Raw genomic sequence first — 46,498 nt, 5'->3', positions numbered from 1 at the left:
TACCAGGGCAACCCCGAGGTGATCATGCCCTACCGCAAACCCCGCAAGGACCAACCGCCGCTGCCGCAATGGAAACAAGACCTCAACACCGTCCACAAGAGCATCCGCGCACGAGTCGAGCACGCCTTGGCACACATGAAGTCCTGGAACATCCTGCGCAACTGCCGCCGCAAACGCGACGGCGTCTGGCACGCCACCCGAGGCATCGCCCAGATGCGCAACCTGGCCATGACCGGCTGAACGACCACCGGCCGCAGGCGACACCGCTGTCACCCCCTTGCCCCGCCAAAACTCTTGATCATTACGGGACAACCTTTAGGTCGGTAGCGGCTCCCTTCTGGCATCAGGTGAACATCGATCGGCAAGCCCAATCATCGCGGTGCTCAAACGACGAGATCGCGCGAAAGCTCTTCGTGACCCGGCGCGATCGAATTCCACCTCACAACCATCTGGTGAACTCTGCGTCCGTCAGCGCACGTCGCCGGCCTCCGTCCCGTCTGAAGACGACTGCTTACCCGGAGATCGCCTCTTTTGTCAGATGACTGTGTGCAGGGTCTGGTCGAGGACGCGGTTTCGGCGGAACTGCCAGTCGCGCTCACGGTCGGTCGGAACGATGTCGTGAATCGCACTGCCGCGTTCCGGTCCTCGGGACGGTTCGTTGACTGGACCGTGATCCACTTCCAGTGTGGATCACGTGGGGAAGTGTCTGCGACTCATCGAGAGCTAAGGAAGCAAGCGATGTCGTTCGACTTGAAATTTTCCGCCACTGCGGTCGAAGAGTGGCTCAAGGAACGTCTTTCGGAGCTCACAGGCACTCCTGCTCGCTTTGTCGACGTGGACGAACGGTTCAATCGATACCAGCTCGATTCGGTGCGCTTGGTCCGCCTTTTGGCGGAACTCGAGGCCGAACTAGGCAGGCAACTTCGACCCACGATGATGTGGGAAAACCCCACCATCAGATCACTTGCCCAGGCGGTGAGCGGCGCGGTGCAGCCTGAGGAGCCGCGCCCGGCTCCGGCTCCGACCACGCGCGGCATCAGCACCGACGACCCCATCGCCGTTGTCGGCATGTCCTGCCGGTTCCCAGGGGCCGGTGACCTCGACGCCTACTGGTCGCTGCTGTCGAACGGGGTGGACGCCATCACCAGCGCGCCGCCGCGGCGTTGGCACGCCGACACAGCTCAGGTCGAGACCTCTGCGGTGGACGGCCGTGCCGACGGCTGGCGTGGTGGTTTTCTGGACCAGGTCGATGGTTTCGATCCGCAGTTCTTCGGCATCTCGCCGCGTGAGGCGGCCGAGATGGACCCGCAGCAGCGGCTGGCGATGGAACTGTCGTGGGAGGCCCTCGACGACGCGGGTATCGCGCCCCACAGCCTCCGGGACACCCGGACCGCCGTTTTCTTCGGAGCCATGTGGCACGACTACGCCCAGTTGGCCGCGGGTGACATCGCTGGGATCACTCAGCACACCGCGACGGGTCAGGACCTCAGCATCATCCCCGCCAGGGTCTCCTACTTCCTCGGGCTGCGGGGACCCGCCATCACCCTGAACACCGCTTGTTCGTCCGCGTTGGTCGCCATCCACCAGGCACGGCAGAGCCTCCTGCTCGGCGAGTCGTCTCTCGCACTGGTCGGCGGGGTCAACCTGATCCTCGCGCTGGACAGCATGGTGGCGATGGAGCGGTTCGGCGCGATGGCGCCGGATGGGCGGTGCAAGGCGTTCGACAGCAGGGCGAACGGGTACGTGCGGGGTGAGGGCGGTGGCGTGGTGGTGCTCAAACCGTTGTCCCGCGCACTGGCCGACGGCAATCCCGTCTACTGCGTCATCCGGGGCAGTGCGATCAACAACGACGGCTTCAGCAACGGCATGACCGCACCCAGTCCGGCCGCGCAGGTGGATGTCTTGCGCGACGCCTACGCCAACGCCGGGATCGACCCCGCGCACGTCGACTACGTCGAGGCGCACGGCACCGGGACGATGCTCGGCGACCCGATCGAGGCGGGAGCGCTGGGTACGGTGCTCGGGGCAGGGCGCCCGGCCGACCGTCCACTGGTGCTCGGCTCGGCGAAGACCAACATCGGTCACCTCGAAGCGGCCGCGGGAATGGCGGGCTTCATCAAAACCGTCCTGTCACTGTGCAACCGTTCCATCCCGGCGAGCTTGCACTTCGAGACCCCGAACCCGCACATCGACTTCGACAGCCTGCGGTTGCGGGTCGCTTCGGAACGCACGCCGTGGCCACGGCGGAACCGTCCCGGGCTCGCCGGGGTGAGCGCCTTCGGTTTCGGCGGTACCAACTGCCACGTCGTCCTTCAAGAAACAGGCACGGGCGGGTCGCACCTGGTGCCGCTCTCGGCCAGTGACGAGGACGGGCTTCGCGCTGCGGCGACAGAGCTGCTCGCGGCGTGCGGGCGATCCGGTGCGACGATGCCGGCGCTGCGCTCCGATGCCGTGGCCCGGGGAGTCGGGGAGAGGCGGCGGCTGGCGATCACCGCGGAGGACCACGCCGATCTGGCGAGGCGGCTCACTGCGCACCTCGACGGCCATCCCCTGCCCGGCACGGTCGCCGGCCTGGTGGAAGCGGATCGCGGCAAGCCGGTGTTCCTGTTCGCCGGTCAGGGATCGCAGTGGCTCGGCATGGGTAGGGACCTGCTGTCCGAGCCGGCCTTCCTGGCCTCGTTGCAGCGCTGCGACCGCGCGATGCGCTCCTATCTCGACGTGTCGGTTCTGGACGTGTTGCTCGCAGACGATCCTGCCTGGCTGGAGGATCTGAGGCTGGTTCAGCCGGCGATCTTCGCCGTGCAGGTCGCCCTCGCCGCTCTGTGGCGCTCCTGGGGAGTGCATCCCGGTGCCGTCGTGGGGCAGAGCCTGGGTGAAATCGCGGCAGCCCACGTGGCGGGGTGCCTGAGCCTGGAGGACGCGGTGCGGATCGTCTGCATCCGCAGCACGATCGTGCACGGCGCCGCGTCCGGCTCGGGCACGATGGCCGTGATCGAGCTGCCGGCCGAGCAGGTCCGCCGGTTGATCGCGACCCGCGCGGACGAGATATCGATCGCCGTCAGCAGCGGTCCCGCCGCAACGGTGATCTCCGGAGCGGCTGACGCGATGCAGGACCTCTCGTCCGAACTCGGGCGGTCGGGGATCACCCTGCGGCCGATCCAGGTGGACTACGCGTCGCACTCACCACAGATGGATCCTCTGCTGCCCGAGCTGCGATCGGCGCTGAGCGGCGTGCGTCCACATCTCGGTGTCATCCCCTTCTACTCCACGGTCGCCGGCCGGCTGCTGGCCGGCAACGAACTGGACGCCGACTACTGGTGTGACAACCTGCGCGAGCCGGTCCTCTTCGCGGAGGTGGTGCGGCTGCTCGTCGCCGAGGGGCACCGCGAATTCATCGACGTGAACCCGCATCCGCTCCTTGTGCACAACGTGACGCAGTGCCTGGCGGAGGCCGGTCGTGAAGGTCACGTGCTGCCGTCCGCCCGGCGCGCTGAGCCGAGCCGCCCGGTGCTGCTCGACTCCCTGGGCCACCTCTACTGCCAGGGGCAGGACGTGAATTGGTCACGTGTGCACTCTCGGGCCGGTCGAGAGCCCGGGGAACACCGGCACGCACTGGATGGACAGGGGCAGGAGCCAGTGGTCCTGCCCCTGTCCGCGCACACTCCGGTCGCACTCACCAAGGGAGCCGCCGAACTCGCCGAGGTCGTGCGGACCGCGGCGGACCTCGGGGACATCGGCTACACGGCGGCCCGTCGCTCTTCGCACGCGCGACGACTGGCCGTCGTGGGTGCTTCGCGGACCGAACTGGCCGATGCACTCGAAAGAGCCGCAGAACGGCCATTGGCGCCGACGTGGAAAAAACCGTCCGTCGTGTTCGTCTTCCCCGGGCACGGCGCCGCGTGGTCGGGGATGGGCCTGGAGCTCGCCGCGACGGAGCCGGTGTTCAGGGACGCACTCGAAGACTGCGATGCGGCCATCCGACGGATCAGCGGGTTCTCCGTCCTCGAGTTCTTGCGGCGGGAGAGCGGAAAAGCGGACATCGCGCTGATCGAGGAGGTACAGCCCGCCCTGTTCGCGATGGAGGTCGCGCTGACAGCCCTGTGGAGGTCCTGGGGCGTCGAACCGGACGCGGTCGTGGGTCAGAGCATGGGTGAGATCGCGGCGGCACATGCTGCCGGCGCACTGTCCCTCGATGACGCCGCACTGGTGATCTGCCGCCGGAGCGCGCTCCTCGCGTCGATCCGCGGGCAGGGCGCGATGGCGCTGGTCGAGCTCGGCCTCCAGGAGGCGCGGGAGCTCGTCAGCCGATGGGACGGCCGGATCGAGATCGCAGCGAGCAACAGTCCGTCCTCGACGCTGCTGGCAGGCAATCCCGAGGCGGTCGAAGAGGTGCTGAGCGAGCTCGAGCGCACGAAGGTGTTCGCACGGCGCATGGTCGTCGACGTGGCCGGGCACAGCAGCCAGGTGGAGCCGCTGCTCGGCGAACTCCGCGCCGGACTGCGCGGAGTCTGGCCCTCCGCGACCTCGGTGCCGTTCTGCTCCAGCGTTACCGGCACGATGCGCGCGGGCGAGGAGCTGGGGACGTCGTACTGGTTGCGGAACCTGCGTGAACCGGTGATGTTCGGGCCGGCCGTCGCTCTGCTCGCCGAGCAAGGACACCAGGTGTTCCTGGAGATCAGCCCGCACGCCGTGCTCGGCCCGGCGATCGACGCGACATTGCACTCGGTCGGTGTGACGGCCACCACGATCGCCAGGGCGCACAAGAAGCGGGGTGAGCGGACGGGCCTGCTGGAGGCCGTTGCGGCGCTGTACACGTCGGGGTGCGAGATCGACTGGGATCGTGTGCAGCCCGTCGGTGGCCGTACGGTCCCGCTGCCCACCTACCCCTGGCAGCGTGAGCGGTACTGGCTCGACCGTGCCCCCGCCGTTCGACGGGAGATCACGAGCGCAGTCGATGACCGCTCGTACCCCGAGCCGGAAGAAGTCGTCCACCAGGAGGCTGCGGGTAGCGCCGACGACGGTGCGGCCTTCGAGGACCGGCTGGCCAACCGGGTGGCGTGGGTGCTGCGCCTGCGGCAGGACGAGATCCAGCGGGACGTCCAGCTCAGCAAGCTGGGCATGACTTCCTTGATGGCGATGGAACTTCGCAACCTGGTGCTGCGTGATCTGACCGTGGCGCTCCCGGTCTCACGAGTGTTGCGGGCGGACGGAATCTCCGCGCTCGCGGCTGAGGCACAGGCGTTGGTGGACACCGGCCAGACGGCGCCCGGCGCCGCGACGGTCGTGGGAGCGATGGACTTGATGGAGCTGTGAACGCGATGACCTCACTGGTGGAACTCCTGAGGCGGGGCGTGCAGCTGACGCCGGCCGGAGACCGGCTACGACTGCGGGCGGTTCCGGGAATCCTCGACCCCGCCGAGCGGGATGCGGTGAAAGAGCACAAGTCCGAGCTCCTGGACCTGCTCGGCGGGCGCTCGGCCTGTCGACTGACCGGTGTGCAGGATCGCATCTGGTTCCTCAACAGGCTCGACCCGACGGGAGTGGCGTACACGTTCACCGTCACCTACCGGATCGAGGGTCCGGTCGACGCGTCGGCGCTCGCCACCGCACTGGAGACCGTCTGGCACCGCCACCCCGGTCTGCGGGCGACCTTCGAGGAGATCGGGGGAGTGCCGGTCCAGTTCATCGAGCCGGAGTCGAAACCCGTGCTGAGGAGTGCCGATCTCCTCGGCGCCACTCGCGAGGGGGTCGACCGGGAACTGCGGGCCGCCCTGATCGCGCCGTTCGACCTCGCTCGTGGCCCGTTGATGCGTTCGATGCTCGTGCGAACCGGGGCACGGGAACACGTGTGGGGGCTGACCCTGCACCACCTGATCGCCGACGGGTGGACCACCGGGCTCGTCGTGCGGGAGATCGCTGAGATCCTCAGTGGCGAGAGCGATCCGGCCGCGGTCGTGGGCTTGGACTACACCGACTACGCCGAGTGGGAACGCACACACGCCGACAGTCCCGCCTCCGCCAGGAACCTGGACCACTGGGTGGGTGCGTTGTCGGGGAACACCCCGCTGGAACTGCCGCTGGACCACCCGCGCCCGCCCCAGCGCGGCCACGTCGGCGCGCGGGTCGACTTCGTCCTGCGACCAGAGCTGACCGCCGGGCTGACGGAGTTCGGCAAAGAGGAAGCGGCAACCCGGTTCGTCACGCTGCTCGCCGTCTACCTCGTGCTGCTGTGGCACTACACCGAGCGCGAGGACATCTCGATCGGCACGCCGTACGCCAACCGGCTGGACTCGGAATTCGAGCGGACCGCCGGATGCTTCGTCAGCACCCTGGTGTTGCGTGTCGGCCTGTCACCCGAGCTGAGTTTCCGCGAGCTGGTGCGCAGAACCGCCGCCGTGTGCGCTGATGCCTGGGACCACCAGAACTACTCATACGAGAAGCTGGTGAGCGAGGTGGCTGGAAGCCGGGACCTCAGCCGCAGCCCGCTGTTCCAGGCGTTCTTCGCCTTCCAGGACGCGTTCCACCCGCTGAGGCTGCCCGATGCCACGGCCGAGCTGCGCCCGTTCGACACCGGCAGCGTCCAGTTCGACCTCGAACTGCACTTCCACCCCGACGTCGACGAACGGGGACTACTGGGGAGCTTCTACTACGACACGGCACTGTTCGAGCAATCGACGATCGAGGCCATGGCTCGTCGTTGGCAGCATCTTGCCGCGTCGCTGATCAGCTCCCCAGACCTTCCGATCGGCGATGTCTCCCTGATGTCCGAGCTGGAGCGCCGAAACCTCCGGAGGCGCAACAGCACCGCGTCGGACCACACACGGGACACGACGGTCGACCGGCTCGTGGCGGGATGGGCCGAGTCCGACCCCGAGCGCATCGCCGTCATCTGCAACGGCTGCGAGTTCAGCTACGCGGAGCTCGACCACGCGGTATCGGCATTGGCCCGTCGAATCGATGCCGCGGGAGGCCGTGACCGGCGAGTCGGGATCTTCTTGGAACGCGGCCCCGAAATGGTGGTGGCGGTGCTGGCGGCGGTGCGCGCGGGCGCGGTCTTCGTTCCGCTGGCCACCGACCTGCCCGACGAGCGGATGGCCTGGATCGTCGAGGACACCGGGATGTCCTTGGCGATCACGCGATCGGACGTCGCCGCCTGCCTGCCCGAACATGTCCAACCGCTGCTGGTCGACGGGTCACCGGGCGCGACGCCTGACAGGCCACTTGAGCCGCCCGCCTCCAGCAGTCCCGCCTACGTGCTGCACACGTCCGGGTCGACAGGCCGGCCCAAGGGTGTCGAGGTGAGGCACGACAACCTGCTGAACCTGCTGCACGCGTTGGCGGTGAAACCGGGAATCCGGCAGGACGACGTGTTCCTCGCGGTGACCAGCTTGTCGTTCGACATCTCGCTGCTGGAGCTCCTGCTCCCGCTGGTCGCCGGTGCGACGGTCGTCGTCGCCACTCTGGAAGAGGCGACGGATCCGGCTCGCCTGGCCGACCTGCTGGACACCAGTGGTGCCACGATCATGCAGGCGACCCCTTCCACGTGGCGGATGCTGTTCGACTCCGGCTGGGAGGGGCTCTCCCGGCTCACCGCGCTGTGCGGCGGGGAGGCCATGAGCCGCGACCTCGCCGACCAGCTTCTGGGCGGGTGCAAGGAGGTGTGGAACCTTTACGGGCCAACCGAGACGACGATCTGGTCCGCCCGCTGGAAGGTCGACGCGACTGATCCGGTCCGCATCGGCGAGCCGATCGAGAACACTCGGTTCTACGTCGTCAACGGACGCGGCCTGCTCGTGCCACCCGGAGTGCCGGGCGAGCTGTGCATCGCGGGTGAGGGCGTCGCGAACAGCTACCTGAACCGGCCGGAGGAGACCGAGCAGCGATTCGCGGACCTGGCAGAGGTGACCGATGCGCCTGAGCGCGTCTACCGCACCGGTGACCTGGTCCGCGAGCTGGCAGACGGCACCTTGACCTTCTTGGGCAGGACCGACCAGCAACTCAAGGTGCGCGGTCACCGCGTCGAGGCAGCCGAGGTCGAACACGCGCTGCGCCGGCACCCCGCAGTCGTCGACGCCGCAGTCATCCTTGCAGCGGACGGCGTGCTCGTAGCCCACGTAGCCGCGCATGACGGCGACACCGTGTCCGCGGGTCAGCTACGTGACCTGCTCGCTCCCGTTCTTCCCGCTTACATGGTGCCGCAGCGCTTCGTCATGCACACGATGCTCCCGATGACTCCTAACGGCAAGATCGACCGCAAGGCGCTTTCTTTGCTCGTCCCCGAGTCGACTCCGGCCGACACCCCGTACGAACCGCCGGTCGGCGAGACCGAGACGTTCGTCGCGAAGATCTACGGCGACCTCCTCGGCCGGACCGGGGTCGGCAGGCACGACAGCTTCTTCGACCTGGGCGGGCACTCCTTGCTGGCCACCAGGGCGCTGTTCCAGGTCGAGGAGCGCTTCGGTGTGCGGGTGGAGCTGCAGAACCTCTTCGCCAACCCCACGGTGACGGCACTCGCCGCGCGGATCGACGACGACCTGACTCGCAGCGTGCAGGACGACCTCGCCATCAGCGCGGCACTTGACCAGCTCGAGTCGATGTCCGACGAGGAAGTCGCCCGCCTGCTCGACGGCCTCAACTGACGAACCAGCGAACCAGGAGACAGTGATGAACACGACCGACCGGCTCCACCAGCTGTCCGACACCAAGCGGCTGGCGCTGATGCGGCTGCTGGAGAACAAGAACATCGGGAACGACCGGCTGCTCAACCTGGAGGGGTCGAACGTCAAGGTGCTGCGGGAGGGCGGCCCGATCCTGTTCATCTACCCGGCCACGGACGGCAGCGTGAGTTACATGAACAACTACCTGCCCCACATCCCCGAGGCCTGGGGCGTGTACGCGTTGCAGACTCCCGGCATGGAAGGTGAGCAGGCGCCTTACCGCACGGTCGCGGAGCTGGCCGCGCACGGCATTCGCCAGATGCGCCGCGTCCAGCCGGAGGGCCCTTACTACGTCGCGGGGAACTGCATGGGCGGATTGCCGGCGTACGAGACGGCCCGCCAGCTCCACGAGCAGGGAGAACGGACTGGCCTCGTCCTGCACCTGATGCCGAACTTCAACCGCCCCTGGAAGGAGTTGCCGGTCGACGACGCCTCGTTGCAGCAGCGGGCGATCATGGACTACGTCTACATCATCGAACGCCTGCTGGCGGTGCGGATCGACCTGCCGTGGGACGAGTTGAACGACCTCGACGAAGACGCACAGGTCGAGTTCGTCGTGCGTTACGTCGACGAGCACGACCTGTTGTCCGGGATGGACCTCGATGTCTTTCGCAACCGGATGGCCATTTACAAGGCGAACCTTTCGGCGATGCTCACCTACGACCCCCCGAGCGGTTTTGACGGCAGCATCACGATCCTCGCCGTCGGCGAGGCCAGCCGGCAGGAGACCGCGATCCACGCGATGTCGCCTTACGCCGCACCTCTGCGGGCGATCCACCGCGACCAGATCAACACCATCTTCGTGGACGCCGACGGCGGCGCGCTGTTCGACGGGGCCGAGCCGGACATCGGCAAGATCGGCCGCGAGCTGCGCGAAATCGTCTCCGCGGCGGGCGAAGGCATCCGGGCGTGACCACCGGGGAGCAGGACCGATATCCACACCTGTTCTCTCTGCTGAAGGTGGGCAACGCACGGTTGAAGAACCGGATCGTGTTCCCGGCGGTCATGAACAACTACGCGCGTCAGGGGCTGGTGACTGATCGCACGGTCACCTTCTACGCCGAGCGCGCGGCCGGTGGTTCGGCGATGGTGGTCTCCGAGGGGCTGTTCGTCCACCCGAGCTCAGTGCCCCCGCAGACGGGTCTCGCGGCGTACGAACCCGCCAACCTCACGGGGTTCGGGCGCATCGCAGCCGCGGTCGAAGAGCACGACTGCCGGATGGTCGGTCAGCTCCTGCACTCGGGCAGACAGCAGGTGCGAGGTCCTGTGGCGAACAGTTCGATCGGGGTGTCGCCCCTGCCGGACCCTTACAGCTGGACGGTTCCGCACGTGATGTCCACGTCGGAGGTCCGGATGATCGCTGAGGCGTTCGTGGCTTCTGCCGCTGTCCTGCAGCGTGCGGGATTCTCCGGCGTCGAGGTGCACGCGGCGCACGGTCACCTGATCACGCAGTTCCTGTCGCCGTGGTCGAACACCAGACAGGACGAGTACGGCGGCGACCTGGACGGGCGGACCAGGTTCCTGCGCGAGATCCTGGCCGGCATCCGGTCGGTGTGCGGGACGGACTTCCTGCTGGGCTTGAAAATGCCGGGTGACGAGTTGGTCGAGGGAGGCATCACCGCGGAGGAGTCGGCCCGCATCGCGAATCGGGTCAGCCAGGAGACACCGCCGGACTACCTCGCGTTCGGCCAGGGCAACTCCTCGCTCAGCTTCGGCGACCACGTGCCCGACATGCACTACCCGCCTGGCCCGTATCTCGGGATCCAGCGGGATCTCAGGGCAGCGGTGAGCCTCCCGGTCCTGGCGTTCGGCCGCGTCACCTCTGCCGCCGAAGCCGAGGCCGTGGTCCGGGACGGGATCGGCGACCTGGTTGGCCTGGGACGCCTGCTGGTGGCCGATCCCGGGTTCCCGGCCAAGGTGCGCGCGGGCCGCGAGCGGGAGGTGCGGCCGTGCATCTACTGCAACGTCTGCTGGGCGGAGGTCACCAGTGGGCGCACGATCGCTTGTGTGGTCAACCCTGACCTCGGCACCGATGGTGAAGCCGCCCGCCGGGTCCGCAAGTCGACGAGGAAACGCGAGGTCACCGTGGTCGGCGCCGGTGTGGCAGGTCTTCGGGCCGCCGCGGCGGCGTCCGAACAGGGGCACCGGGTGACCTTGCTGGCCGGACCACACCTCGGCGGTAAGGCGAGGATGGAGTCGCTGTTGCCGGGACGGGCTGACATCGCCGCCATCCTGAACCACCAGCGGTGGTTGGTGGAGCGCAACGGCGTGCGCGTCGAGCAAAGTGCGCACGTGACGGAGGAGATGGTCCTCGCGACTGGTCCCGACGTCGTCGTCCTCGCCACCGGAGCGCACATGATGCGACCGCCCACCCTTGGCGCCCACAGCGAGGAGGGCGTCAGCGTGCGGGACTACCTGGTCCGCGATGACGTCGGAACTGACGACGGCACAGCGGTGCTGTTCGATTTCGACCACTCGGCCGGGACTTACGCGGTCGCCGACCTCTTGGCGCGGCGTTACCGCGACGTGGTGCTCATGACGCCCCGGACGTCCCTGGGCGACGCGGTGCCGTACGTGAGCCGCCTGGGCGTCTACCGGCGACTGCACGAGGCGGGCGTGCGCATCGAGTTGTCGGCCGAACCGTTGTTGTACAAGGACCATGTGCTGCGCTGTGCGAACGTCTTCACCGGGCAGCTCACCGAGATCGATGATGTGGCCCTGTTCACCTGGTCGACTCCCCGCCAGCCGCTCGACGAGCTGTCGCGTCCGTTGTCGGCGAGCGGAGTACCCGTCCACGTCATCGGGGACGCGTATGCGCCGGGGACCATGCTCACGTCGATCCGGGAGGCCGAGATGCTCGGCAGGCGACTGTGAGGGCACCTCAACGGTTGTTCCTCTGAGCTTCCGGTTCACTTAGTCAAATTCGTGGAGATGAAATGCTGAACAGCAGCACGGGCCGTTGCCCTGTGCAGGGGCGATTCGATCCGCTGGCTCCCGACTACATCGCGGACCCGTACCCGGCGCTCGCCACCCTGCGCGAGGAAAGCCCGGTCTTCTACGAGCCGCAACTCGACATGTGGCCGGTCACCAGGCACGAGGACGTCAAGCGAATCCTCACGGATCACGAGAGCTTCTCCGGTGCGATCACCCAGGTCCCCTTCTACCCGCTCGCGGAGGAAGCGAAGGAGATCCTCGACGCCGGGTTCCACGCCACCCCGACCGTCTCGAACTGCGACCCGCCCAAGCACACCAGGGTCCGCGCCTTCAACGTCAAGGCGTTCTCCGCCCGGAGGGTCGCAGGACTCGAACCGGTCATCCGCGCCTACACCACCGAACTGCTCGACAGCATCGCCTCGCGATCACGGTTCGACCTGGTGCACGAGTTGACGGCACCACTGCCCGCCAAGATCGTATTCAGCTTGATCGGCTTCCCCGAGCCGGACTGGGAAGCGCTCAAAGCGCTGGCTCTCAACCGCATGGCCTTCACCTGGGGACGGTCCACAACGGACGAGCAGGTCCGGATCGCGGGAAGAATGGTCGAATACTGGCAGTACTGCACGGACTTCGTTGCTGCGCGCAAGGAAGATCTGCAGGACGACTTCACCAGTGACCTGCTCCGTTCGCACCTCGCGGATCCCACCGCGTTGTCGGTCGAGGAGATCGTCAACGTCATCCACGCGGTGAGCTTCGCCGGCCACGAGACCACGACCAACGCGTCGTCGAGCACGGTGCAGCGGCTCCTCACGCACCGAGAACAGTGGGAGGCGATCTGCGCCGACCCCTCGCTGATCCCGAACGCGATCGAGGAGGGTCTGCGCTTCGACCCGAGTCTGCACACCTGGCGCAAGATCACCACCAGGCAGGTCAACATCGGCGGGGTCGACGTCCCGGCGGGCGCCAAGCTCCTCCTCCTCATCGGTTCCGCGAATCACGACCCGGTGCGGTTTCCCGACCCGGACCAGTTCGACGTCCACCGGTCCAACTCCCAGCAGCACCTCACTTTCGGCAGGGGAATCCACGCCTGCTTCGGTGCTCCGCTGGCTCGGCTGGAAATGCGGGTCATGCTGGAGGAGCTGACGGCACGCCTGCCACATCTGCGGCTCGCGGACGACGAAGTCTTGCGATATCACGAGAACGCGTGCTTCCGCGGCCCCGTGCGGCTGTGGGTGGACAACCCGGCCCCGGTCTGAGTCAGCACGGCGCACGCGATCAACCTGACCGTTCTGGCCAGAAGGCTGGCCGGAGCCGAGCGAGCGGGAGCTACGACGGTCACGACCACGGTCGTGCAGGAGGCGGTCCCGCACGGGGGCGTCGCCCGCGCATTGCAGAAGCAGGGCTTTGGGCAGTCACATCGAATGTCCGGGAGACGAACGCAGCTGCGGTCCTGGCGGGTGCACCAGCGCGCTGTCGCGGTGAACGAGGTTTGCGACGAGGCGGAGCGAATCGACCTCGGCGATGTCGAGACACACTGGACCTTCCGCCGTGACCGCGAACCGGGCGTTGTCCCGCGACCAGGTCTATGTGCTCGGCTGCTGGAACCAGCCCGATCGAGGAGAATTGCAGTGAGGTACTCGGAGCGTCAGGTCGCGTTGTCGGCCGATCCTCTTCGTGTGGCCGCCACGCTCGCGGCGACGTCGACCGAGGACCACGTTGTGCGTGCCGGGAAATACGTCCATGCAGGTCAGCAGGCGTCGGTTGGTAGCAGTCATCATCCGGCACGATCGCGGCCGTGCTGGTCCGGTTCACCTGTCGGGCCGTCTCCCACGCCTGTGCCGCGCTGTGGCTCTCGCGCATGACTGATCGTGAGAAGGACGTCGAGATTCTCGCTCTGCGCCATCAACTCGCAGTCCTGCGCCGGCAACTCGGAGATCAGCGTGCACGGTTGCAGCCTGAGGACAGGGCGTTGCTCGCAGCCTTGCTCATGCCCCTCGCCCGTGCGACGTTGCGTCGGTTCCGGCTGCTGGTCAGCCCGGATACGGTGTTGAGGTGGCACCGCGACTTGATGAAGCGCCGCCATGTCGAGCGGATGGCGCGGGAGAACGCCAGCTGGGGTTACCGCCGTATCCACGGTGAACTGCTCAAGCTCGGCCACCGCGCCGCTGCGTCAACTGTCCGCCGCGTATTGAAACGACTGCGGTACGCCGTCGCCGACCCGGGACACCGACACGTCGTGGCTGCGGTTCCTGCGTGCGCAAGCGGCGAGCATGCTGGCGTGCGCTTTCTTCCACGTAGATTGCACTGTCACCTTGAAACGCGTGTAGGTGTTCTTCGTGATGGAGGTCGGCACTCGCTACGTCCACATCCTCGGCACCACCGCCAACCCTGACGGGCGCTGGACCACACAGCACGCTCGTAACCTCCTTATGAGGCTGGATGACCGGGGCAGCGACTTCGATTCCTGGTTCGTGACAGAGTCGGCCAGTTCACGATGTCGTTCGCTGTCGTTCTCGCTGACGCCGGGATCGACGTCGTGAAGATCCCGCCGCGGTGTCTGCGGGCGAACTGCTACGCGGAGCGGTTTGTCGGCACCGTCAGACGCGAGCTCGCAGACCGGCTGCTCATCATCAATGAGCGTCACCTCCGGTCAGTGCTGAGCCGCTACCTGTCCCACTACAACCACCGACGATCACATCAAGCGCGGCACCACACCCCGCCGCAACCTGACCACCCCATTGCAGAGCCCGGCTGCAGATCCGTACGTTGCAGGCACGTATGCGGCGGCTTGATCAACGAGTACGAACCTGCGGCGGCCTGATACGAAGGTCAGACCCACCGGACCGCGTTTTGGCACCCCACAGGTTGACCTGGGCGATCTGACTGCTGGTGAGCGTCCACATCTTCCAGGTGATCGCCGCGGGTGTCCGGGTCTCGGTGACCGAACTGCGGACTTCCGCAGTTCGGTCGACTGAGCTGTTCAGCTTCGTTTGCGTCCTGGTCGGAGGGTGATCGCACCTCCGAGCAACCGGCAACCCGCGGGTGCGACCGACATGTGGATCCGCAGCGGCGTTGCGGTTATCCGCAGTCACACCATGGCGCTCTGTTCCTAGGCTCACCTGAGGGATGAGCCGAGTGGAACAGGACTGACGAGATGATCGAGGAGTTGGCAAGCAGGCCTCGTCATGGCCTCCTGTCGCGCCGACCGCCTCCTGTTCGGAGACGACCGGCGTCTGCTGGTCCGGTGCGCGGCTTTGCCCTGGGCCTCTCGGGTCGAAGTGGGCACGGTCGTGCGCGGGCATGGCTCACCGTTTCGTCACGTGGAACGGTGGCGGTTGAACTCACCACTCCCGGCGTCGTGCTAGTCGCTTGTGGACAGTGCGGATGCGTCAAATGTTTGCGGCCATGGTGTGGACGTCACTTGTCGGTGTCGTGTGCCGATCGGCGACAGGTTGTCGTCAGTGTTCCGGCAGGAGGAATGCTCGGTTGTGCGACGGCTTCACCGCTGCACTGGCGGCGATGATTGTTGCGCGGACAGGTCAAGGCTAGTTTCAAGGCAGGGGAGTACTGCCGCCAGAAGCGCTGGAAACGTTACGAGAAGCGGATTCTGCGGATCTGCCCGCGCTCCGGCCAGAAGACCGCAACCAGTTCCTGCGCTCGTGCTGTCACGACTGCAATTCCAGGTCGAGAAGATCCAGGCCGTCAATGGGGCGGAGTTCCAGACCCAGTTCCACGGGCACGTCCTGGACCAGGGAATCGGGTACATCCACATCCGCCCTGCCACGCGGGCTCAACGGGAAGGTCGAGGAGAGGGAGGACTACTACAACTACCACCGATCTCACGCCGGTCTCGGTGGACAAACTCCCCAGGAGAGGCTGCTGCAGAAGACCCAGGTTCAGCCTGTCACCAGCCAGCGTCAGTTGCACAGCCAGCCCACTACACCGCGACAACAGGGACAACGCATGGCGATCGACATTTCCGGCACGCTCGTGGACGCAATCACCTGCGCACCGGGCGACCGCGGTCGGATGATCTTCCCGGAGTCCACGGCCGTCCTGACCCGTGCCGAACTCGGCCCCCGCGCCAACGGCGTCGCCGCCGCACTGCTCGCCGCCGGCGCCGAACCCGGTGAGGTGGTCGGCGTGCTGCTGCCCGCTACTCCCTCCTTCCCGCCGGCTCTGCTCGGCGTGCTCACGATCGGCGCCGCCGCCAGCGTGCTACCGCTGCCCGCCGTCGCCCACGACGTCGACAGCGTCGCCGACGACATCGCCGCGTTCATCCGCACCGTCGGCATCCGGCACCTCGTGACCGGTGATCTCTTCGCCGCCGCGCTCGACCCGCTACTGCGCCGTTGCCCTGGACTGCGCATCGTCAACGCCGACCGGTGCGCGCCGACCACCCGCGTCCCGACCACGCACACCCCCGGCCCGGATGATCGCGCCGTCGTGCAGTTCACCTCCGGTACCACCGCCCGGCCGCAGGGCGTCGTGCTGTCCCACCGCGCCGTCCTCAACGGCGTCCTCGCCCCGGTCGCGCGCTGCGAACTCACCCCCGCCGACGTCGGCTACCAGTGGCTGCCGCTGTTCCACGACTTCGGCATGATCGGTCTGCTGATCTCGCTGTGCGCCGGGTTCGACACCCATCTCGTCTCACCGGCGACGTTCATCCGGCGCCCGGTGGACGCGCTGCGCTACCTCGGTGAGAACGGCGTCACGATCTGCACAGGACCGAACTTCGCCTACGACCGGCTGGCCGAGGCTGCCCGCACCGCCAACCCCGATGGACTCGACCTCGGACGCTGGCGCCTGGCGCTCAACGGCGGTGAGCCGGTCTCCCCGGCCACAGTCCACGCCGTCACCGAGGTCCTGGGCCGCCACGGACTGCCGGCCAGCGCGATGACCCCGGCTTACGGCATGGCCGAGTACTGCGCCGGCATCACCATCGATCTGCCGGGTCTGGCACCTCGTACCGTCACGCTCGACCGGGCTGCGGCCACTGACGGCCGGGTCGTCCCCGTCACCGAGGAATCCGGCTGGACGATCGTGTCGCAGGGCCCCCCGCTGCCCGGCACCGAAGTCAGGGTCGTCGACGCCGTAGGCACCGTCCTGCCCGAGGCCGGCGTCGGCGAACTCCAGGTGCGCGGCCCCAGCCTCATGGACACCTACCTCACCGATGATCCCGCGGCCGTCTCCAGCGCCCTGGACGACGGCTGGCTGCGCACCGGCGACCGGGGCTTCCTGCTGCGCGGGGAGGTGCACGTCGCGGGCAGGCACAAGAACATGATCATCGTGCGAGGCCGCAACGTCCACGCCGAGGAGGTCGAACACGTCGCCCGGCACGTGCCGGGCGTCTACCAGCGCCACTGCGTCGCGGTGGCCGATCAGGAGAGAGAGCGAGTGATCGTGGTCGTGGAAACCGTCGAAACCGACCGGGCGGCGGTGGCCGAGGGCGTGCGGCGGGCCGTCAGCGAACGCCTCGGCATCACCGATGCCGACGTGCGCACCGTCGACCGCCGCTGGCTGCCCCGCACCACCAGCGGCAAGTGGAAGCGCGACGAGCTCCGCCGTCGGCTGTTCGGAGACGAGACCGCGGCATGACCGCACAGGCGCACGACACCGAGCCCGCACCACCAAATCGGAGGGGAGACCGCGGCATGACCGAACTGGTACACGACAACGAGCCCTCAGCACTGACTGTGGTGATCCAGCAGCTCGCCAGGGTGCTGGAAATCCCCGCCGACCAGCTGGCGCCGGATGACCGGCTCGCCTACCTGCCGAATGTCGACTCGCTGCGACTGATGGACGCGATCACCGCCGTGGAGAGCATGAGCCGCGTCAAGCTCAGCGAGGACGACCTGGTGACTGCACGGACGGTCGCGCAGCTCGCGGCACTGGTCGAGTCCGCCAGGACCACGGATGCGAAGAGGGACCGGTCATGAGCCTGCCTGCCCTGGTCTTTCTGCCTGACGACGACACCAACACCGCCTACTACGCGCGACTGCGTGAATCCGCGTCCGTGCAGCAGGTGCAGCTACCCAACGGGTTCCCGATCTGGCTCGTGACCAGGTATGACGATGTGCGGGCCTGCCTGCGTGACGAGCGGCTCGCTGTCGACCCCCGGCTGCTGAGCTCCCCTGAGCACAAGTTCGGCGGACGGCGCGTTCCCGAGGACATCCTCACCTCCACGGGGCGGCACATGCTCAACACCGATGGAGACGAGCATCGCAGACTGCGGTCGTTGGTCAACGCCGAACTTTCCAGCGGTGCCGTGGGGCGCTGGCGCGCGACCGTCGACCGCATCGTGCACGAGCAGCTCGACCACCTCGACCGCCAGGGTGCCGCCGCAGGTGGCGGCCCGGTCAACCTGATGACCGCCTTCGCCAACCAGGTCCCTGTTGCAGTGATCAGCACCGTGCTCGGCCTGCGCCCGGCGGACACTCCAATGGCTGCCGCGCTGCTGCGTGAGCTGCTGTCCAGCAAGCCCACCGACAGTCCCGAGATGATCGGCTGGTATCACGAGCTGGTCGATCTCGTCCTTGCAACGATCGAACATCGCAGGCGCGACCCCGGCGAGGACTTAATTTCCATGCTGCTTGCCCGGTCGGAGTCCGTCGGCGTTCGCGACCTGCTCAGTACGGTCGTGGCGCTGTTCGTGGGAGGACCACCCACCACTGCGACCGCCATCGCCCACGGCGCCGCCACGCTCAGCACCCGGCCGGACCTGCGTGCTGACGTCCTGGGCAGCGAGGCATCCACCGCGCGGATCGTGGAGGAGCTGCTGCGTCACCACCCGCCGTTCCAGTTCGTCAGCTGGCGGTTCGCCACCGCCGACATTCACATCGGCGACGTCGTCATCCCGAAGGACGCGACCGTGCTGCTGTCGCTCGCCGCCGCCAACCGAGACCCTCGTGCCTACGACGATCCCGACGAGGTCCGTCCTCACCGCGATGGTGCGCCCACCCACCTGGCGTTCGGCAGCGGCGTGCACCGCTGCATCGGCGCGCCGCTGGCTCGCATGGAGATCACCGTCGCGGTCCGCTCGTTGTTCCTCCGCTTCCCGCGACTGCGGCTCGCCGTCGACCCGCGCGAGCTGTGCTGGAGTGACATGGTGTTCGACCGCAGGCTGGAGTCGATGCCCGTCAACCTAGACGGCGCGCCCGCATGAGGGTCTCCGGACGAGTGCGGATCTCTGCGGCCACGACATGGCTGCCTGCAGGACGGGACCGCGCCGCTGATGCGGTCACGGCGGGTGCGCTCAGCGACATCGACGCCCGGTCGGCTCCCTGCCACGAGGTCGCGGTCGCCGACGGGCAGCAGGCGTGGCAACTCGGCCTGACCGCCTGTCGAGACGTGCTCTCCACCACCGGGATCACGCCGGAGGAGGTCGATTTCCTCGCTTACGCGGGCATGTCCGCGGCTGACGAGGAACCCGCGTCCCCGGCACACCGGCTTGCCGCCGCGCTGGGAACCACTCACGCCGTCGCTGTCGGTGTGAGTCAGATGTCGAGCGGCGGCGACGCGGCGCTGCACGCCGCCATCACCACCCTGCTCACCGAACCCGACACCCACCATGCTCTCGCGTGCACCGGCACCAACACCCGCGACCTGCCTTACGACCGCTGGCGCACCGCGCCCGAGGTCGTGCTGGGCGACGGGGGCACCGCCGCGCTCCTGCATCGCGACCGGGGACCGCTGGCCGTGCTGGCCATCGCCCGGGCCGGCAACCCCCGACTGGAGAGCGCCTTCCCCCGTTTCCACCCCTTCCGGCCGCTCCCACCCGCACTCGACAACAGCGTCTCCTTGCTCGAGTTCCGGACGACCGCCGAGGAAATCCGTGCCACCGTCGCCACGGCGGTGCAGCAGGCGCTGTCCGACGCGGATCTGCATGACGCCGATCGCATTCAGGTCGTCTGCGCCCCGCGACTGCGCCTGCAAACGATCGGGTACACCGTGCTTCCCGTGCTCCCCGAAGCCGCGCGTGACCGCCTTGTGTTGTTCGGAGACACCACGGGTCACCTCGGTGCAGGTGACACAATCGCCAACCTCGACGACCTCCTTCGCCTCGACAGGCTGACCATCGGTGGTTGCGCGCTGCTAATTGGCCTCGGCGCGGGGTTCACCGCGACCGCGCTCGTTGTCGAGCGTTGCTGATTCTCAGCCCGGAAAGAGACGGAAATGGACGCACATCCAGATGAAGCTACCCTGTGGTTCCAGTCGGCGGTTCATCATCGATATGACGGCGATGTCGACGTCGGGCCTGTCGTATGTGCGGACATCTCTGTCTTGATACTCGGAAGCTGTTGCACGCCAACGGTTCTGTTGGACACCCAGCTAAGGCCGGTAAACGGGGGAAGAGAGTAAAGCAGTTCTCGCTCTTGAGAATCGATGAGTCCCCGTCCAATCGTTTCGGTGCTTCGGATCGTCAGCCGTGGTGTCATCCGGACGTGCTCGATCTCCCGAGTTTCAGCGTGGGGTCGGCGATCGTCTCGACGTTTGGGACAGGGGGTTGTTCGAGCTCTGATCGCGCGCCTAGGGTCGCAGTAACCGAGATGAACATATCGACAACCTTCGAGTCGCTGAGTGTGTCGACATCTTTGGCTACCGGCTTTCAAATTGTTAGCGATGTTTTCGGGTTCGGTGTTCATGAGATTCAACCGGAGGAAGAGATGCTCCCGTTGCGCGATGCGGCAGTTTCGGAGGAAGTGTTGCCGTGCTGCGCCGAGTGTGCCTCCGGCACTCCGGACTTCGGCTCCGCCGAAGTCTTCTCGAACGGGCATCCTCGGTGACACCACCGCGAAGCCTTCACGGGCACCGACCGGGACGAGGCCCGGGAAGCTCTGGCCAGAGCAGCGAGCTTCTTCAGCGATGTGATGTCGGGAAGGTGCGGAACCCGCCGGAAGGGCCTGATTGCTCACTTGCACCAGGCCGAACGCGCTGGCCGGATCTCGCGCAAGGACGTGCTGTCCAATCTCATCGGTGTAGTCGTCGGTGGCACGGTGGCACCTCGTCCGGCTCTCACCGGACTGGCTGTGCTGCTGGCTCAGGAACCCGACTGGTACGCCCGAGTGTCGGCGGAGCCAAAACTGGTGCCCGGCGAAACGCCGGTACTCCGGCAAAGGCCGGTGCCCCACGGCGTCGGCTCCGGCTCGGCCTTCGCGGTCGTGCACCGGCAACTCGGCGATCAGCGCCACGATGGCGGCCTGAAGACAGGGCGTTGCTCGCAGCCCTGCTCGTGCCCGTGGCCCGCGCGACGTTGCGCCGGCTCCGGCTGCTGGTCAGCCCGGATACAGTGCCGAGGTGGCATCGCGATCTGATGAAGTGCCGCCATGTCCGTAGGAGTATGAACCGAGAGCCTGGACGTCCGCGCACTGTCGATTCGATCCGCCGTCTCGTCCTGCGCCTGGGAACCGAGAACCCCTCACGGGGATATCGACGCATCCACGGCGAACTCACGCTTCTCGGGATCGCGATCGCTGCCTCGACGGTGTGGGAGATCCTCAAGACTGCCGGCGTCGATCCAGCTCCACGCCGGACAACCGTTACCTGGGCTGACTTCTTGCGTTCGCAGGCAGAGGCGATCCTGGCGATGGACTTCGTCGAAACTGTCACGCTCACAGGGCAGCGCCAATACATTCTCGCCGCCATCCACCATGCCGACAGGCGTGTGCCTATCCTCGGCGCCACCGCACACCCCACCCACGCCTGGGTTACCCAGGCTATCCGCAACCTCATGGACCTCGAAGACAGCGGACACCTTGCGCAGATCAGATTCCTTGTCCGTGATCGATACGCCAAATACCCCGGGTTGATCGACAGATCCTCGACACCGCGGGAACCGCTACGGTGCTGACCGGTGTCCGGATGCCCCGCATGAACTCCATCATCGGGCGCTGGGTGAAGACAGTCCGCGGCGAACCGCTGGACCGCACGTTGATCTGGAATCAGACACACCTACACCACGTGCTGCGCGAGTACGAGCGGCACTACAACGGACACCGAACCCACCGATCACTCGCCGCCGCAGCACCCTTAAGGGCCCGGCCGCAGCCTCTCGAGCCCGATCAGATCAAACGCCTCACCGTCGATCGATGTGACCGTCTTGGTGGAGTCATCCACGAGTATCACCGCGCCGTTTGACCAGCACGGATGCAGTTTTCGGCACGCACACCGCTGGGCCTGTGCAGGAAGGTGTGGGCGAGGAGTTGGTCGATCAAGTCCGCGAGCAACGCCTGCAGATTCACTATGACGACCACCGTCTTGAAATTCGATCCGCACCACTAATGCTGGAAACCATGGAACCTGCTCGTCGTCCAGTTCAACCGGCGCTCGCGTTGGATTGGTGTGCTGACGTAAAAGTGTCCGAAATATGAATTACCCCACGGGATTCTGGGGAATCCCGTGGGGGTAAGAGAATGTCCGAGGGACTTGGCCTCCCACGTGTAGCAAGGGTGCGCCGTTTGTGTGTTCATGCACCATTGAATAGCTCGAATCCAGTATAGAGGGCCAGTGGACACTAATAAATCTTTCGCCGCTGGGTTGTATCGACTGGAGCAAGAAATTTCGTGGCGACCCGTTGGACCGCGCTCTGATCTGGAATCAGGCCCATCTGCGGCAGGCGCTGTGTGAGTACGAGCGGCACTACAGCGAGCGCCGAGCCCACCGATCGCTCGCTGGCGCTGCACCCCTGCGGATCGGCCTCAGCCTGTCGTACCCACTCTGATCGGACGCTTCATCATAGACCGACATGATCTTCTCGGCTTAGTCATCCACGACGATCGTCATGCACCTTGACCCGCTCGGACATAGTTTTTGGCACGCACGAGGCGGAGAACGTGGTGCGGGCCCGGATATTCATGGCGATGTGTACTTACATCAGTCTTCAGTAGTTGTAGTACCTCATCAGCTGCCCGCTGACGTGCCTGGGTTCACCAGCCGCGAGCCTGAGCTCGAAGCGCTGGATGCCTTCCTTTCTCTGAACACGGCCGCCCGGTGTGCCGCGCCCGCCGCCGTCGACTCCTGCGGCAGCCGCCAGCTCGCGGTCCTCCGCGTGGGTTGCCCTGCAGCTCACCCATCGGTGCACCCAGACGAAGACCGAAGAACATCAGCGCGCTGCCTTCTCGTCGCCCCGCGGCAGCGGTACGGGAACGTTCGAGGAGAGCAGGTTTTCGGCGCGCAGGTCGGACCAGACGCCGGCGGGCACCTCGGCGGCGGCCATCGCGGCGTTCTCGGTGGCCTCCGCGGCCGACCGGGCACCGACCGCGATGGCCCGCACCGCCGGGTGGCCGAACGGGAAGTGCAGCGCCGCCTGCGGGAGCGGGACTCCGTGCCGCCGGCAGATCTCGGCGATCCTGCGGGCGCGTTCGACCAGCGCGGCCGGTGCCCTCGTGTAGTCGTGCGTCGCGTCAGCCGGGACCTCGCGGCGGGCCAGCAGTCCGGAGTTGAAGACACCGGCTGCCACAACGGAAATGCCCCGTTCCGAACACCTCGCGAGGAAATCCGCCGTCGTGGCGTGTTCCAGCAACGTGTACCGGCCGGCCAGCATGACGTGGTCCAGGGGGAACTCCGGCACGAACCGCTCGGCCACCTGCCACCGGTTCACACCCACGCCGATCCAGCGGATCACGCCCTGGGCCTTCAGCTCCGCCAAGGCCGGCAACGCCTCGCGGAGGGCCTGCTCGCAGTGGTCGTCCGGGTCGTGGACGTAGACGAGGTCGATCCGGTCCAGGCCGAGCCGGGCCAGCGAGGCCTCCAGCGACCGGCGCACCCCGTCCGCGCTGAAGTCCCACACCCGGCGCTGGGTCGCAGGCACCGCGAAGCCGTTAGCCAGGTCGTCGCCGCCGCTGTCGCAGGGCTGCAGCAGCCTGCCGACCTTGGTCGAGATGACGAACTCCGAACGGGGCCGATCCGCCAGCGCTGCCCCGAGCCTCCGTTCCGACAGGCCGAGGCCGTAGTGCGGAGCGGTGTCGAAGTACCGGACACCGGCTCGCCACGCGGCGTCGGTGGTGGCACGGGCGTCCACTTCGGACACGGCACGGTACAGGTTTCCCAGTGCGGACCCGCCGAGGCCGAGTCCGTTGATCACGGCAGCTCCCACACGAACTTCGCGTCCGAGCGGCCCGAGTCGTAGTCGAGTGGAGCGTCGAGGAACTCGTCCATCTTCTTCTGCCACGGGATGTCGGCCGGGTGTCCGTGCATCTGTTCCATCATGGCCGCGTAGTCGTCCACCTCGACGACGTGGAACAGGTCGAGACCGCTGCGCCAGATCCGCCACGAACGCACGCCCGCCGCACGCAGCGCCGCGTCGAGGTCGTCGGGAATCCGGGCGTGCGCGGCCTCGTAGGCGGCTTCCTTGCCCGGCTTGAGCCTGGTGTGCAGGGCGACTGTCTCCATCGTGCCGGTACCTTCCGATCGAGTTGCTGGGCGGCGGGGCCGCGGTTCAGGGGTTGAGGTTCGTCGCGGCGGCGCGTTCGGCGCACTTTCGTTCGACCAGCGGCTTGAGGAAGCTGAGCCCGGCCCGCGCGTCGTGGTCGGGGGCGATGCCGCGGCGGTGGAACCCCGTCTCGGCCGTGAGATAACCGTCGAAGCCCGTGTCGAGCAGGGCGTCGGCCAGGCCTTCCCAGTCTTCGTCCCCTTGGCCTGCCGGCAACCGCGTCTGCGTGGCCGTCGTGTCGGCGATGTGGACCTGGTGCAGGTCCGCACCCATCAGGTGGACGTGGTCGGTGAGCGACTCCCGCCGGTAGCGGACGTGGTTGCAGTCGAACATCACCTTCACGTTCGACCGCCCGATGTCCTCCATCAGCTCCATGGCGTCCTCGCCGCTCTCACACAGGTTCGAGTTCTCCGCGAGCGGCTCGATCACCACGGTGAGGCCGTACTGCGCCGCGTCGTCGGCCACCTGGGCCAGGCATTCGCGCGACCACGCCCATGCTTGCCGCCGCCGGGTGCCGAACACGGTCCATCCAGGTAGGTAGACCATCGATCCGGCGCCCCACTCGGCGCACAATTCGCTGATCGCGCGGTAGTGCTCCACAGTCGCTTCGCGTTCTTCGACAACGGGAGAACTCGGGTTGTAGCCGGGTCCCCCGGAAGGCGCCGGGCCGATGCCCGAGACCTCGATGCCGTGGTCGTCGAGCAGGCTGCGCACCTCGCGCCGTCTGGCCTGGCTCAGGTACGGCGGATAGGCATGGGGTGCGGCGGCGCCGAGCTCGATGCCGTCGTAGCCGATCCGGGCCAGCCGCTTGATGGTCTCGTCCAGGGTGTACGCGGGGACCCAGCTGCCGAAGCTGGAGTAGGACCAGGTGTGGTAGCCGAACTTGATCGCCATGGGCTTTCGCCTCTCGAAGGGGTCAGCGTTCGAAGAGCTCTCGAAGATGACTTCCGAGGAAGACACCGTCGGGGTCCCAGGCTCTGCGCAGTTCCTGGAACCGGTCCCACTCCGGGTAGCGCGCGGCCAGCTCCTGGCCTGTCCTGAAGTGGACCTTGGCCCAGTGCGGGCGGCCTTCGAACTCCCACAGCACCGAGTCCACGGCGCGAAGCGGTGCGATCCACCCCTCGGGATCCCGCGCTGACACGGCGTGTGTCACGCCGATGTGACAGGTGGTGAACTGCCTGCTCGGACTGAGCCAGGCGGTGTCCGCGGCGGTGAAGCGGACGTCCACCGGGGCGCTGACGCGCAACCCGCCTCGGCGTACCTCCCGGACCAGGGCACGGATCGCGTCGGCCGCTCGTTCGAACGGGACGCTGTACTCGGTGCCCTGCACGGGTGGTGGGAGGTGGTGCAGGAGAGCGTCGTCGCAGCGCATGACCTGCGCACCGCCCCGGCCGGCCGCCAGGGCGGCCGCGTAGTGCGCGGCGCCCGCCACCCGCGGCGGCCAGGAGTTGTTGCACAGCGCGGAGAGCAGCGCACCGGGCGGTCCCGGCGACGGGGTGGGTGGCTCGTTCGTCGGCGCGGCCTCCCAGACGATCGCCTGGGAGGTGTGCGGGTACCACCAGAAGCCACCGAAGTGGACTTCCCGGAACTCGTCGAGACCGGCCAGGACATCGGTCAGCGGCCTGCGGAGAACGACTTTGCGCAGCCTGTGGCCGGGCACGACGGCGAAGGTGAGGTCCAAGACCACGCCGAGACAGCCCAGGTGCACGCGGACGCCGTCGAGCTCCGGGTCGTCCTGCGTGATCGCGCGCACCTGACCGTCCGCGGTCAGGATCCGCGCCGACACGACGTGACTGGAGAGCGTGCCATGCCTGGGGCTGCTTCCATGAGTGGCTGTGGCCACGACACCGCCGACGGTCTGTTCGTCGATCGCGCTCTGGTTCGGCAACGCGAAGCCCGCCGCGGCGAGTTCCCGGTTCAGTTCGCGCATCGTCGTGCCTGCCTTCACCGTGACCGTCATGGCCAACGGATCGATGGCGACGACGCCCCGGTGCTCACGCAGGTCGATCAGTGTCCGGCCGGACGGCGCGACGAGGTTCGCGTAGGAGTGCCCCGACCCCACCACGCTGATGCCGCGGGCACGTGCGGTGTCGTCGAGCACGATCTCGCGCAGCTGTTCCGTGGTGCCGGGAGCGAGGAGGCGGTCCGCGATGCCGCGGACCGCCCCGCTCCAGTTGGACCACGCCGTGCCCCGGTGTTCTCCGGTTGTGGTTTCCGGGCCTGGTGTCAACCGCGGTGCGTCGGTCATCACTACCTCGTGGTCAGCCGCTCGGCAAACTCGTCCGTCGTCATCCGCTCCGCCTGGCGCGACTCGAAGTACCATTCGGCGAGCCTCTTGAGGCCGGTGTGGAACGGCACCTCGGGCGTCCAGCCGAGCCGCTCGGCCGCCATGGCAGCGGACGCGACCCGGTTGTAGGGGCCGGTCGGTTTGTCCGGCAGCGGCTTGATCTCCGTGTCGGCCTGGCCGGTGAACTCCAGGATCATCCTGGCCGCTTCCTTGACCTGGATCGGCTCCTCGGTACCGAGGTTGATCGCGCTGCCGTCGTGGACGCGTTCTCCGGCGAGGACCAAGCCGCGCACGATGTCCGTGACGTAGGTCCAGTTGCGGATCTGGGTCCCGTCACCCCAGACCTCGAAGGGCTTCTGCTGGATGAACGCCCGGCCCACCATGGCGGTCAGGGCATGACTCTCCGGGCAACGCTCGCCGTAGACCGTGAACAGGCGGCACGACACCGACGGGAACCCGAGTTCGCTGTGGAGCGCGGCGAGCCGCTGTTCCGTCATGAGCTTGGCCCAGCCGTAGATCCCGTCCGCGTGGAACGGCGGCCCCACCTGGGATTCGGTGAGCCGGACCTCCTCGTTCACGTCGGCCTGCAGATCGACCGGGTACACGCAGCCGGAGGAAGCGAAGACGAAGTTCTCCACCCCCGCGTCGACCGCCGCCTGGGAGACCACCCCGTCCAGGACGAAGTTGCGCGAGCACGCGGCTTGGTGCAGCTCGATGAACCCCCGTCCCCCGTGGATCGCGGCGAGGTGGAAGACGACGTCGATGCCGCGCACCACCTCGGCGGCGAGCCGCGGATCGCAGAGGTCGCCCTCCACGAACTCCCAGGCGGACTCCGGAACAGCGCTGAGGTTCTCCAGGCGTCCTGAACTGAGGTCGTCGGCGACGCGCACCTTGGCACCGGCACCGACCAAATGCTCCACCAGGTGTGATCCGATGAACGAGCAGCCGCCGGTGACCAGCACTCGCTTACCGCGCCAGAATTCCTGCTGGGGCATGAGGGATCTCCATTCGTGAGATCGGGCTGCGGTGTTTTTCGTGGCAGCCGCTGACGAGATTTCTCGATGACCGGGAGAACTGTCCCCGGCACCGCGGTGCCGGTCGGAGGAAGCGAGTATGCGTCAGCCGGCATCGTCCGTGCATAACCCGTTCCGCCTCGCGGAACGGGTTATGCACGAGTCCGGCGGAGCAGAATTGATTCCAGCGTACGGAACGAGGGCTGGCCCATCGCGCAGTCGGCCCCTACCTTCCTGCGGGAATATGCTCAAGGCGGCGGCCGGTCCGGAATGCGAGTCCGGACGCGGCCGTGATCATCGCTGGAAGGCGGAGGACGATGGCTGGACCGCTCAATTCCGTGCAGTCGGAGGCACTGCCCGCTCTATCCGCGCTCGACTGGCGTGACGGCCGCGGTGCTGAAGGACAAGCCTGGGTACCGGAGCAGCTGTACCGCGAGATCCTGGAAAGGATGCCCGTCGTCTGCGTGGACACGCTCGTCGTCCGCGTCGGCGAGGCGCTGCTCACCCGCCGCCGCCAGGAACCTCAGGCAGGTTCGTTGTGGCTGCAAGGTGGCCGCATGCGCAAGGGCGAGCAACTCGCCGAGGCCGCGTTGCGCACGGCCGAGCAGGAGTCCGGGCTGAGCCTGACCTTGCGCGGTGTGCTGGGAACCTTCTCCACCGTCTTCGAGGCCTCAGCGCACGGCGACTCTCCCACCCACACCGTCAACGTCACCTTTCTCGCCAACGCCGAACACGACGCCCGGCCACAGGTCGACAGCACGCATGACGACTTCGTCTGGTGGCCGCTGACGGAACCCACCGGGAACGCCTACCTCGACCAGCTCTTCGTTCTGGCGACGCAGCACCTGAGCGCCGCAGGGTGAAGTGAGCCGATGATCGCCGAGGGTGAGCTGCCCGGAGTGGTGCACGTCGGGAGCACCGAACCCCGCAGGTTCACCGCCGAAGGGGAGATCGAGGCGCTTCAGCTCGTCGCGGGGGCCTGGCGACCCGCTACGGCACCGGATGAACGCACGCGACCCCGCGTTCTCAACCTCTCGGGCAAGCGCAGCCAGCCGGTCCTTGCTGTTGCGGAAACACGCTCGATTGCCTGTTGCCGATATCTCACCGCGCGAGCGAGGAGTTCGCCCTTTCCCAGCGCGGAATCATGATCTCGACGGGCGTTCTGATCATCCTGCCTCTTCGTCATGGGCGGCCAAGATCTTTTCGATCGCATCCAGCAACAGCAGTGCGAGCTTAGCGACGATCGCTCTGCCACCGACTGGCTCTGCGCACGACGTCTGTCACAGACCTCCTAACCGGACCACCTACGTCGGTGATCCACGCTCGCAAGCGCACACTCGACGTGCGAGTCCTGATCAGGTTCACCTCACCTCACCGGCAACGGTGCATCCTGTCGTCAACGGTCGGCGTTGCAAGAACTGCACCACGACGGCAGACCGGCCGGCTGACTGTGCCGGATAGCGGCACATCGTTCCGGGTCGTCGGCGGCGCGAACGCGCCTCGGTGCCGCACGGACCAAGTGCTGGAGTGCCGATGAGGCCGCAGCAGCACAGAATGCTCAACCGGGTACTCGCCGCGCTGACGATCGTGGTGTTGCTCGCCCTGGGGCCGGATCAACGCCAGCAGGTTTTGAGGCGCATTACAACGAGCACCGGCCTCACCAGGCACGGGACCAGCGACCACCAGGCATCCAACAGCACCTCGCAGCGGCGCGTGACCTCGACAGCCTTCGTCGTCGACCACTACGCACCCGGATACTCGGTGGGGTGATCAACGAGTACAGGTACGCTGCGTGAGCTGCATCGATGACTTTCGAGCGGCACACGGTTGAGCCGTGCGAGCAGCGACTGACCGAGCTTCTCGCATCCGGGGCGCAGCGGGTCGTTCGCGACGTCCGCCTCCGGCGGTACCGATCGTTCCCGCATCACCCCCAAGATGTGCCGCGTCACCGTGGGACAGCCACCGGTGGCGTCGACGAAGGCCTGGGTGAACTTCTCGTCCGGCGTCCGCCCGAGCATCCTCTCGGTGAGCTGCGGGACGTCGGACGAGGTGAAGAACGCGAGCTTCATCCGTTCGGAGTAGATCTCCAGCTCCGCGATCAGCAGGGGGTCGGTCGCCAGGATCCAGGGGGTGCGCGTAACGAGGATCACGACCGGGAGCTTGACGACCCGGTACACGAGGTAGTTCAGCCAGCGCAACGACTGCACGTCCGCCTACTGCACGTCGTCGACGGCCAGACACAGCGGCGCGCGCTGGGCGCACTCCGCCGTGAAGCGGAAGACGTCCCCTATCGACCGGTGGGACTGGAACTCGCTGTTCTCACCCGCATCGGCGGTGAGGTGCCGGGAGACGAGGTCGTGCCCGTCAGGCGGCTCCACCGTCCTGGCCGCGCAGGCGCCGTTCGAAGAGCTGCTGGACCACGGCGAAGGGCATTTCCCGCTCCATCAGCGAGGCCTTCGCCCGGCACACCACGAACCCGCGCTCGTGGGCGAGTTCGCACGCCACGTCCAGCAGTGCGGTTTTGCCGATCCCTGGCGCGCCCTCGACCAGGAGCGTAGACGGGATCGCGCGTTTCGCCGATTCGAGAGCTTCGGCGATGCGTTCTCACTCCGCACCGCGACCAACGAGGACGGCACCGCTGCCTGAGTGCTGGTGTGCGTCGGCGACCATTTGTGCGCTCCGTAGTTGTCAACTAAGCCAATCGGGTGGTCGTTGTTCCAAATGGTTCCGTATCGGCTTCCTGTCGATTCCAGGGCACGGGTGTCCGTGCAGTCAAGTTCTTGATCCTCGGTGTGTCGCGAATATTTTCGTGGGCTGAATCCGCACGTGGGAACGGCCTGGTGCACGTGAGCGGGCGGAAACGCCGCACGGGACGTGCAAGACCGCGAGATTGATCTCATTTGCCACGGGGTGACGCCGCCCAGTGCATTCGTACGGGCCCGTTCGAATGCGCTGCGGGTGCGTTCGTCGAATGGCGGAACGCATCATCCGCGTTTCTCCTGTGGTGTGTCGGTTGGATGGGCGGACCAGTGAAGCGGCAGGTCCCGGCTGTGGACAACCGTAGTGTCCTGCTACGCGATCGGCGATGTGCTCACTCCCACGCGGCGAGCTGAGCCGGCCGTCCGGGTCCGGCGATCGGACTGCGGACTTCCGCCGTCGATCGCCGCGAAGCTGTTCAATCTCGATTTCGTCCTCTTCAGAGGATGGTGGAGAAGGAGCCCGGCGCCGGGTGGTGGTCGCGCGGGCCACAAGAGATGACGACAAAAGGCTGGTGACAGTGATCACTGGCTTTCGGCAGGTGCGCACCGGTTGCCGGGACCTCCGTCCGCGTTGTCGCCTGCGACGGCACTGGCTGCCGGGAGAATAATCGGCGCTGACTGCGCGAAGGGGCGCGGTCCGCTGTCCGGAACGCGTGGTCGTGGCGGCGCGTGCACGACTGCCATTCTGTCGGCCAAGCGATGTCCCGGCTTCTCCCGGAGCCGGCCCCTGCCTTCCCCCGGTGCTCCGAAACCCGTTTCCCGCTCCATCGTGAGGATCATCATCGTGTCTCATTCGTCTTCCGCCGAGCCGGTCTTCCTGTTCCCAGGACAGGGCGGGTACCTGCCCGGTTGCCTTTCGCGCGTGTGCGCCGGCCGTGCACTGCCGGCCGTTGTCGGACAGGTGGACGCACTGTCGCTCCGGTACGGCGGGCCCACGATCTCCGGTCTGCTGGAGGGTGCGGACGCGCCGTCGCTGGACACCCTGCTGGCCAGTGACGTGCCCGCCCTCAGCCTGGCCATCTTCGCCACCGAACTGGCCGTCCGCGACCTCGCGCGCGACCTCGCCAGCGTCACGCCGGGCCTGGTGATCGGCCACAGCTTCGGTGAGTTCGCGGCATTGACCGCCGCGGGAGCCCTGGATTTGGCGGACGGGGTGAGGCTGGTGATCGCCAGGGACCGCGCGCTGCGCGCCGCGGGCGACACCGAGGGAGGAATGGTCGCGTTGCGCGTCGGACGGCAGCGGGCGGACGCCGTCGTCGGCTCCCTGGCCGACCGCGGCCTCGCGGTCGCGGCCCACAACGGCTACGACCAGGTCGTGGTGTCGGGTCCGCACGAGTCGCTGGACCGGCTGACGGCGCTGGCGGGCCTGCTCGGGATCGAGGCGACCCGTCTGCGCGTCCCGTACCCGTTCCACAACCGGCTGCTGGGGGAGGCGAACCGGCTGTTCGAAGCCGACGTGGCCGGCGTCCGGGTGCGCGCTCCGAGGGTGCCCATGTACTCGCCCGTGCTGGGCCGTCACGTCGAGTCGGAGCAGGACGGCCGCGAGATCCTCACCAGCCACCTCGAACGGGAGGTCGGCTTCCTGCCGGCGCTGGTGTCGGTGCGGGGTGACGGGTTCACCCACTTCCTCGAGTGCGGCGCCCGCTGCGCCCTGACCGATCTCGTGAACGCGAACCTGCCCGGAGTGCGGACCGCGGCGCCGTTGCGGCAGCGCCGGACGTTCGACGAACTGCGCGGCGTCTTCGCCGCGTTCTCCAGCACGGAGGCCGGGACGGACGCGGTGCCGGCCGCGAGCTCCTGGACGGCCGCGCCACCGGTCGTGAGTGCCGGAACGTCCGCGTCGCCGGCCGCGAGTTCGGGAACGGACGTGCCACCGGTCGAGCAGGCACGGCCGACCGCACCGCGGGTGGAGCAGGCCGTGGCTCCCGTTCGCACGACGGAACCCACACCCGTTGAACCCTCGCCTTCCGGCGCCGGGGACGTCACAGGTCTGGTGGACGAGCTGCGCACCCTGTACGCCTCCGCTGTCGGTTACCCGGAAGAGGTGTTCGAAGCCGACATCGAGCTCGAGGCGGACCTCGGCATCGACTCCATCCGGCAGACCGAGCTGCTCCAGCGGGCTCGGCAGAAGTACGACCTCCCCGAGGCCGACATCCGGATCACCGACTACACCACCCTGGAGTCGATCGCCGGTCTGCTCACCGAACTCGGCGCCGGGCGGGTGAGGGCGTGAACAGTCCCCGTGCAGGCGCTTTCGCCGATCGCATCTGCCTGGTGACGGGAGGGTCCAAGGGACAGGGCCGGGCCATCGCACGCGAACTGGCCCGCGGCGGTGGCCATGTGATCGTGAACTGGTTCCACGACATCGACGCGGCGCGGCAGACCGTCGCGGACATCCTCGCGGAAGGCGGTTCCGCGGAGCACCTGCGGGCGAGCGTGGCCAAGCAGGACGCGGTCGAGGAGATGTTCTCCGAGGTCGCGCGCCGGCACGGCCGGCTCGACGTGCTGGTCAACAACGCCGCGCGCGGCGTCTTCGAGCCCGGCCACGTGCTCACCGACCGCGACTGGGAGAGGGCGATCGACACGAACGTCCACGGTCCCCGCCGTTGTTGTCGTGCCGCGTTCCCGCTCATGAAGGAACGCGGCGGCGCGATCGTGAACCTGGGTTCGATCGGCACCAGCGTCGTCATCGACAACTACAGCTGCGTTGCCGTGTGCAAGGGCGCCCTGGAGCAGCTGACGAAGTACCTCGCCGTGGAGTTCGGTCCGCACGGCGTCCGCGTGAACATGGCCTCCGCCGGCATGCTGGTCAGCAAGACCGTGGAGCTGTTCCCCCGCAGTGAAGAGGTGCTGGAGGCGACGGTCGCGGGCACCCCGCTCGGCCGGCTGGGCACCGTGGAGGAGCACGCGAAGCTCGTGGCCTTCCTCGCGTCGCCGGAAGCGTCCTGGATGACGGGGGAGAACGTCGTCAACGACGGCGGGATCCGCCTGGGAGGCGCGCTGATCCGCGCCGGGGGCACGTGGGGCGGTGCCGCTCGCCCGGCCGCGGCGCTCGTCGAGCCCGGTGTGCCGGCGGACAGCGCGTCCGCGGGTGCCGCTGACCGCGTGTCCGCACCTGCTTCCGGCAGCGCGCCCGTACGCGCGTCCAACGGTGTGCCCGTCCGCACCTCCGGCCGCGCGGCCGGGAACACCCCTGACCGTGCGGAGGACGACGGCGCCATCGCCGTCGTCGGCATGGGGCTGGTCGTCCCCGGCGCGGAGTCGCCCGAGCAGTTCTGGGAACTGCTGCGCACCGGCGAGCCCGCGTTCAGCGAACCGGGGGACCGCTATCCGCAGGACACCTTCTGGGCCGGCGATCCGGGCGATCGCGACCGCACGTACGCGCGCACAGCGGGTTTCGTCCGGATGGGACGGCACGAGGACGTCGCTCCCGACGCCAGCCTGTCGTCGTCCTGGCTGCGTCGCGCCCTGGAGCAGGCGTTGCCGGACGGGCCGTCGTCCCGTTCCTCGCTGTTCATCGGCGCCTGTTCCGACGGCGACCAGCACTTCGAGCAGGCCATGGTCGTCGAGGGGTACGCCCGCCTGCTCGCCGAGAACTGGCCCTCGCCGTCGGGCCCGGACGCGGAACGGCTGCGCTCGGTGCTGCGGGAGCGCTACCGGCTGGCCGCGGGCAGCCCCGAGGACCACCTGCCGGACGGGGTCGTGCGCAACGCCGTGCGCGGCCTGCTGCCCGACACCACGCCCGTCACGGTCGTGGACACCGCGTGCTCCTCGTCGCTCTACGCCATCGACCTTGGCGTGGCGGCACTGCGGGAAGGCAGCACCGACCTGGCGTTGTGCGGCGGCTACTTCATGGTCACCCCGCGGTTCAACGTGCTGTTCAGCAAGCTCGGCGGCCTCAGCCACCGGGGAGCGGTCAACGCGTTCGACGGTTCCGCCGACGGCACGCTCTTCTCCGACGGCGCGGCGGTGGTGGCACTGCGCCGGCTGGCTGACGCCCGGCGCGACGGCCAGCAGGTGCTCGGCGTATTGGCGGGGTTCGGCGCCGCGGCCGACGGCCGGGGCAAGGCCATCGCCGCTCCCAACCGCCGCGGGCAGGAACTGGCGATCGCACGCGCCGGGCACGGACAGGAGCGCCACCCGGTCTGGGTGGTCGGGCACGGCACCGGCACCCGAGCCGGTGACGAGGTCGAGCTCGCCGCGCTGAACGAGTCGGCGGCCGGCGAGGAAGTGCTGTGCACCAGCAACAAGTCCCTGATCGGGCACACGGGGTGGGCCGCGGGCGCGGTGTCGGTGATCCACGCGCTGCTCGCCCTGCGCCACGGCGTGGTCCCCGCCCAGCGGCCACAACCCGGTGCGGCGGCGACCGCGGAGCACGTCACCGTTCCCACGCGGGACACGCCGCTGCCCGCCGGACCGCGCCTGGTCGGCGTGTCCGGGTTCGGGTTCGGCGGGACGAACGGGCACCTGCTGCTGGCTGACGAGCCCGGTCCGGGCGAGTCCGCACCCGCCGCGCGGCCCCCGGCGAAGGACGACCGGATCGTTCTGGTCGCGTGGAGTGCCCACCTGCCGGGCGCACCGACCTCGGCCGAAGTGGCGGCGCGCCTGGGCGACGGGCGAGCGCCCGCTGACGACACCGGCTTCCCCCTGCCCTACCCGGCGCCGCAGTGGAAGGTGAGCAGGCTGCCCGCCGCGGTGTCGGACGCCGTCGACCGCACCCAGCTGATGGCGTTGGACGTGGCCGAACGCTTCCTGGCCGAGCACGGGCACCTGTGGGAGGGGCGCGAGGAGACCACCGGTGTCGTCGCCGCGCACTACGGGCCGACCTTGTCCTGGTACCAGTCGGCGCTGCGCTGCTACGCCGACGACCTGCTCGACGTGACGCCGGGCGGGCTCGACCCGCACGAGTACGCGGAGGCCGCGCGAGCCGCGGGCCACACGGTGCGGGCGGGAACCCCCGAGTCCACTCCGGACACCCAGCCCGGGCTGATGGGCAACGTCATCGCGTCGCGCATCGCCAACCGCCACAACCTCAACGGCGCGGTGCAGCTCGCCGACGCCGGACCGGACTCCACCGCGCACGCGGTCCAGACGGCGGTGCGGCACCTCCGCGGCGGAACGCTGGACCTGGCGCTCGTGCTCAGCCTCAACGGCAACAGCACCGACGAACTGCGTGCTCTGCTTGGTCGCGGTCCTCTCGGCGAAGGGGCTTTCCTGTTCGCCCTGGCGCGGGAGAACACCGCGGCGGCCGCCGGGTGGCCCGTGCTCTGCGAGATCTCGGTCGCCACCGGGGGTACCGAAGCCCGAGCCCCACGGCCGGTGGACTATCTCGGAGCCAACGGCGCGTGTGACCTCATCGGCGAGCTCGACCGGCTGGGCGAGGCTCCCCGCGTGGTCGCCGGCGGCCCTTCGGCGCCGGGGATCGTCCTGACACCGCACCGGGCCACCCGGCCGGCGCCGCGCAACGAGCGCTACGTCTGCACCTACGTCGAAGAACCGGCTCCCGACGCCGAGTGGACCACCGCTCCCGGGCCGGACTGGCTCGTCGTGGTGCAGCCCGGATGCGAGGAGTCGGTACCCGCACGCGTGCGGGAGTCCGGTGCCCACGTCCACGTGCTGGACGAAAGCGCACCGGTCGAAGCCCAGTTCCCCGACGCCGCGACGGGCGCGGGCCGGTTCAGCCACATCCGCCTCTTCGCCTCCACCGGCGCGGCGGCACCCGGTGACATCGTGGAGGAGGAAACTCTCCGCGCACACGAAGCGCTGTTCCTCGCGGCGAAGTCGTGCCGCGACCGGATCGACGCCGGTGGCTCCCTCGGGGTGCATCTCGTCGACGAACTGCGCAGCGGTGTCCCGCACTCCTCCACCGGCCTGTTCACCGGCATCGTCAGCAGCCTCGCCTGGGACCTCCGCGAAGCGCGGCTGGCCGTGGTGATCAGCTCTGAGACCGGCGGCTGGGACACCCTGAACCGGGAGCTGGCCGGGTACCGCGGCTATCCGGCGGTGCTGCACCACGACGGTGTGCGGTTGCGCACCAAGCTGGTGCCCGCGCCGCTCGACCTGAGCTCGAACGTGTCGCCGTTGCGACCGGGATCGGTGGTCGTGATCACCGGCGGCGCGCGGGGGATCACCGCCGCCTGCGCCAAGGAACTGGCCGCGCGCACGCCGCTGCGGTTGTGGCTGCTGGGGTCGTCCCGGCTGCAGGACGTGCCGGAGGAGCTGCTGGACGCCGGCGACGAGCAGCTCCCCGGCCTGCGGGCGAACTTCCTCAAGACCGAACGCGCCCGCACCCCCGGTGCCACGGTGCGAGAGGTCATGGCCCGGTTCGACCGCCTGCTCAACGCCCGCGAGTCGCAGCGGAACCTGCGGGAACTGCGTGCGCTCTGCGGACAGGACGCGGTCGACTACCTCACCTGCGACCTCACCGACGCCGAGGCCGTCCGCTCGACCGTCGAGGCGATCCGGCAGGTCACCCCGGACGTCGACCTGCTCGTGCACGGCGCCGGCCTGCACAACGGCGGCGACATCGCCCGGCTGACGGTCAACGGGCTGCGGCACATCCGCGGGGTCAAGGTCGACGGCTACCGCAACCTCAAGGCCGCGTTCGGCACCGCCCAGCCCGCCCAGTGGTGCAACTTCGGCTCGGTGGCAGGCCTCGTGGGACTGCCGGGCGAGACCGACTACGCGCCCGGCAACGACTTCCTCCACGGCGCGGCCCGCCAGGCGGCGCTGGTCCGCGGCGCGGACGAGCGCACGCTGATCTGGCCGATCTGGGCGGAGATCGGCATGGGCGGGTCGGAGCTGATGCAGGGCAACAACGAACGAGCGGGGATCATGGCTCCGCTCGCCCCTGCCGAGGGCGTCCGGCACCTGGCCGCCGAGCTGAGCACGCCCTCGGTCGCCCAGCCGCTGGTGGCGTTCCTCAACGCGAAGGAACGCGCGACGTTCGGCGAGCAGTTCCCCGGCTTCGTGCACCCGGTGCCGGAACGCACCCGGTGGATGCTCGACACCCCGCACCGCATCACGCGTGCTGCCACCCAGTGGCTGCTGGACCTCGGTGAGCGCACTGCGGGTTTCCTGGTCGACCACACGGTGAACGGCAAACCGACCATGCACGGCACCGGACTGGCCACCATCGCGGCCGAAGCGGCGACGGCGGTGGTTCCTGGCTTGCCCGTCCGCACCCTGGAGAACCTGCGGTTCTCGGCGTTCGTCGCGCCGAAGGCCGGGCCGGACAACCCCTACCGGGTGACCGCGCGGCCGGACGGTCCGGACCGCGTGCACGTCCGGATCACCAGCGACGTGGTGGACCGGCGAGGCCGGGTGCTGCGCGCGGACCGCGAGCACTTCGCGTGCCACGTGGTGCTGGGCAACCTCCCGGTGCCTCCGCCCGCCCGGGACGTCGTCACCGACCGGCCGTCGGAAGATCCCTACTACCGCGAGGACAGTGCCGTGGTCCTGCGAGGGGTCTACCGCGCGAGCACCGACGGCAGGGAAGGCCCGGACGGCACCAGTTCCCGATGGGTGCTGGTCCCGCCCGGCACCCAAGCGGACCACGCACTCCTGGAGAACCCGCCGGTCCCCACGGTGATGCTGGACGCGCTGGCCCGGACCCGCTTGCTGCGCACCGACGGCAACGGCGTCCACCTCGTCGCGGTACCCCGGTTCATCGACCGCATCGAGTTCTTCACGACCGGAAGCGACGCGGAGGTGAGCAAGTCCCACCCGGACGGCATCCGGCTCATCCACGTCGACGACGCGAACGTCGAGGAGGCGGTGAGCGCGGACGGCCGGGTCCTCATCCGCATCTCCGGTTGCGAGACGTTCGACGTCGGCGACACCAGCTGAGCGTGACGGCCCCGATCACCGCGATCGGGGCCCTCGCGGAATCCGGCCCGAACCGGATGCCCAGCCCCACCGGCCCGGCGGCTGATGTCGTCGTGCCGGTGGGCTCCGCGCTCGTCATCATCGGCCGGCCGCATCCGCGCTGCGGCCGGCTCCTGGAGCTGGCTGGGAGATCCCGTGAGGTGGAGGCGGCTTGGCCGAGATCTGTGAGGTAGCAATGACGCGTTTGAGTTCTGGTAGCCCGGACAACGACGTCGCCGTCGTGGATCTGGGACTGCGGTTGGTCGGTGGCATCTGCGAACCGGCGGATTTCTGGGCCGGCTTGATCGCGGCACGCAGTGAGGTCGGAGACCTTCCCCGCGACCGGTGGTCGTCGTACCCGGCACACGGTCCCGCTGCCGTCGCCGCGGTGAACCGGGCAGTCAGCCGCGCCGCCTACCTGGAGAACGCCGCGGACTTCGACGCCGAGTTCTTCGGCGTCACACCGAAAGAAGCGGTCCTGATGGACCCGCAGCGCAACCGGCTCCGCGTCGATGCCGCGCCCTTCCTCATCCCCGCCCGCGCAAGCACCTGCCGCACGAACGCGGCCCGTTCGTGACCGGGCCCGTGCACCCGGCTGGCAGAACCGGCCAAACCTTGGAGAACCACAGTGCAGTATTGGGAACGTCAGGTCGCGTTGCCGGTCGATCCTCTTCGCGTGGCCACTGCGCTCGCGGGCACGTCGACCGAGGACAACGTGCTCTACGAGAACCAGGGATCGATCTGCTGGGGTGAAGGCGCCCACGCGACCGTGACCACACGGGCGGGCGAACCGCTGCCGGCGATCGCCTCCCGGCTCGCGGAGGTCGACGTCGAGGACTGGCGCGCTTACGGCTGGGCCACCTTCGAACTGTCCTATGCGTTGCACGGAATGGAAGACGTGCCGGAGTCCGGCGCGGTCACCTTGATGATCCCGAGGCGTGAGGTGCGCGTCGAAAACGGCACCGCCCTGCTGCGCGCGCTCACCGCGGCCGACCTGGACGCGCTGGAGACGCGGCTCGCCGATGCGGTGCTGACCGGCGGAATCGAGCCGGTGGAGACGCGCGTCAAAGTCGACGTGGACGGCCACGACGCTGAGAGCTACCGGGAGGCGGTCGCGGCGGCCATCGCGGAGATCCGCTCCGGTGCGCTCGACAAGGTGATCCTCTCCCGGGTGGTACCGGTACCCGAGGACATCGACATGCCCACGACCTACCTCACCGGCCGGCTTGCCAACAGCCCGGCACGCTCGTTCCTGCTGCGCCTGCACGGCTGGCGGGCGCTGGGGTTCAGTCCGGAGATCGTGATGAGCGTGAGTTCCGGACGCGAGGTGGTCACCCAGCCGCTGGCCGGCACGCGCGCCTTCCTCGGCGACCACGACGCCGACCAGGCACGGCGTGACGAGCTCTACCGCGACTCGAAGGAGGTTTTCGAACACGCGATCTCGGTGCGTGTGGCGGCGGTCGAACTGTCCACCGTGTGCACGCCGTCGACCGTCCGTGTCGAAGAGTTCATGGGCGTGAAGGAACGCGGCAGCGTGCAGCACCTCGCCTCCCAGCTCACGGGTTCACTGGCACCGGGTCGCACCGGCTGGGACGCGTTCGCCGCGCTCTTCCCGGCGGTCACGGCGTCCGGTGTCCCGAAGGCACCCGCCTGCGAGCTGATCCGGCGGGCCGAGACGCAGCCACGCGGCCTCTACAGCGGCGCCGTGCTGATCGTCGATCCGGACGGCGCCATCGACGCTGCCCTCGTCCTGCGCAGCGTGTTCTGCCGCGATGGCAGCACCTGGCTGCGAGCGGGCGCGGGCATCGTCGCCCAGTCCACCCCCGAACGGGAACTGGAGGAGACGCGGGAGAAGCTGCGCAGCGTGTCGCGCTTCCTCGTGCCGGCAGGCGTGGTGGCCGCCGGCTAGCCGCCGTTCGGAAGTCCGCTTCCCACCAACGACTGGAGGTCGTCGATGAACGTCTCGAGTGGTGGCAGGGCGAGCATGTCGCGGCGGATTCGCCTGGCGTTGCTCCGGTACCGCGGGTCCTCCAGGACTTTCCGGCAGGCGGCCAGAACGTCGTCGGCCGTCATGGTTTCGGTGTGCAGCTGCTCGCCGACGCCGGCTTCCACACACCTGCGTGCGTTGTACGGCTGTTCCGAGAACATCGGCGTGCAGACGAGCGGAACGCCACAGCGCATCGCTTCACGGACGCTGTTGTGACCGGCGTGCGTGATGAAGAGATCGCAGCACTCCAGCAGAAGCGGCTGGGAACCGACTCCACCACAGTGGACGGCAGGGCGCCGAACACTTCGTGCGCCACGTCGCGTCCTGTGCTGACCACTGCGACGCAGTCCAGTCGTGCCAAGGCCGTGACGACGGATTTGAGCAGGGAAAGGCCGTCTGACGCGAACGCGGCCAGCGTGCCCAAGCTCGCGAACACCCACGGCTTGTCGGTGGGCAACTCCGCCAGAGCGGGCGGCAGGGCGTCGCCCCGCCTGCCGGGGTTCTCGTGCCGGTAGAACCTGGAGTGGGGAACGGCCGCCTCTGCCGCGTCGTAGGTCTCGGGCATCAGGCAGGCGTGCAGGTGGCGGAAGTTGGCCTCCCCGGTGGGATCGGGCGGCAGGCCGAACGAGGCGCGGAGCGGGGCCATCAGCGGAGCGAGCGTGGAAGGGGGCGAGATCACGTTGATCGCGCCTCCGATCGCGACGGAGGCGCGCGGCACGCCGAGCACTTCGGCGGCGAGCACGCCGCCGAACTCGAGCGTGCTGCGGACGATGACATCGGGGTTCGGCGTCACCCGGTAGTGCGCGCCATTCATCCTTCAAGGCCGGGTGAGGCTCGTTTCCGTCGCGGAGCGCAAGCCCTGCCGCATCTGCCAGTGGCCGACCCGCTCATGACCAGGAAACACTTCGCCTCGGCCAACCGCCACGACAAGCCGCCGATCGATTGGCATCGGCAACCGCCGCTACCGGGCAAGCAGCCTGGCCTTACATCTGGCTCAACACGGGCGACCGCCATGGGGTTCAGGCGGTTGACCTCTACCCTCTGCCTACTCGCGCTTACGTAGCACGTGAAACGGAACGAGCTGGTCCACCAAGTGCAGCTTTTCACGGCGCCCGTCGGCATAGCCGATCTCGTAGTTCACGACGCCGAGCCAGTCACCTTCCACACCGGGAAAGCGCCCGTGGAGTCGGCCTTGCACTTCGCCGGTGAGGTCGAGGCCGGTCGGAATGACATGCCTGGCCGCGCCGGGCGCACGGGCGAACAGCCTGTCCAGCCGAATACCGACCCCGGTGAGTACGGCCCTTCGGCCATGGACATCGTCGCCTTCCCAGACGGTGAACGGACTAGTGAGCGTCATCGACGCGTGCCGTGGACAACGCTCGCTGCGCGCGGCCGAGAGCGAGCTCGTTGTACAGCTCCTCGCACAGTTCGGCACGGTCAGGAGCGGGTGCCGTGGCGGCCAGCCGCCAGAAGTGATCGGCGCCGCTGTTGGCGCAAGCCAGGCAGCTGATGTGAACCTCACCGTCGTGCACGACTGCTCGGAACTGCGAGTGGCCGAGGGTGTGTCGCCCGAGCTTGCACCTCGCTGGCAAGAGGGCCACCGGTTGCCCAGTCGTGTCGTACCTGAAGGTGAGCGTGCCGTCCATTTGGGACGGTTTGAGAAGCTGCCAATCCATGACGGGAGAACCTATCAGTGCATTCGTACATATGTTCGATTGGATGCGTGTGGCGTGTTCGAGGTCTGTCCAATCTGGTCAGCGCGTGCCGGATGGGCCTTCCGTTGGGCCAGTGACCGCCAGCGGGTGCTCCTCGTCTGTGAGTGCGGCGAGCGCGGTGGCGACTTCGTCGAGGGTGGCTCGGACGTAGGTGGTCGCGGCGCCGGCGTCGCTCTTGCCGAAGTGTCCGGCGAACGCCCGCGCGACGGCGTAGCCGAAGTGTCGCTCGACCCATGTCAGCGTGGTGTAGCGAATCCAGTGAGTGCTCACTTGCTGCGTTGCCACCCATGGCAGGTGTTTGCCGAGCCGTTGCCATAGGTAGTCGTAGCGGCGCCTGGTGATCGGGTCGCCGTTGCGGTAGCGCAGAAGCTGCTCGCTGCCGACAGCGCCTCGCTGTTCGCCCAGCACGAGGAGGTGTCTCATCAGCGTTGGCGAGACCGGTTGCCATCGCACGGTGTCGCCCTTCTCGAGGAGCCTGACCAGACATTGCTCGGGGTCCAGGTCGCATCGTCGGAGCGCGAGTGCGCCGCCGCGACGTGCGGCGGTCTCGGTGTGGAAGCGGAGCAGGACGAGGTCGAGCTCGGGATCGTTGCCCGTCGCCCCAGCGACTTCATTGATCTCCCGGAGCCGGTTGTCGGGAAGCGCCCGGCGGGTGTTGGCGAGGCGGCGAGGTTTGGCGACGCGTCGTGCCGGGTTGTCGCTTTCGGACATCAGGCGGTCCGCGATCGCGTGCTGGTAGACGCAGCGGGCCGCCGCGATGAGGTGCTCGGCTGCTGAGCGGCCGCCGCGGGAGTTCTTGCGGACGATGGCGTCTGCCTTGGTTCGCTCGGCGAGCTGCTTGATGTCCAGCGGTGTGGGCTCGTCGAGCGGCCGGTCGCCCCACTCGTCGACGATGCGGTTCCAGTACGTCTCGTAGACGCGCAGCGTGCCGGCGGGCACGGCCTTGGCCACGCGCCCGACATACTCGCGGATGCTCGGCATCGGGGTCGGTGCTGGTTGGTCGAGCAGTTGTTCGGGCCGGACCCCGAGGCGGTTGAGCAGGACTCGCACCGCCTCGAGGTCGATGTCGTTCACGACGACTCTTCGCGCGCGAACGCGACGAGCGCCTCGTCGAGCGCTGAGGTCGTGCAGACGACCAGGAGGTCACGGGCGGCAGAGGTTGTGAGCAGAAGGCCGTCGCCCGTGCGTAGCTGACAGCGGTGCCGGATGGCTGCCGGTAGCCGGACGTGGCCGAGCTTCGTGACGGTCGCGGTGCCGGGGGAACGACTGAGCACGATGACCTGGTCGTTTAGCACGGTCGGCTTCAGCGAGGTGCCCGGCGGCCAGTTGAGCAGCCGGACCAACGACCTGTCGCCGAGACGACCGCGGCCGTCGATGGTCGTGAACGCGTAGCGCGAGAAACTCCGTTGGCCTCGCTCGGGGGGTCGGGCAACCGGGAGTCCGGCGATCCGAGGTGAACGCATGGCGCGGCTGGCGGGGCCGGCGGCCAAATTCTCGGCCAGAGCTTCGACGAGGTTCATGCCACACGTCCTCGGGCTGACGCGTGCATAGCTTCGTGGAAGTCTTCGAGCAGTGTCGTGACGGCGTGGGCGGCTTGGTGCGGGACAACACCGTTGCCGAGGATGCGCAGGTGGTCAACGCGGAGCAGCGGAACGTCGGTGACCCATCCAGGTCGTAGGCCCATGAGGTGCTCGACGAATGCGGGAGACAGCACCGGGCCGCCGTGTGTACCAGGGACGGTCGGGTGTGGTGTGGCACGACCTGTTGAGTGCTCCCATCGGCCTACGACGTCGGAGTAGACGCGCCAGCTCGTGCGCGAGGGTGGCGGAGTACTGGGCGAGCGGCCTTGGATGACAGCGTCGACCTGCGCCTGGATCTTGGCACTCGTCGGCCCGCTACAAGCGTCGCGTTGACGACGTCGTGCAGACTCACCTGGCGACCCAGGGCACGGCGTCGAGTGGGATCGGCGGGACCGCGGTTGTCGCCGTCGCGCGCCTGCGGTGTCGGAAACAGCGGGCCAGGCGAGCAAGAAGACGCGTTCGCGGCGGTGCGGCGCGTCGACGTCGGAGGCGCGAACGCTGCGCCAGACCGCGTCATACCCTGCCTCGGCCAAGTCCCCGAGAACACGGTGAAGTCCGCCGTTTCTCCAGCGGAGTGCGGCGACGTTCTCCACGATGACGAACTGCGGTCGTAGAACGCGAATGCACGCCACGATGTCAATCCACACTCCACTGCGCGTTCCCTCCGTGATGCCCTTGCGTTGTCCAGCGGCGGAAATCTCCTGGCAGGGAAACCCGACAGCGAGAGCGTCGACGGGGGCGACCGTCGTCCAGTCGACGAGGCGAAGGTCGCCGAGGTTCGGCACGCCCGGCATGCGGGCGGCAAGGACCTCTTGAACCTGCGGGTCGGGGTCGGCGCACCACGCGATGCGACCGCCGCCGAAGGCAGCCAGCACGCCGAGGTCCAAGCCGCCGTAGCCGGTGCAGAGCGAACCCAGCACCGGACCAGGGCTGGACCTGACGGACAGGTCCGATGCGGTGCGCGTGCTCATGCGGCACGCGCTTCGACTGCCGCAGTGCGGGACGGACGAAGTGGTGTGCGGAAGACGAGGACGTCTTCGTGTGCGATGAGGTGGAGGGGGAGACCGGCCTCGCGCTGCTTGCGGAGGAAGTCGCGCTGGAAGAACGAACCGCGGGCGACGAAGTCGTGCTCGGCCACCCGTGCGAGCAGGGCGACGCACCGTTCCACCGGGATGAGGCCTGCGTTGCGGCCGCAGGTGAGGATCTGGGAGGGCAGGTCGATGAGCTCGGCGTGTTCGCGCCACGGTCGGACCGTGATGGCGATGTGTCCGCCGGGGCGCATGAACTCGGCGAGCGCGGTGAGGATGCGGGTGAAGCCGCTGAGCAACCGGTGGTGTCCGATGTTGGCGAGGTTGCCGCGGTCGAGCGTGCTGCCGTATTGGTGGAAGTACTTTTGAATACCTTCGCCCGGTGCCACTGCCACCCTGCCGTGCGTTGATGGTCCGTACGGCGGTGAGGTCACGACCAGTGCGGCCTCGCCGCGCAGTTCGGCGGGCAACAGCGTGGACAGCTGGCGAGCATCGCCGTGGAACACCTGGCCGTCGTGGTCGATGCCGTGCTCGGTCGCGAGGGCCAGGTTGTTGTTGGCGACGGTGACCCAGTGCGGCTCGTACTCGATGCCCACTGCTCGCCGTCCTAGATGGACGGCTTCTACGACCGTTGTGCCGATGCCGCACATCGGGTCCAGCACGAGGTCGCCTGGCTTGGTGTAGTGCGCGATGGCGTAGCGCGCGACGTCGGGCAGCATCTTCGCGGGATGGGCGGTCGACTCGCGGGTGTAGCGGTTCTTCCGCTGGGTCGAGGGCGCGGTCTGGGCTGTCGCCCACACCGACATCGGGAGTTCGTTGTTCATCGAGTGACCCCCGTTTCGATGACAGCCTGTGCGGCCGCGAGCGGTCGAGCGGCGTGGTCGTGCGGCTGAGCGAACACCAGTACGTCCGAGTGGATCCGCAGGTGTGGAGAGGGAATGCCGCGTACCGCGGCGCGGTGTCGTGCGCGACGAAGTTCTTCTGCGTCGTGGTCGTTGAGGTCGACTTGGAACCGGCCGCTGTGGATCGGGGCGTGCACGGCGACGATGTGCTGGAGATAGAGCAGATCGGCGTGCTGGGCGCTGGTGACGAGCTGGCCGGTGCGGTCGATCAGCTCTCCGCCGGCCGAGTCGTTGTGGGTCAGCGCCACGAAGATGCCGCCGACTCGGAGCAGGCGTGCCGCAGCGAGCACGACCTGGTCCGCGAGCTCCGCGCCGGTCTGTTGAGGTGGCGTGCTGGTGACAACCAAGTCAGCGATTGCAGCCAGTCCCAGCTCCACATCGGACTCGAAGTTCGTCCGACGGCCGAGGTCGTTCGCGGCTTCGATCGCTGCCGTCGTAGAGCTTGAACTCCCCGGCCAAGGCAGAACAACGACTTGGTCCCGCGGACGGCTGAAGGCGCAGATCAACTTCTCGACCAGCGGCACCGGCCAGTCCTCATCGAGCGGAACTTGGACAGGACCGCAAGCCCACACGGTCGCTGGTGTCGGACTCGTCGTAGGTGAGGGCGAGTGCCTCGTCGGCCGGGCCGGGCTGACCCTGCTGACGTTGGGTGCGGTCGGGTAGGGCCTGCGGTTGTCGTCGGCCGGTGCTGCAGGTGGCCGCGTGCCAGGACGGCGTGCCGTCCCATCGGTGCTTCGAGAATCGCCGAGACGCGTCACGGATCCTCCAGATTCGGGGATGCCGCCTGATCGGCAGGCGGTGATTGACACCCCTGAACTCCGAATCCAGATCCTGTGCGGGACGCGCGATTTCTCGGCGGTCTTCAGATGGCTTTTGTGCCGGTGACCGATCGGGTACCGGACAGGTACCGGGTCGCTAATCCGCTGGTAGAGGTCGTGCGAAGCGAGCTGACCGCATTCAGTCACCGGGGTCTGCTGCACGAGTAGGTGACAGTTGTAGTCACGCAGCCCGGCTGGCTGGCGTGGTCATGATTACCTCGTACTCGATCGGGGTCAACCTGCCGAGGGCAGCCTGGCGTCGACGGCGGTGGTAGGTGCGCTCGATCCAGGTCACGATCGCGATCCGCAGTTCCTCGCGAGTGTTCCAGGTACGCCGGTCGAGAACGTTGTTCTGCAGCAACGCGAAGAAGCTCTCCATCGCGGCGTTGTCGCCCGCCGCGCCGACCCGGCCCATCGACCCGGTCAAGCCGTGACGAGCGAGCGCGCGGACGAATTTCCTGG

38 protein-coding genes are annotated in these 46,498 nt (G+C 68.1%); 20 read left to right on the top strand and 18 right to left on the bottom strand.

The features are described 5' to 3' along the window. The 6 genes from BMW88_RS39650 to BMW88_RS39625 all read left to right on the top strand — a co-directional run. On the top strand, positions 1-240 hold a 240-nt coding region (locus BMW88_RS39650), incomplete at its 5' end, for a transposase (RefSeq protein WP_342715344.1). 498 nt (positions 241-738) lie between these two features. Continuing rightward, positions 739-5,313 carry a type I polyketide synthase gene (locus tag BMW88_RS39645; RefSeq protein ID WP_089962032.1) on the top strand — a complete coding sequence of 1,525 codons (4,575 nt, stop codon included), beginning with the start codon at positions 739-741 and terminating at the stop codon, positions 5,311-5,313. A gap of 5 nt (positions 5,314-5,318) precedes the next feature. Continuing rightward, positions 5,319-8,639 (top strand): non-ribosomal peptide synthetase, encoded by a 3,321-nt coding sequence (locus tag BMW88_RS39640; protein WP_177221662.1) that lies wholly within the window; start codon positions 5,319-5,321, stop codon positions 8,637-8,639. A 25-nt stretch (positions 8,640-8,664) separates the two neighbouring features. Beyond that, the gene (locus BMW88_RS39635) at positions 8,665-9,630 is read left to right on the top strand and encodes a thioesterase domain-containing protein (RefSeq protein ID WP_089962029.1); all 966 of its coding nucleotides are present in this window, start codon (positions 8,665-8,667) and stop codon (positions 9,628-9,630) included. Then, complete coding sequence (locus BMW88_RS39630; RefSeq protein ID WP_281249521.1) at positions 9,627-11,591, top strand: oxidoreductase; 1,965 nt, start codon at positions 9,627-9,629, stop codon at positions 11,589-11,591. The genes BMW88_RS39635 and BMW88_RS39630 overlap by 4 nt, the downstream gene beginning before the upstream one ends. Before the next feature lie 92 nt (positions 11,592-11,683). Beyond that, positions 11,684-12,907 (top strand): cytochrome P450, encoded by a 1,224-nt coding sequence (locus tag BMW88_RS39625; protein WP_089962027.1) that lies wholly within the window; start codon positions 11,684-11,686, stop codon positions 12,905-12,907. A gap of 518 nt (positions 12,908-13,425) precedes the next feature. Here BMW88_RS39625 and BMW88_RS41510 read toward each other — a convergent pair. Next, positions 13,426-13,809 carry a hypothetical protein gene (locus BMW88_RS41510; protein WP_143116495.1) on the bottom strand — a complete coding sequence of 128 codons (384 nt, stop codon included), beginning with the start codon at positions 13,807-13,809 and terminating at the stop codon, positions 13,426-13,428. 169 nt (positions 13,810-13,978) lie between these two features. Between BMW88_RS41510 and BMW88_RS43885 the strand changes: the two genes are divergently transcribed. From BMW88_RS43885 to BMW88_RS41505, 9 genes are all read left to right on the top strand, one after another. Further along, positions 13,979-14,191, top strand: a complete 213-nt coding sequence (locus BMW88_RS43885; protein ID WP_245778378.1) for a hypothetical protein — start codon at positions 13,979-13,981, stop codon at positions 14,189-14,191. Beyond that, positions 14,146-14,472, top strand: coding sequence for an integrase core domain-containing protein (locus tag BMW88_RS43880; protein ID WP_245778376.1), 327 nt, complete (start codon positions 14,146-14,148; stop codon positions 14,470-14,472). The genes BMW88_RS43885 and BMW88_RS43880 overlap by 46 nt, the downstream gene beginning before the upstream one ends. A gap of 1,142 nt (positions 14,473-15,614) precedes the next feature. Continuing rightward, positions 15,615-17,249, top strand: a complete 1,635-nt coding sequence (locus BMW88_RS39605; protein WP_089962041.1) for an AMP-binding protein — start codon at positions 15,615-15,617, stop codon at positions 17,247-17,249. Between the two features lie 56 nt (positions 17,250-17,305). After that, a complete protein-coding gene (locus tag BMW88_RS39600; RefSeq protein ID WP_177221661.1) occupies positions 17,306-17,590 on the top strand; it encodes an acyl carrier protein in 285 nt (94 codons plus the stop codon). Beyond that, positions 17,587-18,816 carry a cytochrome P450 gene (locus BMW88_RS39595; protein ID WP_089962021.1) on the top strand — a complete coding sequence of 410 codons (1,230 nt, stop codon included), beginning with the start codon at positions 17,587-17,589 and terminating at the stop codon, positions 18,814-18,816. Before BMW88_RS39600 ends, BMW88_RS39595 begins: the two co-directional genes overlap by 4 nt. A gap of 14 nt (positions 18,817-18,830) precedes the next feature. Continuing rightward, positions 18,831-19,802, top strand: coding sequence for a beta-ketoacyl-[acyl-carrier-protein] synthase family protein (locus tag BMW88_RS39590; protein WP_143116494.1), 972 nt, complete (start codon positions 18,831-18,833; stop codon positions 19,800-19,802). Positions 19,803-20,865: 1,063 nt separating this feature from the next. Beyond that, positions 20,866-21,501, top strand: a complete 636-nt coding sequence (locus tag BMW88_RS39585) for a helix-turn-helix domain-containing protein (protein ID WP_218148398.1) — start codon at positions 20,866-20,868, stop codon at positions 21,499-21,501. A 20-nt stretch (positions 21,502-21,521) separates the two neighbouring features. Next, a complete protein-coding gene (locus tag BMW88_RS43045) occupies positions 21,522-21,788 on the top strand; it encodes an integrase core domain-containing protein (protein WP_245778375.1) in 267 nt (88 codons plus the stop codon). Continuing rightward, on the top strand, positions 21,785-22,021 hold the full coding sequence (locus BMW88_RS41505; protein ID WP_143116493.1) for a hypothetical protein: 237 nt from the start codon (positions 21,785-21,787) through the stop codon (positions 22,019-22,021). Before BMW88_RS43045 ends, BMW88_RS41505 begins: the two co-directional genes overlap by 4 nt. 731 nt (positions 22,022-22,752) lie before the next feature. Here the strand turns inward: BMW88_RS41505 and BMW88_RS39570 are convergent. From BMW88_RS39570 to BMW88_RS39550, 5 genes are read right to left on the bottom strand one after another with little or no spacing between them, the layout of a single operon-like run. After that, positions 22,753-23,733 carry an aldo/keto reductase gene (locus BMW88_RS39570; RefSeq protein ID WP_218148396.1) on the bottom strand — a complete coding sequence of 327 codons (981 nt, stop codon included), beginning with the start codon at positions 23,731-23,733 and terminating at the stop codon, positions 22,753-22,755. Then, the gene (locus tag BMW88_RS39565) at positions 23,730-24,041 is read right to left on the bottom strand and encodes an L-rhamnose mutarotase (RefSeq protein ID WP_089962006.1); all 312 of its coding nucleotides are present in this window, start codon (positions 24,039-24,041) and stop codon (positions 23,730-23,732) included. The genes BMW88_RS39570 and BMW88_RS39565 overlap by 4 nt, the downstream gene beginning before the upstream one ends. Before the next feature lie 46 nt (positions 24,042-24,087). Then, positions 24,088-24,975 carry a sugar phosphate isomerase/epimerase family protein gene (locus BMW88_RS39560; RefSeq protein WP_089962003.1) on the bottom strand — a complete coding sequence of 296 codons (888 nt, stop codon included), beginning with the start codon at positions 24,973-24,975 and terminating at the stop codon, positions 24,088-24,090. Between the two features lie 22 nt (positions 24,976-24,997). Then, complete coding sequence (locus BMW88_RS39555) at positions 24,998-26,329, bottom strand: D-arabinono-1,4-lactone oxidase (protein ID WP_177221660.1); 1,332 nt, start codon at positions 26,327-26,329, stop codon at positions 24,998-25,000. Positions 26,330-26,331: 2 nt separating this feature from the next. Further along, positions 26,332-27,363, bottom strand: coding sequence for an NAD-dependent epimerase/dehydratase family protein (locus BMW88_RS39550; RefSeq protein WP_089961995.1), 1,032 nt, complete (start codon positions 27,361-27,363; stop codon positions 26,332-26,334). A 335-nt stretch (positions 27,364-27,698) separates the two neighbouring features. Here BMW88_RS39550 and BMW88_RS39545 point away from each other — a divergent pair, with 335 nt between their 5' ends. Beyond that, a complete protein-coding gene (locus BMW88_RS39545; RefSeq protein WP_089961992.1) occupies positions 27,699-28,244 on the top strand; it encodes an NUDIX domain-containing protein in 546 nt (181 codons plus the stop codon). An 879-nt stretch (positions 28,245-29,123) separates the two neighbouring features. Here BMW88_RS39545 and BMW88_RS39535 read toward each other — a convergent pair. Genes BMW88_RS39535 through BMW88_RS39530 form a run of 3 tightly spaced genes read right to left on the bottom strand, consistent with a single transcriptional unit; the run spans position 29,124 to position 29,979 of the window. After that, positions 29,124-29,588: a hypothetical protein gene (locus BMW88_RS39535; protein ID WP_089961987.1), complete on the bottom strand. Its 465-nt coding sequence runs from the start codon at positions 29,586-29,588 to the stop codon at positions 29,124-29,126. A 6-nt stretch (positions 29,589-29,594) separates the two neighbouring features. Further along, on the bottom strand, positions 29,595-29,759 hold the full coding sequence (locus BMW88_RS42580) for a hypothetical protein (protein ID WP_177221659.1): 165 nt from the start codon (positions 29,757-29,759) through the stop codon (positions 29,595-29,597). Further along, positions 29,746-29,979 carry an AAA family ATPase gene (locus BMW88_RS39530; RefSeq protein ID WP_089961985.1) on the bottom strand — a complete coding sequence of 78 codons (234 nt, stop codon included), beginning with the start codon at positions 29,977-29,979 and terminating at the stop codon, positions 29,746-29,748. The genes BMW88_RS42580 and BMW88_RS39530 overlap by 14 nt, the downstream gene beginning before the upstream one ends. Positions 29,980-30,909: 930 nt before the next feature. Between BMW88_RS39530 and BMW88_RS39525 the strand changes: the two genes are divergently transcribed. The 4 genes from BMW88_RS39525 (at position 30,910) to BMW88_RS39505 (ending at position 39,915) form a co-directional block, all read left to right on the top strand. Then, the gene (locus BMW88_RS39525) at positions 30,910-32,373 is read left to right on the top strand and encodes an acyltransferase domain-containing protein (protein WP_342715343.1); all 1,464 of its coding nucleotides are present in this window, start codon (positions 30,910-30,912) and stop codon (positions 32,371-32,373) included. A gap of 41 nt (positions 32,374-32,414) precedes the next feature. Continuing rightward, positions 32,415-37,988: an SDR family oxidoreductase gene (locus tag BMW88_RS39520; protein ID WP_245778373.1), complete on the top strand. Its 5,574-nt coding sequence runs from the start codon at positions 32,415-32,417 to the stop codon at positions 37,986-37,988. Positions 37,989-38,178: 190 nt separating this feature from the next. Beyond that, entirely contained in the window at positions 38,179-38,583 is a 405-nt protein-coding gene (locus BMW88_RS39510) for a beta-ketoacyl synthase N-terminal-like domain-containing protein (RefSeq protein ID WP_143116492.1), read from the top strand. Positions 38,584-38,682: 99 nt separating this feature from the next. After that, positions 38,683-39,915 (top strand): salicylate synthase, encoded by a 1,233-nt coding sequence (locus BMW88_RS39505; RefSeq protein WP_245778372.1) that lies wholly within the window; start codon positions 38,683-38,685, stop codon positions 39,913-39,915. On the opposite strand, the gene BMW88_RS42575 is transcribed toward BMW88_RS39505, so the two are convergent. The 9 genes from BMW88_RS42575 to BMW88_RS39460 form a co-directional block, all read right to left on the bottom strand. Next, entirely contained in the window at positions 39,912-40,187 is a 276-nt protein-coding gene (locus BMW88_RS42575; protein WP_177221658.1) for a glycosyltransferase, read from the bottom strand. The genes BMW88_RS39505 and BMW88_RS42575 overlap by 4 nt on opposite strands. Continuing rightward, positions 40,076-40,735 carry a hypothetical protein gene (locus tag BMW88_RS39500; protein WP_177221657.1) on the bottom strand — a complete coding sequence of 220 codons (660 nt, stop codon included), beginning with the start codon at positions 40,733-40,735 and terminating at the stop codon, positions 40,076-40,078. The genes BMW88_RS42575 and BMW88_RS39500 overlap by 112 nt, the downstream gene beginning before the upstream one ends. Positions 40,736-41,038: 303 nt before the next feature. Next, positions 41,039-41,350: a hypothetical protein gene (locus BMW88_RS39495; RefSeq protein WP_089961967.1), complete on the bottom strand. Its 312-nt coding sequence runs from the start codon at positions 41,348-41,350 to the stop codon at positions 41,039-41,041. Positions 41,351-41,747: 397 nt separating this feature from the next. Further along, positions 41,748-42,782 carry a tyrosine-type recombinase/integrase gene (locus tag BMW88_RS39485; RefSeq protein WP_425434735.1) on the bottom strand — a complete coding sequence of 345 codons (1,035 nt, stop codon included), beginning with the start codon at positions 42,780-42,782 and terminating at the stop codon, positions 41,748-41,750. Beyond that, on the bottom strand, positions 42,779-43,228 hold the full coding sequence (locus BMW88_RS39480) for a hypothetical protein (RefSeq protein WP_089961961.1): 450 nt from the start codon (positions 43,226-43,228) through the stop codon (positions 42,779-42,781). The genes BMW88_RS39485 and BMW88_RS39480 overlap by 4 nt, the downstream gene beginning before the upstream one ends. Beyond that, positions 43,225-44,259 (bottom strand): DNA cytosine methyltransferase, encoded by a 1,035-nt coding sequence (locus BMW88_RS39475; protein ID WP_089961957.1) that lies wholly within the window; start codon positions 44,257-44,259, stop codon positions 43,225-43,227. Before BMW88_RS39475 ends, BMW88_RS39480 begins: the two co-directional genes overlap by 4 nt. Beyond that, entirely contained in the window at positions 44,256-45,140 is an 885-nt protein-coding gene (locus BMW88_RS39470) for a TRM11 family SAM-dependent methyltransferase (protein ID WP_089961953.1), read from the bottom strand. Before BMW88_RS39470 ends, BMW88_RS39475 begins: the two co-directional genes overlap by 4 nt. Next, positions 45,137-45,742 (bottom strand): hypothetical protein, encoded by a 606-nt coding sequence (locus tag BMW88_RS39465; protein WP_089961950.1) that lies wholly within the window; start codon positions 45,740-45,742, stop codon positions 45,137-45,139. The genes BMW88_RS39470 and BMW88_RS39465 overlap by 4 nt, the downstream gene beginning before the upstream one ends. 475 nt (positions 45,743-46,217) lie before the next feature. After that, on the bottom strand, positions 46,218-46,498 hold a 281-nt coding region (locus tag BMW88_RS39460; RefSeq protein ID WP_143116491.1), incomplete at its 5' end, for an integrase core domain-containing protein.

Origin of the sequence: Lentzea xinjiangensis (assembly GCF_900110955.1) — a bacterium.
Taxonomy (GTDB): domain Bacteria; phylum Actinomycetota; class Actinomycetes; order Mycobacteriales; family Pseudonocardiaceae; genus Lentzea; species Lentzea xinjiangensis.
The sequence above is the reverse complement of the archived record's forward strand: the minus strand, read 5'-3'. Positions and strand labels throughout refer to the sequence as shown.

Excerpts from the sequence above, each read along its gene's own strand:
- BMW88_RS39600 (WP_177221661.1), top strand. The coding sequence starts at position 17,306 with ATGACCGAACTGGTACACGACAACGAGCCCTCAGCACTGACTGTGGTG.
- BMW88_RS39640 (WP_177221662.1), top strand. The coding sequence starts at position 5,319 with ATGACCTCACTGGTGGAACTCCTGAGGCGGGGCGTGCAGCTGACGCCG.
- BMW88_RS39475 (WP_089961957.1), bottom strand. The coding sequence starts at position 44,259 with ATGAGCACGCGCACCGCATCGGACCTGTCCGTCAGGTCCAGCCCTGGT.
- BMW88_RS39555 (WP_177221660.1), bottom strand. The coding sequence starts at position 26,329 with ATGACCGACGCACCGCGGTTGACACCAGGCCCGGAAACCACAACCGGA.
- BMW88_RS39605 (WP_089962041.1), top strand. The coding sequence starts at position 15,615 with ATGGCGATCGACATTTCCGGCACGCTCGTGGACGCAATCACCTGCGCA.
- BMW88_RS42575 (WP_177221658.1), bottom strand. The coding sequence starts at position 40,187 with ATGCGCTGTGGCGTTCCGCTCGTCTGCACGCCGATGTTCTCGGAACAG.
- BMW88_RS39550 (WP_089961995.1), bottom strand. The coding sequence starts at position 27,363 with ATGCCCCAGCAGGAATTCTGGCGCGGTAAGCGAGTGCTGGTCACCGGC.
- BMW88_RS39645 (WP_089962032.1), top strand. The coding sequence starts at position 739 with ATGTCGTTCGACTTGAAATTTTCCGCCACTGCGGTCGAAGAGTGGCTC.
- BMW88_RS39495 (WP_089961967.1), bottom strand. The coding sequence starts at position 41,350 with ATGACGCTCACTAGTCCGTTCACCGTCTGGGAAGGCGACGATGTCCAT.
- BMW88_RS39545 (WP_089961992.1), top strand. The coding sequence starts at position 27,699 with ATGGCTGGACCGCTCAATTCCGTGCAGTCGGAGGCACTGCCCGCTCTA.
- BMW88_RS39560 (WP_089962003.1), bottom strand. The coding sequence starts at position 24,975 with ATGGCGATCAAGTTCGGCTACCACACCTGGTCCTACTCCAGCTTCGGC.
- BMW88_RS43880 (WP_245778376.1), top strand. The coding sequence starts at position 14,146 with ATGTCGTTCGCTGTCGTTCTCGCTGACGCCGGGATCGACGTCGTGAAG.
- BMW88_RS39595 (WP_089962021.1), top strand. The coding sequence starts at position 17,587 with ATGAGCCTGCCTGCCCTGGTCTTTCTGCCTGACGACGACACCAACACC.
- BMW88_RS39480 (WP_089961961.1), bottom strand. The coding sequence starts at position 43,228 with ATGAACCTCGTCGAAGCTCTGGCCGAGAATTTGGCCGCCGGCCCCGCC.
- BMW88_RS39470 (WP_089961953.1), bottom strand. The coding sequence starts at position 45,140 with ATGAACAACGAACTCCCGATGTCGGTGTGGGCGACAGCCCAGACCGCG.
- BMW88_RS43045 (WP_245778375.1), top strand. The coding sequence starts at position 21,522 with ATGAACTCCATCATCGGGCGCTGGGTGAAGACAGTCCGCGGCGAACCG.
- BMW88_RS39635 (WP_089962029.1), top strand. The coding sequence starts at position 8,665 with ATGAACACGACCGACCGGCTCCACCAGCTGTCCGACACCAAGCGGCTG.
- BMW88_RS39565 (WP_089962006.1), bottom strand. The coding sequence starts at position 24,041 with ATGGAGACAGTCGCCCTGCACACCAGGCTCAAGCCGGGCAAGGAAGCC.